This window comes from Acinetobacter sp. (assembly GCF_050285345.1).
Taxonomy (GTDB): Bacteria; Pseudomonadota; Gammaproteobacteria; order Pseudomonadales; family Moraxellaceae; genus Acinetobacter.
The window spans coordinates 1-41,947 of the sequence record NZ_JBLZXR010000049.1; the positions used below are offsets into that span (position 1 = coordinate 1).

The 41,947-nt window shown below is 40.6% G+C and carries 37 protein-coding genes and 2 pseudogenes; 23 read left to right on the forward strand and 16 right to left on the reverse strand.

Translation table 11 applies throughout. The features are described from left to right. The first annotated feature begins 766 nt into the window (after positions 1-766). From gltS to hcaR, 8 genes and pseudogenes are all read left to right on the forward strand, one after another. Complete coding sequence (gene gltS / locus ACN6OV_RS04545; protein ID WP_427950029.1) at positions 767-2,008, forward strand: sodium/glutamate symporter; 1,242 nt, start codon at positions 767-769, stop codon at positions 2,006-2,008. A gap of 71 nt (positions 2,009-2,079) precedes the next feature. Next, positions 2,080-2,181 (forward strand): annotated as a pseudogene (locus tag ACN6OV_RS04550) (hypothetical protein); the annotation flags it as partial. A 291-nt stretch (positions 2,182-2,472) separates the two neighbouring features. Next, positions 2,473-3,411 (forward strand): patatin-like phospholipase family protein, encoded by a 939-nt coding sequence (locus tag ACN6OV_RS04555; RefSeq protein WP_427950123.1) that lies wholly within the window; start codon positions 2,473-2,475, stop codon positions 3,409-3,411. 348 nt (positions 3,412-3,759) lie between these two features. Then, complete coding sequence (locus ACN6OV_RS04560) at positions 3,760-3,936, forward strand: hypothetical protein (RefSeq protein WP_427950032.1); 177 nt, start codon at positions 3,760-3,762, stop codon at positions 3,934-3,936. A gap of 296 nt (positions 3,937-4,232) precedes the next feature. Continuing rightward, on the forward strand, positions 4,233-4,754 hold the full coding sequence (locus ACN6OV_RS04565) for an acyl-CoA thioesterase (RefSeq protein WP_427950035.1): 522 nt from the start codon (positions 4,233-4,235) through the stop codon (positions 4,752-4,754). 198 nt (positions 4,755-4,952) lie between these two features. Beyond that, positions 4,953-5,540, forward strand: a complete 588-nt coding sequence (locus tag ACN6OV_RS04570) for a TetR/AcrR family transcriptional regulator (RefSeq protein ID WP_427950037.1) — start codon at positions 4,953-4,955, stop codon at positions 5,538-5,540. A gap of 2 nt (positions 5,541-5,542) precedes the next feature. Beyond that, on the forward strand, positions 5,543-6,757 hold the full coding sequence (locus tag ACN6OV_RS04575) for an MFS transporter (protein ID WP_427950040.1): 1,215 nt from the start codon (positions 5,543-5,545) through the stop codon (positions 6,755-6,757). Continuing rightward, positions 6,757-7,650, forward strand: a complete 894-nt coding sequence (hcaR, locus tag ACN6OV_RS04580; protein WP_427950043.1) for a DNA-binding transcriptional regulator HcaR — start codon at positions 6,757-6,759, stop codon at positions 7,648-7,650. Before ACN6OV_RS04575 ends, hcaR begins: the two co-directional genes overlap by 1 nt. A 275-nt stretch (positions 7,651-7,925) precedes the next feature. On the opposite strand, the gene ACN6OV_RS04585 is transcribed toward hcaR, so the two are convergent. Continuing rightward, positions 7,926-8,489, reverse strand: a complete 564-nt coding sequence (locus ACN6OV_RS04585) for a hypothetical protein (RefSeq protein WP_427950046.1) — start codon at positions 8,487-8,489, stop codon at positions 7,926-7,928. Positions 8,490-8,507: 18 nt separating this feature from the next. On the opposite strand from ACN6OV_RS04585, the gene ACN6OV_RS04590 reads away from it, so the two are divergent. Further along, positions 8,508-8,744, forward strand: a complete 237-nt coding sequence (locus ACN6OV_RS04590; protein ID WP_427950048.1) for a glutathione binding-like protein — start codon at positions 8,508-8,510, stop codon at positions 8,742-8,744. 124 nt (positions 8,745-8,868) lie between these two features. Here the strand turns inward: ACN6OV_RS04590 and ACN6OV_RS04595 are convergent, their stop codons facing one another. Both ACN6OV_RS04595 and ACN6OV_RS04600 read right to left on the reverse strand, forming a co-directional pair. Then, positions 8,869-10,476, reverse strand: a complete 1,608-nt coding sequence (locus ACN6OV_RS04595) for a bifunctional 3-(3-hydroxy-phenyl)propionate/3-hydroxycinnamic acid hydroxylase (RefSeq protein WP_427950051.1) — start codon at positions 10,474-10,476, stop codon at positions 8,869-8,871. A 362-nt stretch (positions 10,477-10,838) separates the two neighbouring features. Next, complete coding sequence (locus ACN6OV_RS04600) at positions 10,839-11,063, reverse strand: hypothetical protein (RefSeq protein ID WP_427950054.1); 225 nt, start codon at positions 11,061-11,063, stop codon at positions 10,839-10,841. Between the two features lie 543 nt (positions 11,064-11,606). Between ACN6OV_RS04600 and ACN6OV_RS04605 the strand changes: the two genes are divergently transcribed. The 5 genes from ACN6OV_RS04605 to ACN6OV_RS04625 all read left to right on the forward strand — a co-directional run bounded on the left by ACN6OV_RS04605 (position 11,607) and on the right by ACN6OV_RS04625 (position 16,361). Further along, on the forward strand, positions 11,607-12,611 hold the full coding sequence (locus ACN6OV_RS04605) for a CobW family GTP-binding protein (protein ID WP_427950056.1): 1,005 nt from the start codon (positions 11,607-11,609) through the stop codon (positions 12,609-12,611). Positions 12,612-12,676: 65 nt separating this feature from the next. Beyond that, complete coding sequence (locus ACN6OV_RS04610; RefSeq protein WP_427950058.1) at positions 12,677-13,207, forward strand: YaeQ family protein; 531 nt, start codon at positions 12,677-12,679, stop codon at positions 13,205-13,207. 121 nt (positions 13,208-13,328) lie between these two features. Beyond that, a complete protein-coding gene (locus ACN6OV_RS04615; protein WP_427950061.1) occupies positions 13,329-13,952 on the forward strand; it encodes an MgtC/SapB family protein in 624 nt (207 codons plus the stop codon). A gap of 80 nt (positions 13,953-14,032) precedes the next feature. Further along, on the forward strand, positions 14,033-14,371 hold the full coding sequence (locus ACN6OV_RS04620) for an FKBP-type peptidyl-prolyl cis-trans isomerase (protein ID WP_427950064.1): 339 nt from the start codon (positions 14,033-14,035) through the stop codon (positions 14,369-14,371). A 205-nt stretch (positions 14,372-14,576) separates the two neighbouring features. Next, on the forward strand, positions 14,577-16,361 hold the full coding sequence (locus ACN6OV_RS04625) for a sensor domain-containing diguanylate cyclase (protein WP_427950067.1): 1,785 nt from the start codon (positions 14,577-14,579) through the stop codon (positions 16,359-16,361). 28 nt (positions 16,362-16,389) lie between these two features. Here ACN6OV_RS04625 and ACN6OV_RS04630 read toward each other — a convergent pair whose 3' ends face one another. Further along, positions 16,390-16,842, reverse strand: coding sequence for a GNAT family N-acetyltransferase (locus ACN6OV_RS04630; protein ID WP_427950070.1), 453 nt, complete (start codon positions 16,840-16,842; stop codon positions 16,390-16,392). 445 nt (positions 16,843-17,287) lie between these two features. Here ACN6OV_RS04630 and ACN6OV_RS04635 point away from each other — a divergent pair, with 445 nt between their 5' ends. After that, positions 17,288-17,779, forward strand: coding sequence for a hypothetical protein (locus ACN6OV_RS04635; RefSeq protein WP_427950072.1), 492 nt, complete (start codon positions 17,288-17,290; stop codon positions 17,777-17,779). A gap of 186 nt (positions 17,780-17,965) precedes the next feature. Here the strand turns inward: ACN6OV_RS04635 and ACN6OV_RS04640 are convergent, their stop codons facing one another. After that, positions 17,966-18,907 carry an alpha/beta hydrolase family protein gene (locus ACN6OV_RS04640; RefSeq protein ID WP_427950075.1) on the reverse strand — a complete coding sequence of 314 codons (942 nt, stop codon included), beginning with the start codon at positions 18,905-18,907 and terminating at the stop codon, positions 17,966-17,968. A gap of 2 nt (positions 18,908-18,909) precedes the next feature. Continuing rightward, positions 18,910-19,695, reverse strand: a complete 786-nt coding sequence (locus ACN6OV_RS04645) for a crotonase/enoyl-CoA hydratase family protein (RefSeq protein WP_427950078.1) — start codon at positions 19,693-19,695, stop codon at positions 18,910-18,912. 200 nt (positions 19,696-19,895) lie between these two features. Here ACN6OV_RS04645 and pnuC point away from each other — a divergent pair, with 200 nt between their 5' ends. From pnuC to ACN6OV_RS04660, 3 genes are all read left to right on the forward strand, one after another. Then, on the forward strand, positions 19,896-20,480 hold the full coding sequence (gene pnuC, locus ACN6OV_RS04650; RefSeq protein ID WP_427950081.1) for a nicotinamide riboside transporter PnuC: 585 nt from the start codon (positions 19,896-19,898) through the stop codon (positions 20,478-20,480). 84 nt (positions 20,481-20,564) lie between these two features. Beyond that, positions 20,565-20,867 carry a hypothetical protein gene (locus ACN6OV_RS04655; RefSeq protein ID WP_427950084.1) on the forward strand — a complete coding sequence of 101 codons (303 nt, stop codon included), beginning with the start codon at positions 20,565-20,567 and terminating at the stop codon, positions 20,865-20,867. A 186-nt stretch (positions 20,868-21,053) separates the two neighbouring features. Continuing rightward, positions 21,054-21,551, forward strand: coding sequence for a DUF2505 family protein (locus ACN6OV_RS04660; RefSeq protein WP_427950087.1), 498 nt, complete (start codon positions 21,054-21,056; stop codon positions 21,549-21,551). A gap of 109 nt (positions 21,552-21,660) precedes the next feature. On the opposite strand, the gene ACN6OV_RS04665 is transcribed toward ACN6OV_RS04660, so the two are convergent. Further along, positions 21,661-22,950: an MFS transporter gene (locus tag ACN6OV_RS04665; RefSeq protein ID WP_427950090.1), complete on the reverse strand. Its 1,290-nt coding sequence runs from the start codon at positions 22,948-22,950 to the stop codon at positions 21,661-21,663. A gap of 297 nt (positions 22,951-23,247) precedes the next feature. Here ACN6OV_RS04665 and ACN6OV_RS04670 point away from each other — a divergent pair, with 297 nt between their 5' ends. The 3 genes and pseudogenes from ACN6OV_RS04670 to ACN6OV_RS04680 all read left to right on the forward strand — a co-directional run bounded on the left by ACN6OV_RS04670 (position 23,248) and on the right by ACN6OV_RS04680 (position 26,000). Next, positions 23,248-24,324: a molecular chaperone DnaJ gene (locus tag ACN6OV_RS04670; RefSeq protein ID WP_427950093.1), complete on the forward strand. Its 1,077-nt coding sequence runs from the start codon at positions 23,248-23,250 to the stop codon at positions 24,322-24,324. A 127-nt stretch (positions 24,325-24,451) separates the two neighbouring features. Next, positions 24,452-24,649 (forward strand): annotated as a pseudogene (locus ACN6OV_RS04675) (endonuclease domain-containing protein); the annotation flags it as partial. A 226-nt stretch (positions 24,650-24,875) separates the two neighbouring features. Next, positions 24,876-26,000 (forward strand): hypothetical protein, encoded by a 1,125-nt coding sequence (locus ACN6OV_RS04680; protein ID WP_427950095.1) that lies wholly within the window; start codon positions 24,876-24,878, stop codon positions 25,998-26,000. A 192-nt stretch (positions 26,001-26,192) separates the two neighbouring features. Here the strand turns inward: ACN6OV_RS04680 and ACN6OV_RS04685 are convergent, their stop codons facing one another. Then, entirely contained in the window at positions 26,193-29,087 is a 2,895-nt protein-coding gene (locus ACN6OV_RS04685; protein WP_427950097.1) for a valine--tRNA ligase, read from the reverse strand. A gap of 184 nt (positions 29,088-29,271) precedes the next feature. On the opposite strand from ACN6OV_RS04685, the gene ACN6OV_RS04690 reads away from it, so the two are divergent. Together ACN6OV_RS04690 and ACN6OV_RS04695 are read left to right on the forward strand one after the other, a co-directional pair. After that, a complete protein-coding gene (locus ACN6OV_RS04690; protein WP_427950100.1) occupies positions 29,272-29,940 on the forward strand; it encodes a hypothetical protein in 669 nt (222 codons plus the stop codon). A gap of 13 nt (positions 29,941-29,953) precedes the next feature. Continuing rightward, on the forward strand, positions 29,954-30,760 hold the full coding sequence (locus tag ACN6OV_RS04695) for an SDR family NAD(P)-dependent oxidoreductase (protein ID WP_427950102.1): 807 nt from the start codon (positions 29,954-29,956) through the stop codon (positions 30,758-30,760). Between the two features lie 72 nt (positions 30,761-30,832). On the opposite strand, the gene ACN6OV_RS04700 is transcribed toward ACN6OV_RS04695, so the two are convergent. The 8 genes from ACN6OV_RS04700 to sdsA form a co-directional block, all read right to left on the reverse strand. Beyond that, complete coding sequence (locus tag ACN6OV_RS04700) at positions 30,833-31,267, reverse strand: YbjQ family protein (RefSeq protein WP_427950104.1); 435 nt, start codon at positions 31,265-31,267, stop codon at positions 30,833-30,835. A 3-nt stretch (positions 31,268-31,270) separates the two neighbouring features. Then, positions 31,271-31,627, reverse strand: a complete 357-nt coding sequence (locus tag ACN6OV_RS04705; RefSeq protein WP_427950107.1) for a YbjQ family protein — start codon at positions 31,625-31,627, stop codon at positions 31,271-31,273. Positions 31,628-31,772: 145 nt separating this feature from the next. Next, on the reverse strand, positions 31,773-33,224 hold the full coding sequence (gene adeK, locus ACN6OV_RS04710; RefSeq protein ID WP_427950126.1) for a multidrug efflux RND transporter AdeIJK outer membrane channel subunit AdeK: 1,452 nt from the start codon (positions 33,222-33,224) through the stop codon (positions 31,773-31,775). Next, the gene (locus ACN6OV_RS04715) at positions 33,224-36,403 is read right to left on the reverse strand and encodes an efflux RND transporter permease subunit (RefSeq protein WP_427950110.1); all 3,180 of its coding nucleotides are present in this window, start codon (positions 36,401-36,403) and stop codon (positions 33,224-33,226) included. Before ACN6OV_RS04715 ends, adeK begins: the two co-directional genes overlap by 1 nt. Before the next feature lie 12 nt (positions 36,404-36,415). Next, a complete protein-coding gene (locus ACN6OV_RS04720) occupies positions 36,416-37,678 on the reverse strand; it encodes an efflux RND transporter periplasmic adaptor subunit (protein ID WP_427950113.1) in 1,263 nt (420 codons plus the stop codon). Positions 37,679-37,720: 42 nt separating this feature from the next. Further along, on the reverse strand, positions 37,721-38,317 hold the full coding sequence (locus tag ACN6OV_RS04725; RefSeq protein WP_427950116.1) for a phosphatase PAP2 family protein: 597 nt from the start codon (positions 38,315-38,317) through the stop codon (positions 37,721-37,723). Between the two features lie 153 nt (positions 38,318-38,470). Further along, positions 38,471-40,522, reverse strand: coding sequence for a site-specific recombinase (locus ACN6OV_RS04730; RefSeq protein WP_427950118.1), 2,052 nt, complete (start codon positions 40,520-40,522; stop codon positions 38,471-38,473). Positions 40,523-40,552: 30 nt separating this feature from the next. Next, on the reverse strand, positions 40,553-41,530 hold the full coding sequence (gene sdsA, locus ACN6OV_RS04735) for an All-trans-nonaprenyl-diphosphate synthase (protein ID WP_427950121.1): 978 nt from the start codon (positions 41,528-41,530) through the stop codon (positions 40,553-40,555). Positions 41,531-41,947: the final 417 nt, after the last annotated feature.

Below are 41,947 nucleotides of genomic sequence, written 5' to 3' on the forward strand. Positions count from 1 at the left end.
ATAGAAGAATTACTGCCACACCGCTGGAAATCCGACCAAAATTAAAAAATAGGCATGGGATTCAGCGGACGCTTACATTTAAATAGCAATTTTATCCCTTCAAACATTAATCAAGCTGACGCCGATTAATTTGCTGATATTAATTTATTGATAGATCGGTTTTGCCTAAGTATGTCCTAAAAAATTCATCTGTATATTTTTGATGGAAATCTTTTTAGTATTCATCTGAACCTAGGTCATCAACGATACCATCAAAATTGCTAGACGCTGAGAACCACTGTTTTTTATCGATATTCTGACAAAACCCGCAGCAACTCGTCAGCTTTTTAATATTTTGTAGCACTAACTGAATATGAAACAATTAAATAAAAACAAAAGGATATAAATTTTTCTTATCGATTCGAGAACTTTTTGTAATAAAAAATACTGAAATTTATGTCGAGTCCACGCATAATATGCAACTTTTCTAAAGCAGTCATTGTTCTATCTTGAGCTTTGGGATGTGCTTACTGTGTTTTTGCGCTGAGGCTTATTATGTTTAATAAGCTGCTTTAATGGATTTGTTTTGTCTTTGTGAGTTTTAGCTTTAAAGCTCAGGCATACATATTTGAATCAGATGATGAATATTTAAATCGAATGTTTCCATGGAAAGTTGGTCTTTTAGTGTGGCTGAAATTTACAAAATGTAGTTGTAATTCAGTCAATAAAAGATACAACTTCTATTTAAATGGAGAATAAATATTCAGATCATTTTGGACAAATGACTATGGAATTTAGTTTTAACGCATTTTATACCTTAATTGCGGCGGTGATCGTCCTGTTGCTTGGACGGTTTTTGGTTCAGAGAATTAGCTTTTTAAGTCGCTATAACATTCCTGAACCTGTTGCAGGCGGTTTAGTCGCGGCGATTATTTCATTGATCGTACATAGCTTTTGGGGCTATAGCATTACGACGAGCAGTGAACTTCAAACCAGCTTTATGCTGATTTTCTTTGCCTCAATTGGCTTGAGTGCCAATTTTTCCAAACTCAAAGAGGGTGGGGTTGGACTTGTCATCTTCCTTGTTGCCGTTGCGTCATTTATCGTCGTTCAAGATGTGGTGGGGATCAGCTTAGCAACACTTCTTGGAATTGATCCTTTAATTGGTTTGATTGCAGGTTCAATTACCCTCACTGGTGGTCATGGTACTGCTGGAGCATGGGGTGAAATTTTAGAAGTTGAGCATGGTATTCAAGGTGCACTGGCACTGGGTATGGCAAGTGCGACATTTGGCTTGATTATTGGCGGTATTATTGGTGGTCCTTTAGCCAAGCTGTTAATTAATCGCTATCAACTTGCAACGCCACGTACCCATGAACAAATTGAAAAAAGCGACAATACCCCATTAGCGCCTATTAACTCGACAGAGTACGTACCTTTTGAATATCCACATCGCGTACGTTTAATTACCGCTGATAATGCGATTACAACCTTGGGTTTATTTGCAGGTTGTTTGGCGTTTGCTGACTTTATGACGTCATTTAGCAAGGGCACAATGTTTGAATTACCAACCTTTGTGTGGGCACTTGCAGGTGGTGTGATTCTACGTAATGTATTGGAAGGAATCTTCCGCGTACAAATTTTTGACCGTGCTATTGATGTATTTGGGAATGCGTCATTATCGCTGTATTTGGCGATGGCGTTATTGTCTTTAAAACTTTGGCAACTGTCTGACCTTGCTGGCCCACTGATTGTAATTCTTGGAGCGCAAACTTTAACCATGGCTTTATATGCGGCATTTATTACATTCCGTGTCATGGGGAAAAATTACGATGCGGCTGTATTAGCGGCGGGGCATTGTGGTTTTGGTATGGGCGCAACACCAACAGCCGTCGCGAATATGCAGGCCATTACTAATATGTATGGGCCATCGCATAAAGCCTTCTTGATTGTTCCACTCTGTGGCGCTTTCTTTGTTGATTTAATCAATGCGACGGTGATTCAGCTTATTCTTAAATTCTTGGTATAAAATAAACCATAAAAGGCTCTTTCAAAGAGCCTTTTATCATTATAGAACAACAGTCAATCAGGGGATTGTGAATGGATGAACAATTAAATGAAACCCTGCTGGGTTGGGTAAAAATATTAAATGATCCGCTTTGGGATTTTTGGGTCATTTTTTTAGTTTCGGTCGGTATTTTTTAGCCCTATGATTTAAATCACTTTGCACCGCATATTTACTCATAGAGCAAAAACACTTTGAGTCAAAGTATCGATTTTGACAACCTCATAGCATGAATTGAGTGATTATCGGTTATTACCGAATTATAATAGTGGTGTAGCCGCCAACTGATTAGACTACTTCTCCTAAAACGACTTCTTTTGAAGTACAGGGCTTATATTTGGAATCTCTCGATGAAAAGCATAACTGTTTTGATGACGACCGTAGTCATGGGTTTAGTGGGTTGCCAGAGTGTGAGCTCAAATCCATTGATGACATCAACACGGTCTGAGCTTCAGCACTATAGTGCGGCGCCTGCACAGGTCGCAGAGAACCGTATTGATTTTAAAAAGGTCAAAAAGCAGGAAAATCGTCCAATTGTGGCTTTGGTATTAGGAAGCGGTGGTGCACGTGGTTATGCCCATATCGGGGCGATCCAAATCCTAGAACAGCAAGGCATTCACCCTGATTTTATTGTCGGAACCAGTGCGGGTAGTCTTGTCGGGTCCATTTATGCTTCAGGAAAAACTGCAGAAGAATTGCGTAATATTGCTTTGAGTATGAAAGCCAATGATGTACGTGATATTCGTCTAGGCAAAAAAGGCTTTTTTGATGGTAAAAAAGTTGAAGATTTCATTAATCAACAGGTTGGTGATGTACCGTTAGAATTATTAAAAACCCCAATGTATGTGGTGGCGACGGAATTGAAAGAAGGTAAAAAAGTCGTATTTAATTATGGTAATACGGGGCAAGCCGTTCGTGCTTCAGTGTCAATTCCGAGTATGTTTATTCCAACCGTCATTGAACATAAGGAATACGTCGATGGTGGTTTAGTTAGTCCAGTGCCTGTGGATGTGGCACGTGATTTAGGTGCAGATATCATTATTGCCGTGGATATTTTGGCCCGCCCGATTCATACTGAAACTTCAAATGTGTGGGGCTTGTTTAACCAAAATATTAACATTATGCAAAGCCGACTTGCGCAGGAAGAGTTGAAGCGAGCCGATATTGTGATCCAACCAGATTTACGAGAAAAAGCCCATATCTTTGATGTGAAGGGGCGTGAAGCGACCATGCTCGCGGGCGAGGAAGCGACTTTAGAAAAACTGAATGATATTTCACAGGTCTATGCCGCACATAAATACAGTACGGGGCATAAGATTCACTTTTTAGCTGCACAAGAGCATGAAAAATTGAACAGTCAGGAATGAAGATACAGATATTCATTCCTTCTTATTATGATTTAGCGTCTATCTAATTTTACTCAATTAGGCGGATTGAAAAATTGGTCATGCTTAAAATAATCTACAGCGATCACTATTCAGCATTAATCTGTGAAATAAATATCAGTCAGCCCAGCTTTTTTGATCAGAAACTAATTTAATTATTTGATATTATTTAAGAAAACATGATTAATTGATAATAACTTTGATTTTAGACTATATATCTATATTAGCTTTTTATTCATAAACTTAAGTTTACCAAATTTTGAAAAGTGGTTACACTGCGCTTAATTTATTTATAGTTTTAATCAATAACTCATCGTGAGGAAAATTGAGATGCAAAAACTTGAAATTGGGCAAAAAGTAAAACTTGCTTTGATGGAAAACAACGTGTTTGTGATCACTGAGGTTCATATCGACAACAGCTATACTGTTGAAAGTGCCGAGAGTAGTGGACAGAAAATCAGCTATGACCATGTCTCATTCGAGATGTTACAGGTCTTAAAAGACTAAGTCGTTGTAGGTCTGTGTAGTGCGGAGATTTAAATCTCTGAGCAACGATTTTTAAATCGTATTTATCATTTTGTAAATGAAGTAAAATTTATTTTGCCTAAAATATTAAACACAAAAGATTTAAAACTCAGATGGGCTCAGGCTTTTAGCGCTATTAATATATATTTTACTGAATGATGGCATAATCACCATAAATAATAATGATGGTTTTTTGCCGAATTGAACATTCATTTTTGATTTAAATCTATATAATAATCACATTAATCATTGTTATATCACGAGTCTAGAGAAACAAGATGTCCCCATTAGATCAAATTGCGAATGCACTAGACGACCAGTCAGAATTATCGATGTCAGTCCTGATGACACCTGACATGGCTAACTTTTCAGGTAATGTGCATGGTGGAACGATTTTAAAATTGCTGGACCAAGTGGCGTATGCTTGTGCGAGTCGTTATTCTGGCAGCTACGTGGTGACACTTTCTGTAGATAAAGTAAATTTTAAAGAGCCAATTCATGTGGGCGAGTTGGTTACTTTCCTTGCCAGCGTTAACCATGTAGGTCGTACCTCAATGGAAATCGGCATCCGTGTTGAAGCGCAAAATATTCAAAAACGTACGGTTCGTCATACCAATAGTTGTTACTTCACCATGGTCGCTGTGGATGAGCAAGGTAAACCTAAACAAATTCCAGCATTAAACTTAGACAATGATTGGAAACGTTGCCGTTTTGAAGCTGCGGAACACCGTAAAGTGGCACGTTTACAAGAAAATCATCATCCTTCATGCAGTATCTATAAAAAAGCATCGAAAAACTGATCGATGTATTCGTTCATAAAAAAAGACTGCTTCGTGTGGTCTTTTTTTATGTCTTAATTAAATAAATGAATCGAAAAATACGTGTAAGCATATCCAAGCGTTCTACTAAAGTGTAGGGCGAAATTGCCATGATGGGATGGTTTTGAAACATAAATGTGCTTAAAATAAAACGATACGTAGCGTTTCGTTTTATTGATCATGAGTGAAATTGAAAAAACTTCTCGTCGTAAGCAGTGCATATTGCAAGCTGTCGCAGATGCTTTAGAAGAATGTGATTATCGGGCCTTAACGGTTGAAGACATTGCCACACGCGCAGGAGTGGGGAAATCGACCATTTATCGTTGGTGGAAGCATAAAGCTGACTTGGTTTTCGATGCCTTCAAAGAACAAACTGCTTCAGTATTTGAATTAGAGTTAAACCAAAGTTTGCAATACAACTTGGAGCAACAATTATTCAAATTGTCGAATGCGCTCAATAAACACGTTGGTCGTGCGTTGCTGGTGGTCTTGGCAGAACAGCGTGAAGCAGCAGGGGAGTTTTTTAAACACTATTTACTGCCCCGACGTGACGCGACACGTAGCTTGATTGAATTAGCCATTCAGCGCGGAGAAATTCGAGCAGACTATCCCTTCGATTTGATGCTCGATATGTTGTATGGCCCCATTCACTATCAGATTATTTTCTTTAATCGTAAACCAGATGAAGACTATATTCGGCGCTTGGTTGCATTGGCGCTTGCACCGATATTGATTCAACCCACTTCACTTAGTTCAATAGAAAGTTAAAGATGATGACAACACAGCAGCCCACGCAGTTATGGAATCGATCTTTTATTTTTTGTTTGTTTAATAACCTATTTTTATTTAGTTATTACTTTGCTTTACTGACCATTTTGCCAATCTATATCATGAAAGATCTTGGTGGAACGGTACAGCAGGCGGGTATGGCTTTGACGCTATTTTTGCTGTCGTCGATTGCGATTCGTCCTTTTTCCGGCATGATTGTGGAGCGTTTCGGTAAAGCGCGTTCGGTCAGAATTTCCGGCTTGATCTTTGTGATTTTGGCGTTCAGCTATTTATGGATTGATAGCATGTGGTCTTTACTGGCAATTCGTTTTATCCACGGATTTTGGTTCAGTATTTTGACCACCGTCAATGTGCCGATTGTGAATGATTATATCCCTGATGAGCGTAAAGGTTCAGGCATGGGCTACTTTGTGATGTCAACCAATTTGGGGGTGGTGATTGGCCCATTTCTCGCATTAAACATCATTCAATTTGCCAGTTTTCAAATATTATTTGCACTGTTAGCCTGTATTGTTGCAGTCGGCTATGTTTTTACTTGGTTGATTCAGATACAAGAAAACTCGGTCAAACCGGCTCAATCGTCTGAGTTAGCAAGCCCGAAAAAATCCATGCAATGGCATGATGTGATTGAAACAAAAGTTTTGGCCATCGGTTTGATTGGCTTACTCACCGCATTTGCCTATTCCAGTGTGATGAGCTTTATTACGGCCTATGCAGAAGTGAAGCAGCTGTTGGCGTATACCGGTGCGTTTTTCATTGTCTTTGCTGTTTCGATGTTGCTGGTCAGACCATGGGTTGGCAAAATTTATGACAGCAAAGGACCGAATGCGGTGATTTATCCCTCCTTTATCTGCTTTGCCATCGGTTTGGTCATTGTGAGTTTTTTGAGCAATCAATGGGTGTTGTGGATCTCGGCAATATTTATGGGTATAGGCTACGGTTCGGTATTTCCATGCTTACAAACCGTGGCGATTCAATCTGTACAAAAAGCCCGAATGGGACATGCGATCTCCACCTTCTTTACCTTATTTGATATTGGGCTCGCCGTGGGTTCTGTCATGATGGGTATTTTCATCGCTTGGGTCGGTTTTCAGGCCACTTATATTTTTTGTGCGGTCATGGTGGTGTTCACTTTGTGGGTCTATCGCAGCTTAGTGGCTAAAAAATTTAAACGCAGTCCTTTGGGAGCTGAATAATGGAATTAAGACATTTACGCTATTTTATTGCGGTTGCTGAAGAGCTGAATTTTACCAAAGCTGCGCAGCGTATGTGCACAGTTCAGCCTTCCTTAAGTCAGCAAATTAAGGACTTAGAACAAGAAGTTGGGGTGCAACTGCTGATGCGTACCAACCGGAAAGTGGAACTGACTGCAGAAGGTGCGGCATTTTTAAAAGAAGCGCGTTTAAGTCTAGAACATGCCGAAAAAGCCATTATGGATGCACGACAAATTGCGCAATTGGGTAAAGAGCAATTGAATATCGGCTTTGTCCCCGTTGCGGAAATGAAAGTCTTTCCCTACATCATGCCGAATATCCGTGCGCAATTTCCTGAGTTGAAAATTCACTTTCATAGCTTGATGGATGTTGAGCAAATTGCTGCCTTAGATAAAGGCGAGATTGATATTGCATTTACTCGTTATGTTGAAGATAGCCCTGAAATTGAATCGGTCCAAATTTTTACCGAACCGCTTGCACTGATTGTTCCTAAAAATTCACCTTTGGCTGAACAGCGTCATATCAGTATTAAAAGTATGAATAATCAGGATTTTATTATCAGTGATGCACATTCTTCTCCTGAGCTGTATCGCATTATTCAAGACTTCTTTAAGCAAAATAAACTGAAGGTGAATCTGGTACAGCATTCGACCAATATTTTACTCAACGTGAACTTGGTGGGCATGGATGTGGGCTGGAGTCTTGTGCCATCTTATGTGATTCCATTACTCGGCGATAAGATTGTGGTGAAGAGCACCATTGAACCTTTACCGACCATTGGTCTGTATGCAAGTTATCGTAAAGATCGTAAAAACGAAGCGATTGAGCTAATTTTGAAAGTCTTAAAAGAGCAATTTTATATGGGCTTTTTCTAAGTTAGGTTTGAATCAATCTATTTATCTATGTTCAGTTAAATGTAAAAATCCCAATGCATCAACATTGGGATTTTTTGTGCTCATTAAAGCAGTTGCATAAATTATTTAAACCATTTAAGCCAATAAGGTTTAAGCAGTCGATACTAAATCAGGCCAATCAGCAGGATCAAATACAGCGGCCAAATAGTGATTAAAATTACGACTAAACTTAATACAAATTGCCAGCCTTTTTGCACGCCATACCATGCGCGTTGCCAGAAGCTGTCGCCATTTAGCTAGGCAACGGCATCTAAGTTAATATCTAGATGTTCACGAACCGTGGCAGGTTGGTTAAAACCAATGACGATGGTGCTGTAGCGCACGCGGTCTTGCACTTCTAGACGGGTTAAACGTGAAATGTCATTAAGTTGAGCAGATGGCGCATGATCGGGTACAGATTGAGTCTGACCGATTTTTTCTTCAAGTAGCTTCAATTCATAGCGTTTTGCTGTGTACTGCTGCCGATTTAAAAAGTGCATGAGCGGCAAGAGTTGATTGACAAACTGAGCTGCTTTTTCACTCGGAATACGGACAATCATTTCCGCTTGCGGTTCGACCTTTTCAAAGATTTTAATTTTGCCATCTGCAATAGGATGTGAGGTACTTTCTCGCACAGCAAAATCGATATTTTTCTGCTTTAAAAAACCACCAGACGCTAAACTGAGTTTCTCAATCTCTAAGGCAGTTTTCACCACATCTTTGGCTTGGAACAGAATATGAGCTTCACGCACCATGCTGCGTGACGCTTCTGCGGGATTCACTTGGGGATTTAAAATGGTTTCTGGTTTTTGTTCTGTCATGGGCCGCTGACTGAATATATGGACATGAAAAGTGTGGAGCTAAGTCTAGAACAAATAGAAGAAAAGCGTGGAAGCTTAAGTTTTGGTAATGAAACCATCTTGCTTGATTTTATAAAGGCAGGACTTAAGCAGGCAAAACCGTATTTATTGGGCGAGAAAATTACCGCAGCTGATTTATATTTGGCCTATTGGATGATGTATGCGATTTCATTCAAAATATTGCCATATTTAGATGAATTTAAGCCTTTTATTTAATGTATTCAGCGACGTGAATCAGTCAAAGATGTGTCATGGTTTCAAGCTATTTAAACTTTTACACATGATAAAAAACCACGCCTTTCGCGTGGTTTTTTGGGAAGAGGGAGATAGATTTAGTGGATTATTTTGCGTGTAATTTTGCAAACAATTGTTGGCTGATGCTGTCCAACGTTTGTGGAATGGCAATTGCAGCTACAAAACGGTCTGGACGTAAAATCACTACAGATTCAGAGGTTTTACCGAACCAACTACGAATATCTGTCCCAATATCACCAATAGTGATCACGTTGTCATACTTCGCACGTTTTTCATTGCTCAGTTGCACGGCAGGGATCACTTGAATAAATTTCACACCAAGTTTTTGCCATTTTTGCATGGTCGTTGCAGATAGACCCCATTTGGGATCTACGCCCCAAGCAATGATGGCAAAGTCATTGCCAATCACTTCATCCAGTAAAACGCTTTCACCAGATTCAAGTTGTACCTGCGGTTGGATAAACATTTTACCGACAGGAGAATCTTTAGTACCGCTGTTGACCAATGCGCCGTCGTTATATTTCGGCATAGGTTTAAAACGCATTTCCAATAAGTATTGTTTAATCGGCTTGATGTAGTTCAATGCATAGGCAATACCATCACGAACCAAACCTTGCCATTTTTTCGGTGGCGCAAGTACGTGGCCTGCCATCACGGAAAGGTCAATCATGGCTTTGGCATGGTCTTTACGTTCTACTTGGTAAGTGTCTAAAAGTTCAGGCCCCGCTTTGCCTTGTACCACCAGAGCCACTTTCCATGCAAGGTTGAAAGCATCGCGCATCCCACTGTTATAACCTTGACCTTGCCATACTGGCATAATGTGCGCAGCATCACCGGCCAGTAAAATACGATCTACACGGAATTTATCGGCAATCCGAGCGTTGTGTGTATAAACACGTTGACGAATCACTTCAATGCCATCCGTAGTTGGCAGCACTTTAGACAAAAGTTTTGCAATGTTTTCAGGTTTACTCAGTTCTTCTTGCGTTTCGCCCGGCATAACCATGAACTCGAAACGACGAATACCATGAGGAAGCGCGGCAGAGACATAAGGACGTACAGGGTCACAACATAGGTAAATATGTGGCGTTGCTAATGGGTCATTATCAATATCAATGACGATCCATTGATTCGGCGCAGTTTTACCATCGAAACCAATATTTAGGCTACGACGAACAACAGAGTTACCGCCATCACATGCGATCAAGTACTGTGCTTTGACCGTTTCTTGCTGGCCGTTTTTGTCTTGAATATTAAGCGTTACTCCATAGGTATTTTGGTGGAATTCAGCCAATTGACGAGAAAATAAAACTTGGGTTTTGTTGTATTGGCTTAAACCTTGTAGGAGCACATTATCAACCTGCGGCTGGATAAATGCATTACGACGAGAGAAACCAAATTCACGAGTGAGCGGTTGAATATCGGCAAAGCAACGACCTTTAGGGGTTAAAAAGCGCATCGCGTGGTTCGGTGTAGTATGCGGTAGCACTTGATCCACTAAACCTAAAGATTGGATGGTACGTAAAGATTCATCATCAATCCCAATTGCACGTGGGTAGTCAATCAGATTATCCAGTTGTTCAATCACCGTGACTTGTACACCTTGCTTACTTAAGTAGTTGGCAATGGTTAGACCAACAGGACCAGCACCTAAAATGGCAACTTCCGTTGTGTAATTTGCTTTATTGCTCATGCGTAAACATCCGATCACTTCACATATGTCTCTATTAAGGCTGAAGGGGGGTACTTGAACAAGCTATGCATAAGTCGCAACGATGAATGTAATTCCTGAGTTTTTTACTGTGCTGTATTTTAAGTCATTAATATTTATTATTTTATATATAGTTTATCGATCATTTTGAATGATTTATCGATCACTAATATCTATTATTGATAGCCATTATGTATAAAAAAGCCAGATCATTGCATCAATGATCTGGCGGGTTAAATCCATGGAGCACAACATTCATTTAGGGGGTGAATGCTGAGTCGCAGTCCTCTATGAATCTAACCGAGGTGAAGTAGAGGAGACAATAATTGTCGAAAGAACAATAACTATTGTGTAGGTTGAGCCGGAGCAGAACTTTCAGCCGCGGCTTCTACAGTCGGTTGCGCTGGTGTTGCACCATCTATTGCCGTAGTTTCAGTTGCGGGTTGCTCTTGGGTATTGACCACCACTTTCTCTTGTTCAGGTGTTTCCTGTTTATCTTTGCTGGCAGCAAAACTTGTTGCAGCGGCAGCAGCGAGAGTAGAAGCAAGTAAAATTTGAGTTAATTTCATTTTAGGCATCCTTATATATTTTAGTTAATCTTCTGATGGATCATCACATCCAGCAGAAGAGAACTCATGCTAAAACGAGAAAACGAAGGGATCAATGCGAGCAACAAAGAGAAACACAGCGCTTAACTTGAATAAGACAACACGGCAGGAAATGTTTTTTATGTGTAAATATTTACTGCATTATTCATCTAAAAATAACAGAAAAATCCCTGGTCCTTCTTCATGATTCATCCATGCTTTACAGGCTGATTACACAGCAGTCGAAAAATACAGAGTATTGCCTTGAGGCTCTCATATGCAAATGTAAGGATTCTTTTCGATATGACAGTTTTTACTTTACATGCAGTCAAATCAGTCAAAAAAGTGTGACTTTATATGTAGAAAAAGCGAATTTGGTCGTGAGCCTTAAGTAGAGTGGGTACTGTATATTTCGTTGAATGGATAATGCCAAGGTTATATTTTCAGTGAAGACTTGCAGGGCAGTTTTGAAATCATTAAGGTGATGCCAACAACCATTTGTCTTTTTCTTTGAGTGAGTTTGTTTTGAAATTAGTCTCCGCACATGGTGCAATTCCTGTTCATATTATTTCTGGTTTTTTAGGTGCGGGTAAAACCACTTTGCTCAAGCAACTTTTATTGCAAAAACCAGCAGATGAAACGTGGGCTGTGCTGATGAATGAGTTTGGACAAATTGGGGTCGATCAGCAAATGTTGCCGCAAGATCATGGTTTTGCTGTGAAGGAATTGCTGGGTGGTTGTTTATGTTGCAGTAGTCAGCTGCCGATGCAAATTGCCTTGTCGCGTTTATTGTCGGAAGTAAAGCCAGACCGTTTATTTATCGAGCCAACTGGCTTAGGGCATCCGGGACAGCTATTGGAACAGTTGACCGAGCCGCATTGGCATCCGCATTTATCCATGCGTGCATTGGTGACGGTGGTTGATGGATCGCGCTTACATGATCCCGATTGGACGGAGCAAAACCTCTATGCAGATCAGTTAAAAGCGGCGCAGATTATTGTCGTTTCACATACTGATACGATGACTGAAGCAGACCAAGTTGCACTTAAACAATTACAACATGCTTATTTACCGTATCAACAGCTTTGGTTGCAAAGTGAAAATGGCGAGCTTGCATTAAAACAGATTGATCTGCTGTATCAGGGCAGTCCACGAAAAATTCAACCTTTGCTACGGACTCAACAACAGCAAGTTGGAACAGCACCCGCAGAAATTAAACAATTGCCTTATCATTATGTCGAATCGGCTCAGGGTTATAGTGTGGCGGGTTGGAAGTTGCCGAAGCGTTGGATTTTCGACTTTTTTGATTTACTTGATCTGCTGTGTGAACAAAAAAACTGGCTGCGGATCAAAGGAATTTTTCATACCAACCAAGGCTGGAAAACCTTTAATTTCAACCCTGAACAATTTAACTATCAAAGCGGTGAGGAAGGGATTGATAACCGTGTTGAAATTATCTACCAATCTGAACGTGAATGGCTCGAATTTGAAAATCAACTGATGCAATGCCGCATCGATGCTGATAAATAAGCAAAACAAGGCAGCAAAAGTGGGCTAAATCTTATATGCTAGGCGCCAAATTTGAGGACTTTCACATGGCGCTTAAAGCTACAATTTATAAAGCAGATTTGAACATTGCCAATATGGATGTACACCAATATGGTGACTACCAATTGACCATGGCACTCCATCCTTCTGAAACCATTGAACGTTTAATGGTGCGCGTATTGGCCTATGCACGATATGCCGATGAAGCATTGGAATTTACCAAAGATTTGTTTGAAACCGATGAACCTGCATTGTGGGAAAAAGATTTAACCGGTCAGCTGGTGAAGTGGATCGAAGTTGGTTGTCCAGATGAAGACAAAGTGAAAAAGGCCAGCGCACGTTGTGCCCAAGTGGCGATTGTGACTTATGGCTCTTCGGTCGATGAATGGTACAAACGCAATAGCAAACTCAAAACTTTGAAAAATGTAGAAGTGTGGCAATTGTCAGAAGCGTCTACTGCGGCAATTCAAGAATTGTGCGAAAGAACCATGTCTTTACAGTTAAATGTAATGGATGGGGAATGGACGTTAATTGGCGATAAAGCTCAAGCCGTGATTGAATGGACGCAATTACAATAAGTTTCAACGGATCACTATTTTTTCAGCTTGAAAATGGATGTGAGTTCAGACTTGCATCCTGACTATAAAATTCGGTATATCTACAAACAATGAGAAGAATTTTAAAGATGGGGAGTTGCCGATGTACCCAGATTTTTATTTGTTATTTGTGGCGCTAATGATTGGCGCTGTCATTGGTGCAGAACGTGAGTACCGGAGTAAGTCGGCTGGTCTGCGCACCATGATTATGGTCAGTTTAAGTTCATGTTTATTTACCATCTTATCGCTACGTATAGGCGTGGATAGTCATGACCGAATTGCGGCCAATATTTTGACTGGCCTCGGTTTTTTGGGTGCGGGGGTAATTTTTAAAGATGAAAATCGAATTTCAGGCATTACCACCGCAACCACCATTTGGATGACCGCTGCCTTAGGCATGGCTGCGGGAGCGGGCTATGTCATGCTGAGCTTGATTGGTACGGTGATTGTGCTGATCGTTTTAATTGTTTTGATTTATATTCAAGCGTGGATTGAAGCGAAAAACCAAGCACGTAGTTATCGTATCGTTTGTCACTTTCGACAACAAACGCTGGATGACTATGAAGAGCTGTTTAAAACCTATCAAATGCAAGTGGTTCGTAGTGTGCAACATAAAACTGAACATAAAATCAGTGGGCGCTGGATCTTAATTGGCTCTGCGACAAACCATAGAAAATTAACTCAATATCTACTGAATGATCAGGATATTTTGGAGCTCAATTTTTAACAGCGTATTTACTACGGCATCCAAAGCAATCCTGTTTATAATAGCATTGTATTTGATTGCGGTATTTGAGGTTTATAGCAATGACGAAAGAATTAGAAATTATTGATTTGGTGGTTGGTGAAGGTAAAGAGGCGGTAAAAGGCGCATTGATTACCACACACTACACTGGTTGGTTAGAAGACGGCACAAAATTTGATTCATCTTTAGATCGTGGCAATTACTTTGAAACGGTGATTGGTACAGGCCGCGTGATTAAAGGCTGGGACCAAGGGATTATGGGGATGAAAGTTGGCGGTAAACGTAAATTGATCGTGCCATCACACCTTGCATATGGTGAACGTAAAATGGGTAATATCATTCCAGCCAACTCAAATTTAATTTTTGAAATTGAATTATATGATGTAAAAACGCGTGACTAATTGCGTTGTCTACCTAGGATCATTCACATGGATGTTAATGATCAATTTACTAAAATAATATTTGGTTATTTCTACTTTTTTGCGTAGATTAGAGCAGATACTCGAGCTTCAATGCAGGGAATATGAGCCGTTGTTCTTTCATTTGCTACGTACCAAATTTTTAATTTGGTTTTTTTCAGTCTTCATTTTTAGCTTCATACTCGGTTTGCCCGCTGCTCAAGCGCAGTATGAGACGGCGCCGAAATCCTTTTATTTAAAACATCAAAGTGAAGTTAACCCCATTTCTTTCACTGAGGACAGCACGAGCCTACTTCAAGGGCAATGGTTATTTTATCCCAAGCAGTTGTTAACCCAATCCAGCGCTGTGCTGGTGGGTGAACATGCCATCTTACCGACCTCTTTCAAAGCTCTTACTGGTGAAAATCAAGGCTATGGGACATTTACTGGCCATTTTCAAATTCCGAAACAATTTATCGGACGTCGGATTGGTATTTTAATCCCCAATCAATATGGGGCATACCGAATGTATTTAAACGGGGATATGCTGGTACGCTTGGGAGAGGTGGGTAAAACAGAAGCAGAACAAAAAACTGAAAATGCACCGCGTATTGCCTACTTTGTGGCACAAGATGAATATTTTACCTTAACGATTCAAGTCTCCAGTTTTAATCATCTACATGGTGGGTTTGAAAACCCGATGCGTATTGGTTTGGCAAAAACAGTGAATCGCCAATTCCAAAGGCAAATGATGAGCATCGGTATGGTCTCTGGTGCCGTATTTGGTGTGGGTTTATTTACCATCTTATTTTCCATTTTTCGAGGACTAAGAGGCCGCAATAGCCGAAGTAATTTTGTCTTTGGGTTATTTATTTTTTTCTTGGCCTTTCATAATGTATTTTCTGCACCTTATGCCTATACGATTTTTACCGATATTAATTGGTTATGGGGCACACGACTTCAGTATTTATTTACCTATTTAGTATCGATCTTCTTTTTAAGCTATATCCATTTATTGAGTCGTCGTTATTTATTTACACTGAATTACTGGATCGCGATGTTGCTGTTGTCACTCAACATCTCTGTGACCTTGGTTGCTGCGCCTGAAATTTTTCAACCTTTAGCGACATACAGCTTTGCCTATGCTGTTCCTATTTTAATTAATTTTGCTTATGGTTTCTATTTAACCCTGAAAAAGAAAGAACCCTATTCAAAATTAAACCTAATTGCGGTTATTTTTCTGTGCATTACATTTTTAAATGATTTTTTATTGATGATGAATATTATTGATTCAGTCAATTTATCGTTTATTTCGACCAGTCTGTATGCTTTATTAATTATGTTTCAGCAGTCGTACCATTATGCGCAGCAATCCATGTATACCGAACAATTAAATAACCGTCTCTGGGAACTCAATAGCTCGCTTGATCAGAAAGTTAAAGAGCGTACAGAACAACTATATGATTTGAATGAAAAACTTGAATTACAGATTCGAATCGATGCATTAACAGGGGCATTTAACAGACGAGCTTTAAATGCCGAAATTCAGCGTTTATATACAGAAATTCGCTTTCATACTCATCGCACCTTGATTTTTGCAATGCTGGATGTGGATTATTTTAAAAATTATAACGACCATTATGGACATTTAAAGGGTGATTTTATCTTGCAAAGGATTGTGCAGATTATGCAGCAAACTTTGCCAGATTCGGCTTATGTGGCGCGCTATGGGGGAGAGGAATTTGCCATCTTATTGCATGATGTTCCCTATGCGATTGCCAAAGAACAACTGCAATTGGTACTTGAAGCCATTCGTCATGAGCAACTGGAACACGTTAATCGGGGTGATGACAAAAATTATGTGACCTTAAGTATGGGCATGGCCTGGATGGATAAGCAGCATGATTTTGACAATATTGAAGAACTGATGAAAAGTGCAGACCAATATCTGTACTTGGCAAAACAGGCAGGACGAGATCAACTACAATCTTAAGCGATGGTTGGATTATCGATTTTCAATATCAAGATGAGCTCAGTGGCTTGACCAGTTTTAACTTGGTCGGCTCATGTTCAAATTCGGTGTGGGCAACAAAGCCATATTTTTGATAGAAGGGTAGCGCTGTATAGGTACTTTCTAAGTGAATTTCGGTAATATTTTTTTCACGGAAATAGTGCAACATATGCATCAGAAGTGTTTTACCAATACCCTCAAACTGACGTTCTGGGCAGATGTAATTTAGCAGAATTTTCCCACCATCTGTGACCAAAAGAAAGCCAACTACGCGATTGTCACTGAGATAGACCCAACTTTCGTTATATAGCATCCACATCATAATGTTGGCGTGATTGGCTTCTTCCAGCCAAGTTTGAATTACACTTTCATTGCGCTGATGGTCCTGAATACATGAACGAATACTGTTGTGAATGACGTGAATAATTTCAGGGATATCCTGAATTTGTGCTTCGCGAATCATAATTTCTTCTTTTTATAAAAAACTGAACAGCTTGCCATTTCAAAAGATTATGCGCTGTGCTTAAAGAGGCTTATTGTTGCTTTTTATGTAGTTTTGAAGGATTTTCCAGTTTGAGTTGAAGTTGTATATCTATCTTGTTTCAAAATTTACAATCTGGTCTTTTTTTAAAGAGGTCGTGATATGTAAACACAATTTTTTCATTTTTTGAATAGATGGGTTGAAAGCATAAAATAACTGAGATATTTAAACGGATGTGGTGTTGAAAGTCTTGACGTAATAATTTGAAATACTTTAACAGGGGAATCTGTCCGAATCTGCTGAGCTGAAGCTGTATTGGGTGAAATTTGAACAATATTGCGTTATATTAACTCTTGATAAATATCTAAGACAGAATGCGTTAAGCAGTCGGTCTAAGCCAGTAGATGGAAATCAATAGGTTGAACTGATGGTCAATTTTCTCATTTTATTTTGTGTGGTAATTATACTTTGTGCTGTGGGCGTGGTTGCCAAGAAAATTTTAAAAACAGAAAAATATCGCAAAAAATATATTCGTTATCAAGCACCTGAACGCGTAGGTGGTGTTTCACTCAACACCGATCAAGTCTCTGACCACCGTGAAATCTTACCAACGGTTGAGGTGGACGAATATGAACAACAACTCTTTGATGATATTGCCGCGATTTTTTTTCAGCAAAAATATAACTTAAATTCGCAAGCGGCGGCAGAGCAGTTACAGGCAGATTTTTTAAGAAAAATGCCAGTCAATTGTAAGACCCAAATTCGCCAGTTAGAGCTGGGCGAGTGGTCAATTTACTGGAATTTCTATCATCAATCTTTAGAATATTATGTTGGGCGTTACGGCGAGTTTTATACTCATGTAGACCGTTTTGGCGAAGAACATAAACTAGAATATAAATATCAAGAGTCTGCCAGCTAATCCATCATTAAAGCATCTTGGTTGAGTGAGATAATCATAAGATAAATCTAATTTTAGAAACTCCATGAATATCTACCAGTTTTCTCATGCTATAAGCGTATAGCCATTTAAAAAACTGAGCAGATTGGAGCAGCACGTATTTTTGGAAATTTTTACGTGCTTACATTCAACGCTCAAACTATTGTATTAATTAATAAAATCATCAAAAGTCATTAAAATATGATCCCAAATTGCTTCTGAACCTTTACGAAAATAGCCCATATGACCAATGTGCTGTAATCCATACGCTTGTGCCTCAATATTTTGATAATGCATGGGCGCTTGGCTGTAATGTTGCATAAAGGCATGTCGGGAGTTCGGAAGTGCCCAGTCATCGTCCAGTGCTGACACGGCATAAATCGGGGTTTGGACTTGTGCATATTGCTCGGTTAATTCACTCAGCTCAGGATCAGCAAAAAAGTAAGTGGGATTTTTACACCATCGACGCCATTGCCTATACACATCGATGGGTAGGTCGGCACCCATATTGAATTTGCTCCACGGTAAATAACCTTTGAGCGCAACCATTGGTGGAAAAATTAAGTTCCACATGACATGAACTTTCATTTTCTCTTTGAAAGGCATATAGCCATGCCAACCTGCACCTGTGCCAAAGCAGCACATTGCAGTAACCAGCTGATGATTTGAGGTGAGTCCTAACGCCTGCCCACCATAGGAATGACCAACCACAAAGGTTTTAAGCCTAGTTTGTTGAGCAAACTCAATTGCACCCGAAAGGTCATAACGTCCCCAATCCAAATACGACATTTTGAAGCCTTTGAGCTTTGGCGGGGCAGATTGTCCAACACCTCGATAATCAAAAGTCAGCACTTGATAGCCCAAACATGCAACATATTCGGCAAAACGACGATAAAATTGTAGCGGAACGCCGGTCGCACTTGAGACTACAATACTGGCTTTTACCTCTGCCTTCGGTGTGTATTGAATCCCAGAAAGACGATAACCATCTGTTGCAGGGAAATTTACTGCTTGGGCAGAAAAGCCATGCAAAGTATGCGGTGATGCACCTTGTGCAACATGGATGGCTTTATCTTTGGGTTGTGCTTGTTTCGAAATAGTCTGATTCATCCTTATTTTCCCTGAAAATTTGGTGCACGACGTTGTAACATCGCCATCACACCTTCTTGTACATCCTGTGTATGCAGCAGCGGTTGTAAATGTTGACTGAGATGCTCGAAAGCATAACTAGAACCTTGGGCAATACCTTCTTGAGCAGAGGCTAGGGTAGCCTGCACCGCAAGCGGCGCGGCTTGGGCAATGGCTTCGGCGAATACTAGGGCGCGCTCAAGTGGCGCTTGAGCTGAAATTTCCGTAATTAAATTCATTTCCAGTGCGGTCTGTGCATCGAAACGATCACCGGTCAGTAAATAGCGCATGGCTTTATGCCAGCCTGCAGTTTGTACGAAGCGCACGGTTGCACCGCCAAAAGGGAGAATCCCACGTTGAACTTCCATCTGTGCAAACTGGGCATCGGCATGTGCCACCACAAGATCTGCATTCAACATCAGTTCAATCCCTGCGGTAAAACAAAAACCTTGTACCGCGACCACAACTGGTTTTTTCCGTTGTCGTGAAGTCGTGCCCCAAGGGTTAATTTGGGTCTCTGGAAAATCAAACACACCACTGGATAATTTCGGTTGTAATTCAACTAAATCCAGCCCCGCAGTAAAGTGTTCGCCATGGGCAAAGATCACCGCACAGCGCAGTGACGGGTCGTCTTCATATTCAGTTAAGGCCAACGATAAATCTTGAATCAGGTGACTATCAAACGCATTTCGCTTTTCTGCACGGTCAAGTCCAATCAAATACAGATGGCCTCGAATTTCACGGCTGACGCGTCCTTGTTGTTCTGACATTTTGATTATTCCTTCGACGTTTATTCAATTTTTAAACGATTGTTTGAAAACTGTCAAAACTGGGATGTTCATTTAGATTGAATTGAATCAGACATAGTTTTTTGTAGATTGCGAAGACATGGCAAAATACTGTCAATATCACTTGCCTTTAGTCCAGTTTTTTCATAATAGCGGCAGCTTTTTTTCAGGCACATAGCGCCATGTCGAACTTAGAAATTTTTGCAGTCTTGATCAGTTTAATCGGTGTCACTCTCACCATTAAACGTAATATGTGGTGCTGGTGGTTTAATTTCGCAGCATTTCTGCTGTATGCCTATTTGTTTTATACCTATAAGTTGTATGGCGAGACCATTCTGCAATTTTTCTTTGTGGTGGTGAATTTCTATGGCTTCTATCACTGGCTCAAAGGCAAACAGCAAGACCATGAAATTCGGATTGAGCCTATTGCACCACGATTGGTGATGATGCAAATGACACTGGCTGCCATTGGCGGCATCATTTTTGGTCTAAGCTTAAAGCATTTTACCGATGCCGCTGTACCGTTATTGGATGCGCAGCTGGCTGCGTTTAGTTTATTGGCGACCTATTGGACCAGTCGTAAACACATTGCTACATGGGTGCTGTGGGTCTTTGTTGATATTGTCTATGTTGGGATGTTTATTTACAAAGACCTTTTCCTGACCGCTGCGTTGTATGCAGGTTTTGTTGGACTCGCGGCGTTTGGTTGGTGGCAATGGACGCAAGTGAAGAATAAACAACTGCAACAGGTGATCAAAGGGTTGTAGGAATTAACCATCTTTTATTTACATGTTCTGAGTTATCAGTTAAATATCGAATCATCTGAGTGGGTATGAAAATAGGAGACTGGCATGCTGATTGACTTTGTGATGGCGCAGAAAATCCGTTTTGATCGTCATGTCAGCTTGTTATGTTCCCAGCCCGAGCGCTATTTCTTTTTTGATGAAATTGCTGATGTTTATGCTGCTGATTGGCTAAAAGGTTTTCCGCAAGGAACGATCTGTAGCGTCAGTGGTTTGGATGATGGCGCTGAAGAATACTGCATTCAGATTGCGTATAAAGACCAATCCTTATTGATTGATTATGGCCGTGTGCTACAAATGCATCATCGGGATCGGCATGGACAACGGCATGTATATCCATGTACTGATTGAATTTTCTAAGTCTAAAGATCAGGCGTGGCTAAAATACCTAATGCTTATGACAAAAGTTAGAAAATCATCCATTTTAAAGTCAATGACAGATCGCATAATTTGAGATTAAATCCACTTTTTCAGCATTATTCGCTGTAAAATTTGGCAACCTAAAACAATAAAACCAATATTTTAAGGATCATAAGCATGGCACACCAATTTACCGTTAATGCCACCATTCACGGCGTTTCGCTTGAGGAATTTAAACGACTTTCAGCCGATATTTCTTTACATGAAGCTGTATGCAAACGGATTCCGGGTGAAAATTTAGAAATTTTAGAATCGAAAAAAGATGGCGATATCTACACCTTAAAACGTGCCTATAACTTGGATGTAAACATTCCAGACATTGCGAAAAAACTGTTAAAAGATGCGTTTCGTTTACAACGGACCGATATCAGCAATTTGGCAGCTTTAACCTCAGATGTAAAACTTGATCCTAATTTACCACTGGAAGCTAGCTGTAAACGTTGTGTCACTGGAGATACATCAAAGGTAAGTTTTAATTTGGATTGGACGGTCAAAGTCAAAGTGCCATTGATTGGTGCTTTACTGGAAAAACATGCCGAAGGGGAAATTCGCCGCTTTAGCCAATTGGAAATTGAAATTGTGGAAGAAGAGTTGCGTAAAAATTTACAAGCTTGATGCTCAATCGGATGTAAAAATAGCTTAAATTTTTTTGATTAAAAAGCGCTCAATTGACTAATGCCAGTCAGTTGAGCGCTTTTTTAAGCTTTGAATTATATATGATTCATTATCGTGGAGTAGATGGCTTTTCAAAACGTTGACGGTAGAGCATTGCAGTAAAGAAGGTCACCAAGCAGACTGCCCAAACATAATACAATGCACCAATATTGCTATATAAACTTAACCATTGCACTAACGGCAAAGTGATCCCGCCTGCAATGGCATAGGCCAAATTATAAGAAAATGAAATGCCCGAAAAACGAATCTGTGCAGGGAACATTTTCACCATACTATAAGACACCATACCGACCGTTCCAGATGCCAAACCGAGCAGCATATACAGTCCAAACACCGTTACATGTGCGGCATGACCAAGACTGTTATAAAACACACCGGCAAGGGCCGCCACCAATAATGAACCAGCGAGCATGACTTTGCCTGCGCCAAAACGATCGGCCAATAGGCCTGCAACAATACAGCCGATCATTTGCATAACAATTGCCGCACTTTGCATTTTAAAGGCATAGGCACGTTCAAAACCAAAAGCGCCAGTCAATAAATTAGGCATAGCTAAAATCAGCACGACCACGCAGCCGGTTAAGAACCAAGTAAACAGCATACCAATCATCACGGCGGTTTTATGCTGTTGTAATACTTGTTTGACAGGCAGTTCTTTGGCTAATTGCTTTTTCTCTTGCATGGCTTTAAAGACCGGCGTTTCTTTTAAATAACTGCGTAAATACAAGGCCACAAAGCCAAAAATCCCACCGACAATAAATGGAATACGCCATGCCCAATCATGAATTTCAGCCTCACTAAATTGCAGTGAGATGAACAAGGACATCAGCGCACCGAGTAAAATCCCGAGGGAAAGCCCTGCGGTAAGTAAGCCATTGGCCAGACCGATTTTCTGCTCAGGCACATGCTCGGAGACAAAAGTCCATGCTGCTGGAATTTCACCACCAATGGCGATTCCTTGTACAACGCGCATGAGTAAGAGTAATAAAGGTGCAGCATAGCCAATACTTTCAAAGGTTGGCATGATCCCAATCATTAAGGTTGGCAGCGCCATCAGTAAGATCGATAAACTAAACAAGCGTTTACGACCGACCAAATCACCGAAATGTGCCATGACCACGCCACCGAGTGGGCGGAAGAAATAACCTGCAGCAAAAATTCCATAAGTGTTCAACATGGCCCAAAATGGACTGAGTCCTGTGGGGAAAAACAGTTCAGAAATGATTTTTGCGTAAAATACATAAATCACGAAATCGTAAAATTCGAGTGCACCACCTAAAGAGGACAATCCAAGTGTTCGTTTGTCCTGAGGTGTCAGGCGGCGTTGTTGAACTTCCATGCAATATATTCCAGCAAAAAATGAACAATTTGGCTCATTTTAGAGATTTGGAATTTTGTTGAATAATCAAACTTTTTTGAAAGATAACAAACTAATTTTTATAAACAAATAACATCGAAAAATCTGAAAAATTTGTGTTTGATCTTTAGAAGTCTAGAGAGTTTTCTCTTGATGAGAAGGCATGCTTTATCAATAGATTTCATGATGGGTTTTTAGGGCGATTCAGCCATATGCTTTACATAGAAATGTGTCGCGGAATTTCAGCTATACTTGTTTTTTGTCACTTTATTTTTCTCTATGTCATTTGATTTAAAAACCACGGTTCAGTCGAATATTGAGCTTTCTACACCTGAAAAAAAGCTGAATCGTTTAATTGATCAAATTGAACATCTGAAACGGGAACTGGCGGCCTGGGAAAATGCACAATCGGAAATCCAGACGTATAGCTGCAAACACTTTATGCCTGTGTATACGGAACTGCATGAAGTATTGTTCAAGCAATTAGAACAGTTATGGAATGGCCTCAGTCAATATGAGTTTAATAAAGCTGATACCGCACAGTTAGAAGATAAAATTCATGCTCTAGCTAAAATGCTGAAAACTTCAAAACTGCTGAACTTCCAGCAACTGCAAAAAGTAAATGAGCTGTATGTGTATTATCAGCAAACGGCTGAGTATGAACATAATAAGAAAAGCAAAAAGAAAATTAACTCTAATCTTGAGTATTTAAATGTGAATGACACGTTGCATGATCCCAACAAAATGGATAAAACCGCGGATAGGGAAAATCTACAGTGGGAGAGCAGTGATTGGAGTTCTGAGCAGTACAGTCAAGTACGCGAACAAGCCAAACTGAAACGTCAGCAAGAAAAGCGGGAAAAAGCAGAGAAGCTAGTCGAGCAGTCACTGAAAACGGTGTATTTAAAAATTGCCGCCAGTATTCACCCTGACCGTGAACCCGATGAAGCAAAAAAAATAGAAAAAACAGAATTATTCCAGCGCGTCAATGAAGCCTATGAACAGCAGGATTTATTTTATCTGCTGAAATTACAGTTGCAGGTTGAGTCGAGTCAAAGCAGTTCGCAAAAGGGTTTAGGTGCTGAGCAGGTCAAATTTTATAAAATGGCGCTGGATGCGCAATGTCAGAAACTGCAAAGCCAAATTGATGATCTGATTGATGCTTTGGTCTGGTCGGAAAGCGCGAAAATTACCGTACAGAAGTCGAAAGGCAAGCTGAAAATTGAGGACTTGTATAAGCAGATTGATGCAGATACTTCGGCTTTAAAGCAGCAAGTAAAAGTGGAAAAGCAGAGATTAAGTTATATGAGGAATGAAAGTGGGTTGAGGATGTTGTTGGGGCATCAAGTCTTATAGTTTACCTCTCCCTTGCGTAGCAGTGCTGCTCATCACTTGCGCTTCGTTTTAAAGCAGTGCTTTAAAACTTGCTCAGGAGAGGGAACTTCATTGCGTATAGTATAATTACAATAAAATTAAGAGAAAAATGAAAATTGACCCTGCATTATTAGAATTCGCTAAATCCATGCGCCACACCGCCACCGATGCAGAAAACTTAATATGGCAACTTTTACGTAACAATCGTTTTATGAATCTTAAATTTCGTCGTCAGCATGTGATCAAACCATATATTGTGGATTTTTACTGTCATGAAGTTGGCTTGGTGATTGAGTTGGATGGGAGTTAGGAAAATTAGATAATTATAAATAACTTGAATTTTAAATTTTGGTTGTTATTATTAAACGTAGGTGTCCACCTTACTTACACACGAGTAAAAAAAGTCAAAAATCAATTTTTATATTGAATAATTAATATCCTTTAATGTTTTCTTTATTATGTTTCGTTATTAGATTCAAATAGCTTAAACGTGTGTCCAAATTTGATTCTAAGAAACAATTTTAAGGATAAACATGTCTACTATTAGCACATTGGCTTTTGACATTCAGCAAGCCATTAAATCTCATAATATAGAAATCAAACGTTCTCATATAAAGGAAATAGTTGCAGCACTTTTGGGTTTTAAAACATTTAATAGTTTAAAACTAAGTTCTTTCCCAATTTTTATAGATTCAATTGATGATCAATTGAATACAGAGTTGTTTGAAAAGCGTTGTAAGGAATTGAAAATCTCACTGGCGGTAGCCCCAATTATTCAAAAAAATATTTTAGATCATCATTTTTTACATTTAACAACTGAGGAAATGAGTAAGCTTGTTCAAGAAGCCCTTGATGACGAATCCTTACGTAATAATGTTCTAGATCGCCTAAGAAAAACCTTTTCAGAGTTTCCTGAGTTTTCTATTTATCCATATTTGATAGCGCAATTTTATAGTGATTGTGCAAGTGATTTTGATAAGCAGAATAAAGATATGAATTATCTTTATCATAGATATTTGCAAGGTAAAGAAATTAGCCCAACTTGGAAATCAAGCTTAGACAATTTTATTAAAGAAAAAGAACGAAATGATGAATATAAAGAGAACTATTTAAAATATTTGGAAATAGCTGCAGATTTAGGAAGCTTTCCTGCTCAGATGCAGTTATTTGAATTTGGCTCTGATGAAGATTATTCTAATATGAGCGATTTTAACGAGAACGAGTATGAATACAGTTTGTCATATTATCCATCAGATATAGAGTTGGAATTAGCAAAGCGTGGTGATGAAGAATGTCAAAGAAGTATATTCGATCGAATCGTCTGTGATAAGTATGGTGAACTTAGAATATTAGCTGAAGATGAGTTGATTGATGCATGGACTTGGCAGAAATTCGCTCAGTATTTTGATCATGATTTAGCTAAAGGCGATTATAAGACAGAAGCAATATATGATCAAGGTAATATTTTTGCCGCTGAAAGTGGCCGCCATGATATACATTTACCTAAATTGACATTGCAGCAAGAAAATATTGTTAATCAAATAGTAGATAAACTAATTTCCTTTTATGAAAACTTGCACGAATTCACTTTTACTCGCTATGTGGATGATTATTTAAGTATCAATTTGGATGATGATTTTGATTGGGACGATGAATAAATAAAAAATCCCCTCAAAAGAGTAATGCTGATCAGTTAAGGAAATCCGGGTTATTTATTACCCTAAATTTCCTTATATTTGGATTTAAAGTGAGCTAAATTTACGTCTTACTGACCTTATTTTTTAACTTTTAAATCCTTAACTGACTGGCATTACCTCAAAAGAGGGGGATTTTTTAATCAAATTACAGCATTAAAGCGCTGCAATCTGCTCCATATTCGCTTTAATTTTCGCTAACTGGTCAGCAAACTCAGCAAGCTTCACTTTTTCGCCTTCAACCACAGCAGCAGGTGCTTTCGCTACGAAACCTTCATTGCCAAGTTTAGTGGCAATTTGGTCATGCTGTTTTTGAACCTTGTCGAAGTCTTTTTGTAGACGACCCAATTCCGCTTTAGGATCAATCAAACCCTTCATTGGAACGAATACAGACACATGACCGACTACAGATGAAGAAGACAATGGCGGTTGCTCGCCATCAGCAAGGAAGGTAATGCTTTCAACTTTTGCTAATGCTTTAAACAACGGTTCAATACGCGAAATCTGTGTTTTTTCAGCATCAGTGGTGTTTTGAAGAAGTACAGGCAACAAACGAGCATTACCTAGACCCATCTCACCACGGATGTTACGCACCGCACCAATCAAACCTTGAAGCCATTGCATATCGGCTTCAGCTTGTTCATTGATTTTCGCTTCATCAGCAACAGGGTACTGTGCCAACATGATTGTTTCGCCCGAAATGTTTAACTTCGGTGCAAGTGTTTGCCAGATTTCTTCAGTCAAATACGGCATGATCGGGTGAGCCAAACGTAAAGATGCTTCCATTACCGCTAACAATACACGACGTACTTCAGCCTTACGCTCTTCAGACACGTTTTCATCATTCAGAACAGGTTTCGTCAGTTCGACATACCAGTCACAGTATTCATTCCAAATGAACTCGTAAATTGCTTGCGCAGCCAAGTCTAAACGGTAGGTTGCAAAGGCTTGCTGAACAGCAAGTTCAGCTTTTTGCAGACGGCTGACGATCCATTGCTCAGGCAATTCCCAAAGGTCTTGACGAACTTCAGTACCAATCGTTTGACCTTCAATGTTCATCATCACGAAACGGGTAGCGTTCCAGATTTTGTTGGCAAAGTTACGGTAGCCTTCAACACGTTTCATATCGAACTTAATGTCACGGCCTGTATTGGCAAGCGCACAGAAAGTGAAACGAACCGCATCTGTACCGTAAGATTGAATCCCTTCAGGGAATTCTTTACGGGTTGATTTTTCAATCTTCGATGCTTGTTTCGGGTTCATTAAACCAGTAGTACGTTTTTGTACTAAAGTTTCAAGGTCCACACCGTCAATCAAGTCGAGTGGGTCAAGCACGTTCCCCTTAGATTTAGACATTTTTTGACCTTCACCATCACGTACCAAACCATGTACATACACAGTTTTAAACGGAACTTGTGGTGTACCATCTTCATTTTTCATGAAGTGCATGGTCATCATGATCATGCGGGCAACCCAGAAGAAGATGATGTCAAAACCAGTCACCAATACATCAGTCGGGTGGAAAGTATTTAAGAAATAGTTTTCTTTATCTTTCGCCGCATCGCCAGTCCAACCTAAAGTTGAGAACGTCCAAAGACCTGATGAGAACCATGTATCCAATACGTCTTCATCTTGATTCAACTGAATATCAGCAGGGATGTTGTGTTTTGCACGAACTTCCGCTTCGTCACGACCCACAAATACGTTGCCATCTACGTCGTACCAAGCAGGAATACGGTGACCCCACCACAATTGACGTGAAATACACCAGTCTTGAATGTTGTTCATCCAAGCCATGTACATGTTGCTGTATTGCTCAGGGACGAATTTGATCTCGCCATCTTTAACCGCTTTAATTGCAGGCTCAGCCAACGGTGCAATTTTTACATACCATTGGTCTGTTAAAAGTGGCTCAACGATCACGCCTGAACGGTCACCGCGAGGTGGTTTAAGCGTATATGGTTGAATTTGGTCTAACCAGCCTTCAGATTCAGCTTGTTCAACCAATTTTTTACGTGCAGCAAAACGTTCTAGACCGACATATTCCGCAGGTGCAGCAATGGTTTTAGAAATTTGCTCACCGGCTTTTGCGATATATTCAAACTCAGCCAGCACTTCAGCATTTTTGTTGAAGATGTTGATGATAGGCAATTCACAGCGTTTACCTACTTCATAGTCATTGAAGTCGTGTGCAGGGGTGATTTTTACACAGCCTGTACCGAATTCTTTGTCTACATATTCGTCTTTAACGATTGCAACAGCACGGCCGGTAATTGGTAGGATAATATTTTTACCCACCAAGTCCGCATAACGCTCATCATCAAGTGCAACTGCAACGGCTGTATCACCTAACAATGTTTCAGGACGAGTTGTCGCAACAACAATGTGATCTTTGCCATCGTGAGTACGCAGTGATTTATCTTCAAAGAAATATTTGAAGTGCCACAATGAACCTGCTTCTTCTTTATCAGACTCAACTTCTAAGTCAGACAGGGCAGTTTGCAGTTTTGGATCCCAGTTAACCAGACGTTTACCACGGTAGATCAAGCCTTCTTCATGCAATTTTACAAACACTTCTTTAACCGCGTTTGAAAGACCTCCATCCATGGTGAAGCGTTCACGCGACCAGTCTACAGATGAACCAAGACGACGAATTTGACGGGTAATGTTGCCACCAGATTGTTCTTTCCATTCCCAGACTTTTTCAATGAATTTTTCACGGCCAAGGTCATGACGGCTGATGCCTTCTGCACCGAGTTGACGTTCAACCACCATCTGCGTTGCGATACCCGCATGGTCTGTACCCGGTTGCCATAAGGTATTTTTACCTGACATACGGTTGTAGCGCGTCAAGGCATCCATAATGGCGTTGTTAAAACCATGACCCATGTGCAAGCTACCGGTGACGTTTGGTGGCGGAATCATAATACAGAATGAATCACCTTTTTGAGATGGCTTGAAGTAGCCTCGCTCTTCCCAAGTGTTGTACCATTTTTTCTCGATCTCGGTAGGATCGTAGGTTGTAGCAATATTTTGCGCTGAATCAGTCATAGTCTAAACAGATCAAAAGTAGATGAAAAATTAGATCTATTGTAGCAAAAAAAAATGTGGATTAGGGATGTTGGATGAATGTAAACTTTTGACAATTGGCAGTCTCTAAAAGACCCCGTATGATAAGACTGAAGATAAGAACGAACCATTGATCCCAAAACTAAGATAAAAGGAGCAATATTAAATGACTTATTCGATTTCTTTAAAAATTAAGCCTGAAACGTATTTGTGTTTTGAATCGATTTATCAAAAATTGAATGCAGGGGAAACAGAAAGCCAGTCGAAGGCGCTCGGAGAAAACCTAGCCGATATTGCCTGTGAAATTTTAGATCAGGTGTTTGGTCAATTGGCACGTTTAAATAAAACCGGGGATAACGAATCTGAAAAAATTATTCAACAGATTCGGGAAACAACGCAAAAATATATGCCATGGTCCGTTTCATTTTTTGGCAATGATCGTCTTAAGCCGATGGTGAATTATTTGTATGAACGTTTCTATGATCAAAATGGTCAGCATTTTATGAATTACCCGATTGATACGGCATTGGCTGCTGAATTGTTGGGTTGTGTCGATCAGATGAAAGAAGGAAATGATCAATGTGTTTCACCGGCACTCAAAGCCTTTACCCAAGTGGTCGATACTGGGGTGACGCATTTGGTGCGTGAACCGAAAAAAATGCTGAAATGTAATGTGGTGGTGGACAAGACTTTAAATGGCGTGATTAATCTCACCACTCAATTGGGGTATAAGCGCTTTGATAAATTAGGAAAAATTTATGATGCACCTGCGATGAGTCAGTATTTTGATCATTTCATGTTATTTTTAAATCAAAAACCGATACCTAAAAATTAAGGACAGAAGCAACATGGCAAGGAATGAAAATTTAGAGGGGAAAGTGGTCTGGATCACAGGAGCTTCTTCTGGATTAGGCGAAGCTTTGGCGAAAGAATTTGCCTTGCAAGGAGCGCAAGTGGTTTTAAGCGCACGTCGCTTTGAAGAACTGGAAAAAGTTCGTGTATCTTTGCTGCATCCAGATCAACATATTTCAATTTGTGCCGACATTACCGATGAAACGCAAGTTCGCCATGCTTATGAACAAGTACTTGAGCAAAAAGGGCGGATTGACTGGTTAATTAACAATGCGGGGTTGAGTCAGCGCGCTCTCATTGCAGATACCACGATGCAAACTGAACGTGCCATTATGGAAGTAGATTATTTCTCTCAGGTGTTTTTGACCAAGACCGTGTTGCCAACGTTTATTCAGCAAAAATCCGGACATATTGCTTTTGTCTCGAGTGTGGCGGGTTTATTGGGGACGCAATACCGTGCGTCTTATTCTGCTGCCAAAGCGGCAATTCATATGTGGGCCAATAGTCTGCGTGCCGAAATGGCAGAACAGGGTGTCGGGGTTTCGGTGATTTTCCCGGGCTTTATCAAAACCAATGTGTCATTTAATGCCTTAAATGGTGCAGGTAAACCACAAGGCTATCAGGATGAAGCTATTGAAAATGGACTAGAAGCTGATGAGTTTGCTGAAATTGTGGTGAGATCGTTACAACGCGGTGAAGAATATATTGTGGTTGGTGGAGCGAAAGAAAAACTGGGTGTGCTGGTTTCACGATTATCGCCAAAAACACTGTATAAGATGATTCGTAAAATGAAAGTGAAATAGGTTTTTCATCTAGGCATGGTTTAAAGTCACTCTAATGCTATGAACTTAGAGTGACTTGATTTTTTTTGGTTTTTATTGATAGATCGCCGTGCCATAGGCAAAAACTTCAATCATACCGCCTTGCATACCGAGTTCAGTTGTACTTAGGCGAAGCCCCATAATTTGAGTTGCGCCCATTTTTTCAGCTTCTTGCTTTAAACGTACTACGGCTTCACGTCGAGCACGTTCAACGATACTTTCATAACTGCTTAAACGGCCACCCAGAAAGTTTTGAATATTGGCAATCACATACTTAAAATAATCATGTGAAATCACCACATTGCTTGAAATCAAGTGCCCCGGACGGTCGGTGGTTTTAAAGCGATTATTATCGATCCGAATATGAGATAAACGTTTTTCTTGTGCTTCCAATTCTTTTAAATGTTTTTGTTCGGCATGACGACCGAAACCCCAACCAATACAAAAGAGCACTATAAAGATCAGGACTTTAAAAATAAAAGCGTCCATAACTTAGCCTTGAGTCGGAAATGGATCTGGAATTGCCTGTTGTGCATTTTCTACACGTACTGCAGTGCCATATACAAACAGCTCAGAAGCACCTTGTGCAATATTCGAGGTTGAAAAACGAATACCGACAATCGCATTTGCGCCTAAGCCACGTGCTTTATTAATCATCCGGCTCATGGCTTCTTGGCGAGATTCTTCAAGCAGTTCGGTATAGCCCTTGAGTTCACCACCCACAATATTTTTCAGTCCAGCCATAAAGTCACGGCCAACATGTTTACTCCGTACCGTACTGCCATACACCACATCGAGTTGTTGAGTAATGGTGTGGCCTGGCACAGATTCAAGATTACTTAAAAGCATTTTTAGTTATCAATAGAAAAAAGGTGAGTTGAAGATAGGAAAGTTCACCTAAAAAAGCAATATTTTCATTTTGCTCTCAATTTCTTTTAAACAAAAAAAAGCCCACCGAGGTGAGCTTTCTTGCATGAACTTTTAAGTTATTAACTTATTTTGCAGCGTCTGCTTTACGTTCAGCAGTGGACGGTTGATATTGAACTGCATCTGACGTATTGGCTTTAATACCGCCACCCAGTGTTTTGTATAATTCCACTTGGTTGTTTAAGTTTGCTTGTTCAAGCAACAATAAACCTTGCTCAGCAGCATAAGATGCGCGCTGTGCATCCAATACGGTTAAGTAACTATCAATACCTGCGCGGAAGCGAGCATTTGAAAGTTTATAGGTGGTATTGGTGGCATCGACTAAACGGCGCTGCGCAGCAAGACGGTCGCCAATGTTTTGACGCACAGCTAGAGCATCATTCACTTCACGGAACGCAGATTGAACTGATTTTTCATAATCAGACAATGCAATTTTTTGATCCGTTTCAGAGATTTTGATGTTGGCTTTACGTGTGCCCCAGTCAAAGATAGGAATATCTAAGCTTGGACCTGCAGACCAGACAAAGTTGCCTGATTTAAATAAATCGCCCAGATCTGTGGATGCATAGCCCGCAGAACCAGTCAGACTGATGGTCGGGAACAGACGTGCTTTTGCTGCACCAATGTTCGCACCCGCAGCAGACAGTTTATATTCCGCAGCACGTACATCAGGACGGTTATTTAACAAGTCACTTGGAATACCAGAACCAATGGCTTTGGTTGAAGTAATCCGGCTGACCTGCTGCACAGGCAATAAGTTTGCAGGCACTTGTTGACCGACCAGCAGATTCAAGAAGTTCTGTGCTTGTGCGATTTGCGTTTTGTAGTTGGCAACATCGTTACGCGCTGTTTCGACAGAAATCTGAGCCTGACGTACAGGAACTTCGCTGTCGATACCGACATCAAAACGTTTTTTGTTCAGATTGTAAGATTCAAGCTGAGCTTTTAACGTTTGGTCTGCCAGTTTTAAATTGGCATTGGCATAAGCATAGTTCAACCATGCTTGCGCAACTTGACCAATCAAGGCGATTTGAGTCGCATCGCGCGCACTCGCAGTTGCAAGATAGCTATCTAAAGCATTGTCTTTTAGGCTGCGTACGCGACCCCAAAAATCAAGCTCATATGCTGTAACACCTAAACCTACGTTATAAGTTGTCATAGGTTTAGAATTTATGGTGTCTTGGCGAAGTACGCTACCACTTGCGCCAATCGTTGGCAATTGGCCATTGGCAGTGATTTGGTACTGTTGCTGAGCACGTTCAATATTCAATGCTGCTGTGCGTAAGTCACGGTTATTGGTTAATGCAAGGTCAAGAACTTGTACCAGACGTTGGTCAGCAAAGAAATCTTTATATCCCTGTTCAGCCACTGAAGTGCCAGAAGCACTTGCAGCATAGCTGTCTGGAATATTGGTCTGAACAACCGGCTCTGGACCACGCATGCTTTGGCAGGCAGCCAAAGCAAGCGCAAGTGAAGAAACCGCAATGCTACGACCTGCAATAGACCATACATTTTGCATCACGATAAATGCTCCTGATTATTTTGTGTTTTAGGTTTGTATTTGAAAATACTACGAATCCATACAAAGAACACAGGAATGAAGAAAATCCCAAGCAATGTAGAACTAATTACACCACCCAGTACACCATAACCTACAGAGTGCTGGCTACCTGCGCCTGCACCACTTGCTAGTGCGAGTGGCAGTACACCGAAACCAAATGCCAATGTTGTCATGATAATTGGACGTAAACGCATTTTCGATGCATGCAGTGTTGCTTCAAATAGATCTTCACCTTTTTCTTGCAATTCTTTCGCAAACTCTACAATCAAGATCGCATTTTTTGCAGACAAACCGATGACCGCAATAATCGCCACTTGGAAGTAAATATTGTTTGAAAGGTTTGGATCGCCAGAAAGTACCATACCCAACCAAGTTAGGCCCATAGCACCGACAATACCCAAAGGTACAACCAGTAATACTGAGAATGGAATTGACCAGCTTTCATAAAGAGCCGCAAGACACAAGAAGACGATTAAGAGTGAAAGCGCATACAAGAATGGTGCTTGATCGCCAGACTCACGTTCTTCTAAAGATAAACCTGTCCATTCATAGTCAAAGCCTTGTAAGCCCATAGATGGTAGTTTTGCAACAATTTCTTCCATGGCTAACATCGCATCACCCGAACTTGTACCCGGTGCAGGTGAGCCTTGAATGTTCATTGAAGCGATACCGTTATAACGCTCTAAACGCGGTGAACCATAAGTCCATTGTCCAGTTGCGAAACTAGAGAAAGGAATCATTTCACCTTTGTTGTTACGTACATACCACTTGTTCAAATCTTCAGGCATCATACGTGCATTGGCTTCGCCCTGAACGTAGACTTTCTTCACACGGCCACGGTCAATAAAGTCGTTGATATACGAACCACCCCAAGCCATGCTCATAGTGGAGTTAATATCAGCAATACTGACACCCATTGCTCCAGCTTGTGCCTGATCAATACTGATCTGGTACTGCGGAGTATCTTCTTGACCATTTGGACGGACACCCGCAAGACGTTCGTCTTTTGCTGCCATACCTAAGATCGCATTACGTGCTGCAAGAAGTTGTTCGTGGCTTTGACCTGCTGCAGCTTTTAACTGGAAGTTAAAGCCTGCAGTAACACCTAATTCAGGCATTGCTGGTAATTGTAATGGCATCACGTACGAAGCATCTTTTGCAATCATATTGAGTGCCATACCACGTTTAATGATCTCACCAATTTTTTGCTCAGCTGTTGTACGATCTTTCCAGTCTTTTAACTGAATAAATGCTAAGCCGGCGTTTTGCCCAACCCCAGTAAATGAGAAGCCTGAAACACTAAATACAGATTCAACGCTGTCTTTCTCGTTCTGCAAGAAGTAGTTGGTCATGGTTTCAACGACTTTATCGGTACGATCTAGCGTTGCATTTGGTGGCAATTGCACCAATGTCATCACTACACCTTGGTCTTCTTCTGGAAGGAATGAAGACGGCAGTATTTTAAACAGAACGACAAGTACACCAATGACTGCAGCATAAACAATTCCTGAGAAAAATTTATGATGTGTCATGAAGTTAACACCGCCTTTATATTTTTCAGCAGTGCGGTCAAAAGCATGGTTAAACCAACGGAAGAAGCGTGCAAAAATATTATTGCTCTGCTCTTTATTTGGATCATGCTGTTTCAGAATGGTTGCACAAAGTGCAGGGGTAAAGGTTAAAGCAACGATCAATGACAGAATCATGGCAGTAACAAGTGTGATGGAGAACTGACGGTAAATCACCCCAGTGGTTCCACCGAAGAATGCCATCGGTACGAATACGGCTGTCAAGACTGAGGTGATCCCGATTAGTGCACCTGAAATCTGTTTCATAGAGATTTCTGTTGCTTCTACAGGTTCGAGGTGATCCTCTACCATCACACGTTCAACGTTCTCCACGACCACGATTGCATCATCGACCAGCAAACCAATTGCCAGAACCATGGCGAACATAGTCAGTGTGTTGATTGAGAAGCCAAAAACGTTGATTACGGCAAATGTACCAAGTACAACCACAGGTACGGCCATGGTTGGAATGATGGTTGCGCGCCAGTTCTGTAAGAATAAGAACATGACCAAGAAAACTAAAATGACAGCTTCAACTAAGGTTTTAACTACACTTTCAATTGAGAGTTTAATAAATGGCGTTGTATCAAATGCCAATTTATCTTTCATGCCCTCAGGGTAGTTTTTACGTAGTTCTACCATGCGCGCTTCAACAGCTTGTGCTGTATCTAAAGCATTAGCACCCGTTGCCAGTTTAATTGCAATACCGCCCGCAGGCTTACCATTAAATTTAGAGTCAAATTGGTAGTTATCTGCACCAAGCTCTACACGAGCCACATCACCAATGCGAACTTGTGCACCGTCAGCCGTGTTTTTTAGGAAAATGTTTTTAAACTGTTCAGGGGTTTGCAACATGCTTTGTGCATTGACGGTCGCATTCAGTACCTGACCTTCAATCGATGGCGCACCACCGAGCTGACCTACAGCAACTTGTGAGTTTTGTGCACGAATCGCAGTTGCAACATCACTTGGGGTTAAGCCAAGACTGGTCAATTTTGCAGGGTCAACCCAAATACGCATGGCATAAGAGCCACCAAATACTTGAACTTCACCCACACCCGCAACACGGCTTAAAGGTTCAGAAATATTTGAGTTTACATAGTCTTTAATGTCATTTGCAGAGAGTGAACTATCTGGAGAATAGAACGCTAAAACTTGTAAGAAGCTCGCACCAGACTTGGTCACTTTCACACCTTGACGTTGTACGTCTTCAGGTAAAAGCGCAGTCGCAGATTGTAACTTGTTCTGCACTTGAACTTGGGCGATATCTGGATCGATCCCTTGTTCAAAGTTTAATTGGATAGATGCCTGACCGTTAGCCGCACTGTTTGACGAGATATAACGTAAGCCATCTAGACCATTCATTTGTTGTTCGATGATCTGAGTCACTGTGTTTTCTACAGTTGAGGCAGATGCACCCGGATAAGTTGCAGAAATTGTAACCGTTGGCGGAGCAATGGTCGGATACTGCGCAATTGGCATTTTTGTCAGCGTGAGTATACCCGCCAACATAATAACCAATGCAATCACCCACGCAAAAATGGGGCGATGAATAAAGAATTGAGCCATCTAGTCTACTCCTTATGCGTTTGAAGTAGCTTTTTGTTCAGTTTTTGGAGCTGCTTGTTCTGCGGCTTTACCTTGCTCTTTTGCAGCAGGTTGCTGAGCACCTTGTGGCGCAGCTGCTTGAGGTTGGTAAGGTTTAGCAACAACTTGTTGTTCTGGTTTAACTTTCGCCACACCTTCAATAACCACTTTATCGCCAGTATTTAAACCTTGAGTCACAATCCAGTCTGCACCTTGAGTACCTACAGTCGTAATTGGACGCGATTCAATAACACCTTTCGCATTCACGATCATTGCGATTGCTTGACCTGTAGGCAGACGCGTAATCGCAGCTTGCGGAATCAAGTACGCATTCGGAATCACGCCTTGCACAATACGTGCATTGGCAAACATACCTGGAAGCAATAAATGGTTCGGGTTAGCAAATACTGCACGTAGTGTTACCGTACCTGTATCAGGGTTCACACTGGCATCAGAGAATGCTAAACGACCTTCAATTGGGTATTCGCTACCATCTTCAAGGCGTAGTTTCACTTTAGTATTGTTACTGCTGTCCAAACTACCTTTGCTTAACTGTTGACGTAAACGCAGAAGTTCAGCACTTGACTGGTTAATATCCACATACATTGGGTCAAGACGTTGAATCGTTACCAATGGATCAGCTTGACTCGCTGTGACTAACGCACCAGCAGTGACTGTTGAACGGTTGGTTTGACCTGAAATAGGTGCACGTACAGTTGAATAACCTAAGTTAATTTCTGCATTTTTAAGTTCTGCCTGAGATGCAGCAACGTCTGCTTCAGCCAGTTTTACTTGCGCAACGATATCGTCATATTCTTGTTTAGAAATCGCATTTGATCCCACAAGCTGGCGGTAACGACCTTCTTTAACACGTAACACGTTTAAGTTTGCCTGTTGACGTGTTAAAGCAGCACGAGCACTGTCAGCCGAAGCACGATTGGTACGTGAGTCGATTTCATAAAGTGCTTGTCCTTCACGAACATAGCTACCTTCAGCAAAAAGGCGTTTCAATACTACGCCGCTGGTTTGTGGACGAACTTCAGAAATTTCATAGGCAGATGTACGGCCAGAAAGTTCAACAGATTGTTCAACGCTTTGCGGTTGAGCAACAATAACACCAACTTCTGTTGGTGGCATTTTTTGTGCAGCAGCAGCTTGCTGTGCATCTTTAGGATCTTTGCTACAACCAACAAGTGCAATACTTGTTGCTAATGCGCAAGCAGTTAGGGCAGGTGCCCAAAGCTTTGCAGACATCATTGTTCCACCTCAATTAGATTTTTATCTAAATTATTCATTTGTTTACGGCTTACTGGATTTGATGTAGGCCAAATAAAGTAGCGCGATCCAAATAAAACTTATGCTCCAACCGGATAAGACATCTGACGGAAAATGTACACCAACATAAACCCTTGATATTCCCATACTGAGCATCCAGATGAATGCTAATAAAGTAATGAGTTTATGTCGTGCATGCTGTCGGTAAATCAATATCATCAGACAACCCAGCGCCGCAGCATAACAACTATGTGCGCTTGGAAAAGAACTCCCGTAAGATGCTACAAGATGATAAATTTCCGGTGGACGTGGTCTGATGAAAGTAAATTTAAGCAGCCATGCAAAACTTATACTTCCGAAGATCCCTATACTGATAAAAACAATTTCTATGTATTTTTTATACCACGCTAGGTATAAACACCAGAGTGAGGTTAAAAATAATACAAAAGGCATGCCGCCTAGCACTGAAAGCCCGATGGCGATTTGATTAAAAATAGCAAAGCGGTGCTGACTCATCCACTCAACTGAAGTTAAATCGAACTGATTAAACTGCGCTGAATTTAAAGACAACACACTGATAATTAATACAAAACAACCAACAAGCAGCAACATTCGTGGCATGCTTAGTTCCTTGTCATTTTAACCGGTTTGAGCTCGGTTAATTAATGGTTCAAAGTGTACTCATCAGTACACTTTATTTCAAGTCTGTGTAAATTATGCCAATTTTATTTTTTGTATCTGTGAACAACTTACTAAAATAAAACAACAAATTTTTCAATGACTATTTTTGTTGCTCTGAGAGCCATCTTCGACTTCAAGCGGGGTTTTCGGTGGCCAAAAAAAGTCACTTGGTCGTGTCAGAAAATGCGTCATTACCAGTTTTGCCAAAGGTTTCCATTGTTCAAATCTTACGCGACGTGCACGTAAAGCTACAATAATAGTTAACGTGAAACTGACGAATAAGTTGGTCAGGCCAATCAAGATAACCCCTAAAAATGACACGATGATTAAGCCAATATCTGGTGCATCATTGATTGTGAGTAAACCTTGAATAAAATTCGCAGAAGCAAAAGCAATATGACGGATATCGAGTGGTAGCCCCAAAATATATCCCACGGTTCCCATACTGCCGAGCATGATCCCAAAGAGAAAATTACCCGCCAAAGCTCCTAAATTACGTTCGATATAGGCAGCAAACGTATCTAAACGCGCTTGCCCCAAGAGATTTTTAAGTTTGCGATGTGCTTGAATACGTGGCCCAACTTTCCGATAAACCGCCATATTGTCAAAATAACCCGCAATTAAACCTGATAAAAATAAGCAAACCCCCGCAATTGCGGCATGTGGTATAGCAAGGGAGGTGAATGGATTAAGATCATGTAAGGTTTTTGCGGCTTTGACATGATTCAGGAGTGGTTCATGCAGTAGCATCTCCCAGCCGATTGTAATCAGCGCGGCAACCGGAATCGCAATGCTAATATTGCCCAGAATGGCAATAAACTGAGTTCTAATAATGTTAATAATTAATGCTGCAAGCTCAGCAATTTGCGCCATTTTCGAGCCTTTACGGTGCTGAACCGTAGAAGCCAAAGCAGCGGCAGTCATGGCAGGTTGTTTGGTGGCTACGGTAAAATGCAATACATGGATCAGTATAAAGCCCAAAGAGTAATTCAGGCTATATGAAATGGCTTGCATTAAAGGGGCCATGGAAACACGTACCATAAGTATTTTCAGGGTTGCCATACAGGCAATGATCACCCCTGCACCCGCAGCAGAGCGATACATGCTCAGAAAGCCAGACTGATCTGTACTTACATAATGTTCACCAGTTTTACTGGCATTTTCGGTGACTTGTAGGGCGACGAGTTCACTGTTGGTTGCCAGTAAGTCACGCACACTACGTTCACTGTAAATGGCATAAGTGACATCGCTGAGTAGATTTCCCATCGAAACATAACGAAGATCATTTTCTTCAACGATTAAATTCAGCAAAATTTCAAGTCGATCTAAACATTGTTCGAGTAAAGACAGCAAATAGGTCAGACTGACACTGACGCCAATACGTTTGGTGGCACGAAGAATTTTATGTACCACATCTCGACATTGCTCCAGCATCACTAGGGCTTGTGATGCATCTGGTGGCAGAACCGCACTCATTTGTTCTGCATTTTGATGCAGTTTTTTATATTGCTGTATGAACTCGTTGATCTCACGATTCTGTACTAGAAAGGGAGATTCATATTCGGTGAGTTCAGGTTGGGCATTAATAAATTCAGGATAAAGACCAATTCCACTAATCCGGTAAGACAGCACCGTAATCGCTTTAATTAACTCACGGCGAATCTGCTTTTTTTCATCCTGATTGCTGTGTCCCTGATTAAACAGCCGAAAGAGCTGAATCCATTGCTGCTCATCAATATTGTCGAGCCAGTATTTGTCATTATGACGGTGAAAAACACGGTGGACTAAGTCTTGCAGTTGAGTTTCATCGTTGATTAACGGCAAAAAATGCGCACCTAAACGCTGAAATAATTGACTCCAAAAACCATCTAAAGACAAAATACCGGTATCGGCATACAGACTGGTTTGCTTATATTTACTGATAAGTTTTAGGACGAAGCTTTGAAGTGTGGATGCTGCATCCGGCGTAATTAAGAGTGCCTGAATGAAAGCTTGAAATTTATTTTTAATTTCATCCGTATTTTTAGTGTCCTCCGGACGTATACGGTTAACCAGCTCAATTAATAAGTTGTCATCCAGCACAGCGCGTGGAGTATCGAGCTGTTGCTGCATGGTCGAAAATAAATCATGAAGTTTTATATGCATAGGCAAGGGGGATTACGATGAATCTTGATTTTATTGAATTCGATGTAATGCCAAGTTCGCAAGATTGATTAAGGCCTGACGATATTCTGTGTCAGGCAAAGTATTTAAAGCTTCAATGGCAGCTTGGGTTTCTTCGGTTGCACGTTGGCTGCAATAATCGAGAGCACCTGAACTTTGAACAATGTGAATCACGCGCTCTAGATCAGCCGTACCACCTGTAGCAATACTGCGGCGGATAATTTCGTGTTCTTCACCCGTTGTATTCTTTAATGCAGAGATTAAAGGTAAAGTCGGTTTACCTTCCATTAAATCATCACCAATATTTTTACCTAATGTTTCAGCATCAGAGGTGTAATCTAAAATATCGTCAATGATTTGAAATGCATTGCCGAAGTGTCCCGCAAACTTACGCAATGGTTCACGGAACTCTGGCTTACCAGTTAAAATCGCTGCACCTTCGGTGGCCAATTCAAACAGGCGAGATGTTTTGCCGTGAATAATATCTAAATAAGTTTGTTCAGATGTTTCTGGTTGATGCTGTGATTGCAGTTGAAGAACTTCACCTTCTGCAATTTCACAAGTCCCTGTAGAGAAATCTTTGAGCAACACCATGTTGTCTAAATCGACCAACAAATCAAAAGCACGTGAAATCAGGAAGTCACCAACCAAAACTGCAGTTTGGTTATTCCATGTTGCATTGGCCGTTGGACGACCACGGCGTAAGCCTGATTCATCGACTACATCATCATGTACTAACGTTGCAGTATGTAACATTTCAATGATGGCAGCGAGTTTGCGGTGTTTTTCGAGGTCATCGGCACCACAGGCTTTTGCTGCAAGTAAGCACATAATTGGACGCATGCGTTTACCGCCAGCTTCTACCACATGTTTACTGACCGCCATGACTAAGGCAATTTTAGAAGTAATCCCTTCATTAATGAATTTGTCCATCGCAGCAAAGTCAGTTGCAACAGGCGCGAGAATATCTTGCTTAAAGTCGATGGTCATATGAAGAAAAACCTCAATAATATTTAAATTACGGCTGTAGTGTAGCAATTTGTTATATCAAAAACAGACAACAAGTAGCTCTATTGGCTTAATCTTAAGTGATTTTTTTCATCAAGCGCTAGGTGAGAGGCGAATATTTAATCTGATCTTCGACTCGAACGATATTTTTAGCATCTAGCGACTTGCTGAGGTCTAGTATAGTAGCGAATTGTATCTAAAAATCTATTTCAATTTACTTAAAGTTTTGAGAATCACGATGTTTTAAAAGCCTTAACTTAAGCTGTTTATAAAATATACGCGTGATAAACTAATATTTTGCCGAAATGGCTTGTTGTTTTTATGGTTATCCCTTAAAATCTCTGCCTTTGTGAAACCCCAGTGACGATCGTTTTAAGATCGGTATATCCCTTTACCGGC

What these genes read in the sequence shown, in the direction of transcription:
- ACN6OV_RS04575 (WP_427950040.1), top strand. Translation starts at nt 5,543, where the DNA reads ATGATGACAACACAGCAGCCCACGCAGTTATGGAATCGATCTTTTATT.
- ACN6OV_RS04570 (WP_427950037.1), top strand. Translation starts at nt 4,953, where the DNA reads ATGAGTGAAATTGAAAAAACTTCTCGTCGTAAGCAGTGCATATTGCAA.
- ACN6OV_RS04630 (WP_427950070.1), bottom strand. Translation starts at nt 16,842, where the DNA reads ATGATTCGCGAAGCACAAATTCAGGATATCCCTGAAATTATTCACGTC.
- ACN6OV_RS04685 (WP_427950097.1), bottom strand. Translation starts at nt 29,087, where the DNA reads ATGACTGATTCAGCGCAAAATATTGCTACAACCTACGATCCTACCGAG.
- ACN6OV_RS04640 (WP_427950075.1), bottom strand. Translation starts at nt 18,907, where the DNA reads ATGAATCAGACTATTTCGAAACAAGCACAACCCAAAGATAAAGCCATC.
- ACN6OV_RS04720 (WP_427950113.1), bottom strand. Translation starts at nt 37,678, where the DNA reads ATGATGTCTGCAAAGCTTTGGGCACCTGCCCTAACTGCTTGCGCATTA.
- ACN6OV_RS04730 (WP_427950118.1), bottom strand. Translation starts at nt 40,522, where the DNA reads ATGCATATAAAACTTCATGATTTATTTTCGACCATGCAGCAACAGCTC.
- ACN6OV_RS04660 (WP_427950087.1), top strand. Translation starts at nt 21,054, where the DNA reads ATGGCACACCAATTTACCGTTAATGCCACCATTCACGGCGTTTCGCTT.
- ACN6OV_RS04700 (WP_427950104.1), bottom strand. Translation starts at nt 31,267, where the DNA reads ATGGACGCTTTTATTTTTAAAGTCCTGATCTTTATAGTGCTCTTTTGT.
- pnuC (WP_427950081.1), top strand. Translation starts at nt 19,896, where the DNA reads ATGTCGAACTTAGAAATTTTTGCAGTCTTGATCAGTTTAATCGGTGTC.
- ACN6OV_RS04585 (WP_427950046.1), bottom strand. Translation starts at nt 8,489, where the DNA reads ATGACAGAACAAAAACCAGAAACCATTTTAAATCCCCAAGTGAATCCC.
- ACN6OV_RS04555 (WP_427950123.1), top strand. Translation starts at nt 2,473, where the DNA reads ATGACATCAACACGGTCTGAGCTTCAGCACTATAGTGCGGCGCCTGCA.
- hcaR (WP_427950043.1), top strand. Translation starts at nt 6,757, where the DNA reads ATGGAATTAAGACATTTACGCTATTTTATTGCGGTTGCTGAAGAGCTG.
- ACN6OV_RS04690 (WP_427950100.1), top strand. Translation starts at nt 29,272, where the DNA reads ATGACTTATTCGATTTCTTTAAAAATTAAGCCTGAAACGTATTTGTGT.
- ACN6OV_RS04655 (WP_427950084.1), top strand. Translation starts at nt 20,565, where the DNA reads ATGCTGATTGACTTTGTGATGGCGCAGAAAATCCGTTTTGATCGTCAT.
- ACN6OV_RS04665 (WP_427950090.1), bottom strand. Translation starts at nt 22,950, where the DNA reads ATGGAAGTTCAACAACGCCGCCTGACACCTCAGGACAAACGAACACTT.
- ACN6OV_RS04600 (WP_427950054.1), bottom strand. Translation starts at nt 11,063, where the DNA reads ATGAAATTAACTCAAATTTTACTTGCTTCTACTCTCGCTGCTGCCGCT.
- ACN6OV_RS04715 (WP_427950110.1), bottom strand. Translation starts at nt 36,403, where the DNA reads ATGGCTCAATTCTTTATTCATCGCCCCATTTTTGCGTGGGTGATTGCA.
- ACN6OV_RS04725 (WP_427950116.1), bottom strand. Translation starts at nt 38,317, where the DNA reads ATGCCACGAATGTTGCTGCTTGTTGGTTGTTTTGTATTAATTATCAGT.
- ACN6OV_RS04680 (WP_427950095.1), top strand. Translation starts at nt 24,876, where the DNA reads ATGTCTACTATTAGCACATTGGCTTTTGACATTCAGCAAGCCATTAAA.
- ACN6OV_RS04635 (WP_427950072.1), top strand. Translation starts at nt 17,288, where the DNA reads ATGGTCAATTTTCTCATTTTATTTTGTGTGGTAATTATACTTTGTGCT.
- ACN6OV_RS04615 (WP_427950061.1), top strand. Translation starts at nt 13,329, where the DNA reads ATGTACCCAGATTTTTATTTGTTATTTGTGGCGCTAATGATTGGCGCT.
- ACN6OV_RS04565 (WP_427950035.1), top strand. Translation starts at nt 4,233, where the DNA reads ATGTCCCCATTAGATCAAATTGCGAATGCACTAGACGACCAGTCAGAA.
- adeK (WP_427950126.1), bottom strand. Translation starts at nt 33,224, where the DNA reads ATGCAAAATGTATGGTCTATTGCAGGTCGTAGCATTGCGGTTTCTTCA.
- ACN6OV_RS04595 (WP_427950051.1), bottom strand. Translation starts at nt 10,476, where the DNA reads ATGAGCAATAAAGCAAATTACACAACGGAAGTTGCCATTTTAGGTGCT.
- ACN6OV_RS04670 (WP_427950093.1), top strand. Translation starts at nt 23,248, where the DNA reads ATGTCATTTGATTTAAAAACCACGGTTCAGTCGAATATTGAGCTTTCT.
- ACN6OV_RS04620 (WP_427950064.1), top strand. Translation starts at nt 14,033, where the DNA reads ATGACGAAAGAATTAGAAATTATTGATTTGGTGGTTGGTGAAGGTAAA.
- ACN6OV_RS04695 (WP_427950102.1), top strand. Translation starts at nt 29,954, where the DNA reads ATGGCAAGGAATGAAAATTTAGAGGGGAAAGTGGTCTGGATCACAGGA.
- ACN6OV_RS04610 (WP_427950058.1), top strand. Translation starts at nt 12,677, where the DNA reads ATGGCGCTTAAAGCTACAATTTATAAAGCAGATTTGAACATTGCCAAT.
- ACN6OV_RS04560 (WP_427950032.1), top strand. Translation starts at nt 3,760, where the DNA reads ATGCAAAAACTTGAAATTGGGCAAAAAGTAAAACTTGCTTTGATGGAA.
- gltS (WP_427950029.1), top strand. Translation starts at nt 767, where the DNA reads ATGGAATTTAGTTTTAACGCATTTTATACCTTAATTGCGGCGGTGATC.
- sdsA (WP_427950121.1), bottom strand. Translation starts at nt 41,530, where the DNA reads ATGACCATCGACTTTAAGCAAGATATTCTCGCGCCTGTTGCAACTGAC.
- ACN6OV_RS04705 (WP_427950107.1), bottom strand. Translation starts at nt 31,627, where the DNA reads ATGCTTTTAAGTAATCTTGAATCTGTGCCAGGCCACACCATTACTCAA.
- ACN6OV_RS04590 (WP_427950048.1), top strand. Translation starts at nt 8,508, where the DNA reads ATGGACATGAAAAGTGTGGAGCTAAGTCTAGAACAAATAGAAGAAAAG.
- ACN6OV_RS04645 (WP_427950078.1), bottom strand. Translation starts at nt 19,695, where the DNA reads ATGTCAGAACAACAAGGACGCGTCAGCCGTGAAATTCGAGGCCATCTG.